Annotated in this window: 46 protein-coding genes, 1 tRNA gene and 1 riboswitch; of the genes, 22 read left to right on the top strand and 25 right to left on the bottom strand. The window is 63.9% G+C overall.

The window, feature by feature from the left end:
• Window positions 1-98 precede the first annotated feature (98 nt).
• Window positions 99-1493 carry a sensor histidine kinase gene (locus PKE71_RS03595; RefSeq protein WP_271185591.1) on the bottom strand — a complete coding sequence of 465 codons (1395 nt, stop codon included), beginning with the start codon at window positions 1491-1493 and terminating at the stop codon, window positions 99-101.
• A 297-nt stretch (window positions 1494-1790) separates the two neighbouring features.
• Between PKE71_RS03595 and PKE71_RS03590 the strand changes: the two genes are divergently transcribed.
• The 9 genes from PKE71_RS03590 to PKE71_RS03550 all read left to right on the top strand — a co-directional run bounded on the left by PKE71_RS03590 (window position 1791) and on the right by PKE71_RS03550 (window position 17536).
• Complete coding sequence (locus PKE71_RS03590; RefSeq protein ID WP_271185590.1) at window positions 1791-3170, top strand: efflux transporter outer membrane subunit; 1380 nt, start codon at window positions 1791-1793, stop codon at window positions 3168-3170.
• A gap of 2 nt (window positions 3171-3172) precedes the next feature.
• Entirely contained in the window at window positions 3173-4444 is a 1272-nt protein-coding gene (locus tag PKE71_RS03585; RefSeq protein ID WP_271185589.1) for an efflux RND transporter periplasmic adaptor subunit, read from the top strand.
• A gap of 26 nt (window positions 4445-4470) precedes the next feature.
• The gene (locus PKE71_RS03580) at window positions 4471-7686 is read left to right on the top strand and encodes an efflux RND transporter permease subunit (RefSeq protein ID WP_271185588.1); all 3216 of its coding nucleotides are present in this window, start codon (window positions 4471-4473) and stop codon (window positions 7684-7686) included.
• A 100-nt stretch (window positions 7687-7786) separates the two neighbouring features.
• The gene (locus tag PKE71_RS03575; RefSeq protein ID WP_271185587.1) at window positions 7787-9850 is read left to right on the top strand and encodes a M13 family metallopeptidase; all 2064 of its coding nucleotides are present in this window, start codon (window positions 7787-7789) and stop codon (window positions 9848-9850) included.
• A gap of 144 nt (window positions 9851-9994) precedes the next feature.
• Complete coding sequence (locus PKE71_RS03570) at window positions 9995-12103, top strand: M13 family metallopeptidase (RefSeq protein ID WP_271185586.1); 2109 nt, start codon at window positions 9995-9997, stop codon at window positions 12101-12103.
• A 139-nt stretch (window positions 12104-12242) separates the two neighbouring features.
• Window positions 12243-14273 carry a M13 family metallopeptidase gene (locus PKE71_RS03565; RefSeq protein ID WP_271185585.1) on the top strand — a complete coding sequence of 677 codons (2031 nt, stop codon included), beginning with the start codon at window positions 12243-12245 and terminating at the stop codon, window positions 14271-14273.
• Window positions 14274-14405: 132 nt separating this feature from the next.
• Complete coding sequence (locus PKE71_RS03560; RefSeq protein ID WP_271185584.1) at window positions 14406-15674, top strand: DUF819 family protein; 1269 nt, start codon at window positions 14406-14408, stop codon at window positions 15672-15674.
• A 168-nt stretch (window positions 15675-15842) separates the two neighbouring features.
• Window positions 15843-16814, top strand: coding sequence for a hypothetical protein (locus PKE71_RS03555; protein WP_271185583.1), 972 nt, complete (start codon window positions 15843-15845; stop codon window positions 16812-16814).
• A 116-nt stretch (window positions 16815-16930) separates the two neighbouring features.
• On the top strand, window positions 16931-17536 hold the full coding sequence (locus tag PKE71_RS03550; RefSeq protein ID WP_271185582.1) for a hypothetical protein: 606 nt from the start codon (window positions 16931-16933) through the stop codon (window positions 17534-17536).
• A gap of 2 nt (window positions 17537-17538) precedes the next feature.
• Here the strand turns inward: PKE71_RS03550 and PKE71_RS03545 are convergent, their stop codons facing one another.
• Entirely contained in the window at window positions 17539-19155 is a 1617-nt protein-coding gene (locus tag PKE71_RS03545; RefSeq protein ID WP_271185581.1) for an aminotransferase class V-fold PLP-dependent enzyme, read from the bottom strand.
• Between the two features lie 116 nt (window positions 19156-19271).
• Between PKE71_RS03545 and PKE71_RS03540 the strand changes: the two genes are divergently transcribed.
• Together PKE71_RS03540 and PKE71_RS03535 are read left to right on the top strand one after the other, a co-directional pair.
• Window positions 19272-19727, top strand: a complete 456-nt coding sequence (locus tag PKE71_RS03540; RefSeq protein ID WP_271185580.1) for an Lrp/AsnC family transcriptional regulator — start codon at window positions 19272-19274, stop codon at window positions 19725-19727.
• Window positions 19728-19806: 79 nt separating this feature from the next.
• Window positions 19807-21231: an MFS transporter gene (locus PKE71_RS03535; RefSeq protein WP_271185579.1), complete on the top strand. Its 1425-nt coding sequence runs from the start codon at window positions 19807-19809 to the stop codon at window positions 21229-21231.
• Between the two features lie 113 nt (window positions 21232-21344).
• On the opposite strand, the gene PKE71_RS03530 is transcribed toward PKE71_RS03535, so the two are convergent.
• From PKE71_RS03530 to PKE71_RS03520, 3 genes are read right to left on the bottom strand one after another with little or no spacing between them, the layout of a single operon-like run.
• A complete protein-coding gene (locus PKE71_RS03530) occupies window positions 21345-22505 on the bottom strand; it encodes an osmoprotectant NAGGN system M42 family peptidase (RefSeq protein WP_271185578.1) in 1161 nt (386 codons plus the stop codon).
• Entirely contained in the window at window positions 22492-24297 is a 1806-nt protein-coding gene (gene ngg, locus PKE71_RS03525; RefSeq protein WP_271185577.1) for an N-acetylglutaminylglutamine synthetase, read from the bottom strand. The genes PKE71_RS03530 and ngg overlap by 14 nt, the downstream gene beginning before the upstream one ends.
• On the bottom strand, window positions 24294-26099 hold the full coding sequence (locus tag PKE71_RS03520; RefSeq protein ID WP_271185576.1) for an N-acetylglutaminylglutamine amidotransferase: 1806 nt from the start codon (window positions 26097-26099) through the stop codon (window positions 24294-24296). Before PKE71_RS03520 ends, ngg begins: the two co-directional genes overlap by 4 nt.
• A gap of 257 nt (window positions 26100-26356) precedes the next feature.
• On the opposite strand from PKE71_RS03520, the gene PKE71_RS03515 reads away from it, so the two are divergent.
• The gene (locus PKE71_RS03515; RefSeq protein WP_271185575.1) at window positions 26357-26866 is read left to right on the top strand and encodes a DJ-1/PfpI family protein; all 510 of its coding nucleotides are present in this window, start codon (window positions 26357-26359) and stop codon (window positions 26864-26866) included.
• A gap of 79 nt (window positions 26867-26945) precedes the next feature.
• Here PKE71_RS03515 and PKE71_RS03510 read toward each other — a convergent pair whose 3' ends face one another.
• Window positions 26946-28169: an alginate export family protein gene (locus PKE71_RS03510; RefSeq protein ID WP_271185574.1), complete on the bottom strand. Its 1224-nt coding sequence runs from the start codon at window positions 28167-28169 to the stop codon at window positions 26946-26948.
• 22 nt (window positions 28170-28191) lie between these two features.
• Window positions 28192-29865, bottom strand: a complete 1674-nt coding sequence (locus tag PKE71_RS03505) for a methyl-accepting chemotaxis protein (RefSeq protein WP_271185573.1) — start codon at window positions 29863-29865, stop codon at window positions 28192-28194.
• A gap of 1125 nt (window positions 29866-30990) precedes the next feature.
• Between PKE71_RS03505 and PKE71_RS03500 the strand changes: the two genes are divergently transcribed.
• Window positions 30991-32178, top strand: a complete 1188-nt coding sequence (locus tag PKE71_RS03500) for a tyrosine-type recombinase/integrase (RefSeq protein ID WP_271185572.1) — start codon at window positions 30991-30993, stop codon at window positions 32176-32178.
• Between the two features lie 4 nt (window positions 32179-32182).
• Here PKE71_RS03500 and PKE71_RS03495 read toward each other — a convergent pair whose 3' ends face one another.
• The 6 genes from PKE71_RS03495 to PKE71_RS03470 form a co-directional block, all read right to left on the bottom strand.
• On the bottom strand, window positions 32183-35674 hold the full coding sequence (locus PKE71_RS03495) for a DEAD/DEAH box helicase family protein (RefSeq protein WP_271185571.1): 3492 nt from the start codon (window positions 35672-35674) through the stop codon (window positions 32183-32185).
• Between the two features lie 119 nt (window positions 35675-35793).
• Window positions 35794-36108 (bottom strand): helix-turn-helix domain-containing transcriptional regulator, encoded by a 315-nt coding sequence (locus PKE71_RS03490; RefSeq protein WP_271185570.1) that lies wholly within the window; start codon window positions 36106-36108, stop codon window positions 35794-35796.
• Between the two features lie 11 nt (window positions 36109-36119).
• Window positions 36120-36509, bottom strand: coding sequence for a type II toxin-antitoxin system RelE/ParE family toxin (locus PKE71_RS03485; protein WP_271185569.1), 390 nt, complete (start codon window positions 36507-36509; stop codon window positions 36120-36122).
• A 41-nt stretch (window positions 36510-36550) separates the two neighbouring features.
• Window positions 36551-37720 carry a restriction endonuclease subunit S gene (locus PKE71_RS03480; protein ID WP_271185568.1) on the bottom strand — a complete coding sequence of 390 codons (1170 nt, stop codon included), beginning with the start codon at window positions 37718-37720 and terminating at the stop codon, window positions 36551-36553.
• Window positions 37717-39255, bottom strand: coding sequence for a type I restriction-modification system subunit M (locus PKE71_RS03475; protein WP_271185567.1), 1539 nt, complete (start codon window positions 39253-39255; stop codon window positions 37717-37719). Before PKE71_RS03475 ends, PKE71_RS03480 begins: the two co-directional genes overlap by 4 nt.
• 363 nt (window positions 39256-39618) lie before the next feature.
• On the bottom strand, window positions 39619-39933 hold the full coding sequence (locus PKE71_RS03470; RefSeq protein WP_271185566.1) for a hypothetical protein: 315 nt from the start codon (window positions 39931-39933) through the stop codon (window positions 39619-39621).
• A gap of 113 nt (window positions 39934-40046) precedes the next feature.
• Between PKE71_RS03470 and PKE71_RS03465 the strand changes: the two genes are divergently transcribed.
• Complete coding sequence (locus PKE71_RS03465; RefSeq protein WP_271185565.1) at window positions 40047-40289, top strand: helix-turn-helix domain-containing protein; 243 nt, start codon at window positions 40047-40049, stop codon at window positions 40287-40289.
• Window positions 40290-40354: 65 nt separating this feature from the next.
• Here the strand turns inward: PKE71_RS03465 and PKE71_RS03460 are convergent, their stop codons facing one another.
• Together PKE71_RS03460 and PKE71_RS03455 are read right to left on the bottom strand one after the other, a co-directional pair.
• Window positions 40355-40813: a helix-turn-helix transcriptional regulator gene (locus tag PKE71_RS03460; protein ID WP_271185564.1), complete on the bottom strand. Its 459-nt coding sequence runs from the start codon at window positions 40811-40813 to the stop codon at window positions 40355-40357.
• A 558-nt stretch (window positions 40814-41371) separates the two neighbouring features.
• Window positions 41372-42550, bottom strand: coding sequence for a hypothetical protein (locus PKE71_RS03455; RefSeq protein WP_271185563.1), 1179 nt, complete (start codon window positions 42548-42550; stop codon window positions 41372-41374).
• A gap of 202 nt (window positions 42551-42752) precedes the next feature.
• On the opposite strand from PKE71_RS03455, the gene PKE71_RS03450 reads away from it, so the two are divergent.
• Window positions 42753-42947, top strand: a complete 195-nt coding sequence (locus PKE71_RS03450; protein ID WP_271185562.1) for a helix-turn-helix domain-containing protein — start codon at window positions 42753-42755, stop codon at window positions 42945-42947.
• A 282-nt stretch (window positions 42948-43229) separates the two neighbouring features.
• On the opposite strand, the gene PKE71_RS03445 is transcribed toward PKE71_RS03450, so the two are convergent.
• A tRNA-Arg gene (locus PKE71_RS03445) sits at window positions 43230-43306 on the bottom strand.
• Between the two features lie 105 nt (window positions 43307-43411).
• A complete protein-coding gene (locus PKE71_RS03440; RefSeq protein WP_373878787.1) occupies window positions 43412-44410 on the bottom strand; it encodes a P1 family peptidase in 999 nt (332 codons plus the stop codon).
• 67 nt (window positions 44411-44477) lie between these two features.
• Between PKE71_RS03440 and ggt the strand changes: the two genes are divergently transcribed.
• A complete protein-coding gene (ggt, locus tag PKE71_RS03435) occupies window positions 44478-46235 on the top strand; it encodes a gamma-glutamyltransferase (RefSeq protein WP_271185560.1) in 1758 nt (585 codons plus the stop codon).
• A 120-nt stretch (window positions 46236-46355) separates the two neighbouring features.
• On the opposite strand, the gene PKE71_RS03430 is transcribed toward ggt, so the two are convergent.
• The 3 genes from PKE71_RS03430 to PKE71_RS03420 all read right to left on the bottom strand — a co-directional run bounded on the left by PKE71_RS03430 (window position 46356) and on the right by PKE71_RS03420 (window position 48324).
• Window positions 46356-46535 carry a hypothetical protein gene (locus tag PKE71_RS03430; protein WP_271185559.1) on the bottom strand — a complete coding sequence of 60 codons (180 nt, stop codon included), beginning with the start codon at window positions 46533-46535 and terminating at the stop codon, window positions 46356-46358.
• A 230-nt stretch (window positions 46536-46765) separates the two neighbouring features.
• Window positions 46766-47824, bottom strand: coding sequence for a DUF481 domain-containing protein (locus tag PKE71_RS03425; protein WP_271185558.1), 1059 nt, complete (start codon window positions 47822-47824; stop codon window positions 46766-46768).
• A gap of 80 nt (window positions 47825-47904) precedes the next feature.
• Window positions 47905-48324: a hypothetical protein gene (locus PKE71_RS03420; RefSeq protein WP_271185557.1), complete on the bottom strand. Its 420-nt coding sequence runs from the start codon at window positions 48322-48324 to the stop codon at window positions 47905-47907.
• Window positions 48325-48669: 345 nt separating this feature from the next.
• Between PKE71_RS03420 and PKE71_RS03415 the strand changes: the two genes are divergently transcribed.
• The 3 genes from PKE71_RS03415 (at window position 48670) to PKE71_RS03405 (ending at window position 49851) form a co-directional block, all read left to right on the top strand.
• Window positions 48670-48999, top strand: a complete 330-nt coding sequence (locus PKE71_RS03415) for a YkgJ family cysteine cluster protein (RefSeq protein ID WP_271185556.1) — start codon at window positions 48670-48672, stop codon at window positions 48997-48999.
• 143 nt (window positions 49000-49142) lie between these two features.
• The gene (locus tag PKE71_RS03410) at window positions 49143-49583 is read left to right on the top strand and encodes a helix-turn-helix domain-containing protein (protein WP_271185555.1); all 441 of its coding nucleotides are present in this window, start codon (window positions 49143-49145) and stop codon (window positions 49581-49583) included.
• A gap of 145 nt (window positions 49584-49728) precedes the next feature.
• The gene (locus tag PKE71_RS03405) at window positions 49729-49851 is read left to right on the top strand and encodes a hypothetical protein (protein WP_271185554.1); all 123 of its coding nucleotides are present in this window, start codon (window positions 49729-49731) and stop codon (window positions 49849-49851) included.
• Window positions 49852-50006: 155 nt separating this feature from the next.
• Here the strand turns inward: PKE71_RS03405 and PKE71_RS03400 are convergent, their stop codons facing one another.
• On the bottom strand, window positions 50007-50480 hold the full coding sequence (locus PKE71_RS03400) for a hypothetical protein (protein ID WP_271185553.1): 474 nt from the start codon (window positions 50478-50480) through the stop codon (window positions 50007-50009).
• A 599-nt stretch (window positions 50481-51079) separates the two neighbouring features.
• Here PKE71_RS03400 and PKE71_RS03395 point away from each other — a divergent pair.
• Together PKE71_RS03395 and PKE71_RS03390 are read left to right on the top strand one after the other, a co-directional pair.
• Window positions 51080-51676, top strand: coding sequence for a hypothetical protein (locus PKE71_RS03395; protein ID WP_271185552.1), 597 nt, complete (start codon window positions 51080-51082; stop codon window positions 51674-51676).
• Window positions 51677-51714: 38 nt separating this feature from the next.
• Window positions 51715-52686 (top strand): PIN domain-containing protein, encoded by a 972-nt coding sequence (locus tag PKE71_RS03390; protein WP_271185551.1) that lies wholly within the window; start codon window positions 51715-51717, stop codon window positions 52684-52686.
• A 216-nt stretch (window positions 52687-52902) separates the two neighbouring features.
• Here the strand turns inward: PKE71_RS03390 and PKE71_RS03385 are convergent, their stop codons facing one another.
• From PKE71_RS03385 to PKE71_RS03370, 4 genes are all read right to left on the bottom strand, one after another.
• The gene (locus PKE71_RS03385) at window positions 52903-53460 is read right to left on the bottom strand and encodes a hypothetical protein (protein ID WP_271185550.1); all 558 of its coding nucleotides are present in this window, start codon (window positions 53458-53460) and stop codon (window positions 52903-52905) included.
• A 32-nt stretch (window positions 53461-53492) separates the two neighbouring features.
• Complete coding sequence (thiC, locus tag PKE71_RS03380) at window positions 53493-55436, bottom strand: phosphomethylpyrimidine synthase ThiC (protein WP_271185549.1); 1944 nt, start codon at window positions 55434-55436, stop codon at window positions 53493-53495.
• A 12-nt stretch (window positions 55437-55448) separates the two neighbouring features.
• Window positions 55449-55988: a hypothetical protein gene (locus PKE71_RS03375; protein ID WP_271185548.1), complete on the bottom strand. Its 540-nt coding sequence runs from the start codon at window positions 55986-55988 to the stop codon at window positions 55449-55451.
• A riboswitch (TPP riboswitch) is annotated at window positions 55985-56116 on the bottom strand. Its footprint overlaps the gene before it by 4 nt.
• Window positions 56117-56157: 41 nt before the next feature.
• The gene (locus PKE71_RS03370; protein WP_271185547.1) at window positions 56158-56715 is read right to left on the bottom strand and encodes a hypothetical protein; all 558 of its coding nucleotides are present in this window, start codon (window positions 56713-56715) and stop codon (window positions 56158-56160) included.
• A 168-nt stretch (window positions 56716-56883) separates the two neighbouring features.
• On the opposite strand from PKE71_RS03370, the gene PKE71_RS03365 reads away from it, so the two are divergent.
• Entirely contained in the window at window positions 56884-57432 is a 549-nt protein-coding gene (locus PKE71_RS03365; RefSeq protein WP_271185546.1) for a hypothetical protein, read from the top strand.
• Window positions 57433-57671 lie beyond the last annotated feature (239 nt).

Genomic DNA, 57671 nt, shown 5'->3' with positions numbered 1-57671 from the left:
CGCGGCAGGCGTGACAGATACTGGGTGTCGCGGCCCCCGTTTATGACAGAGTTGCTACAGTTTTGTGACAAAGCACGGCCAGTCTGCAGACGCAGCCGTCAGACGCTTTCGCGGGCCTGCTCGCGCACGGCGGCAGGAACGGGCAAGAAGACCGAGAATACAGACCCTTCGCCCAGAGCGCTCTCGACCGTGAAGCCACCGCGGTGGCGGTTCACGATATGCTTCACGATGGCCAGCCCGAGACCGGTTCCCTCCTTCGGGCCGCTCTTCTGGCCGTCGACGCGATAGAATCGTTCCGACAGGCGCGGCAGGTTGCGGCGCTCGATTCCCTTGCCCTCGTCGCGGATACGAACGGCGAAATACCGCTCGCGCGGTTCAGAGGCCGGCGCCGCCAGCGTCAACCGGCTCGCCTGGGCGCCCAGCACCAGCTCGGGACGTTCGGCCTCGTCGCGCATCAGCGGTCCGGCGATCTCGATCTGCACGGCAGAGCCCTCGGGGGAGTATTTGATCGCGTTCTCGATCAGGTTGAGCAGCACTTCCATCAGCTGGTCGCGGTCGCCAATGGCGGGTGCCGAGGCGGGCTTGCGGACGGTGAGGCGGATCGCCTTCTCCTCCAGCTGCGGCCGCAGATAGTCGCGGGCATCCTCGACCAGGGCCGCCAGATCCGTCTCGCTGCTGGGCGGCACGTGCTCGTCCATCTCGACCCGCGACAGGGACAGGAGATCGTTGATCAGACGCTGCATGCGCTCGGTCTGGTCGAACATGATGCCGAGAAAGCGCTCGCGCGCCTCGCTGTCATCGCGGGCATGCCCGCGCAGCGTCTCGATGAAGCCCGCCAGTGAGGCGAGCGGTGTGCGCAGCTCGTGGCTCGCATTGGCCAGGAAGTCGGCCCGCATGCGGTCGGCGCGCTTGATCGAGGTTTCGTCGGACAGGACCAGCATGGCCCGCCAGGGCATGACCCGGTCGTCCTCGGCGCGCAGCGGTGCCACGAAAGCCCGCACATGGCTCTCGACCGGTGCCATCATGGAGTATTCGACGGGATCGACGGCCTGGCCGCGCAGCGCCGTACTGACCGCTTCAAGCACCTGCGGCTGGCGCAGCACGGCCGACAGATGCCCTGCAGCCGAACCGAGGCCGAGAAACTCCCGCGCGGCGGGATTGGCCAGTTCGATCCGGCCGCCCGCCCCGATCAGCAGGACAGGAATCGGCAGGCTGTCCAGCATGTGCTGGGCCCGGGCCTGCGGATCCACCGGCGCCGGCGCACTGTCATCCACATCCGGCCCTCTTGCAGGGTTCAGCGTGGTCGACACGGTCAGGTAATAAAACGTCGACAGTCCTGCTATAGTGGCGATGGCGACGAGGGTTTCGACAAAGCCGAGTTCCCCGAACATCCAGAACAAGAGGATGACGATCGCGCCAAGAGCTGCAACGGCTGCCGTATCCCGGCGCCGGATCCGGATCAGGGGCCGTTCGTCTGCAGAAGGCTGCCTCATTCTGACTCCGTTTGCATCCGATCCGGGAAGCCGGGGCATCTAACAAAAAAATAAGTGCCCACGGGCTAGTTGAAGCTCTATCGCATATTCGCAGTGCCACGCGAAGCCGTGACGCCACCGGAAACCGGGACGCACCAGGGATGCATCTCGAAAATCGAGAGAGTTTTCATGCCATTCGCTATCGATTTAGTGTTTTTCGATAAAAATCTGTTGACTTTCGAGATGCCCTTTCTAGGATGCAAAAATCATCGAGATCGTGACGTGCGGGGACAACGCATGCGTAAAAGTTTGTTAGTTTTGGCTACGGCCCTTGCCACGGCGTCCTGCGCCAGCCTTCCGGCCTACGAGGCCGGGGATGGTCTTCCGGACGCACCTGCGCAATGGGCCGCAGCACCAAGGGATACAGGTGCACAGGCTTCCCGGGACTGGGTCGCCGAGCTGGGCGATGCCCGGCTCTCAGCACTGATCGACGAAGCCTTCGACGCCAATCCGAGCCTCAACCAGTCCTTCGCCCGCTATCGCGCGGCCCGGGCTGCGGCACGGATTGCCGGTTCCGACCGCCTGCCATCGCTGAACGGCGGGATGGACTACACCCGCACCGAGCGCAACACCGGCTCGGGCAGTGACAGTTTCTCGCTGGGTCTTTCGACCGCGTGGGAAGCCGATCTGTGGGGCCGGGTCGCCGACGGCGCGAACGCAAGCGCGCTGGACGCCGAAGCGGCCGCCGACGATGTTCGCGCATCGCAGCTCTCCGTGGCCGGCCTGGTTGCCAAGGGCTGGTTCTCGCTGATCGAGGCCCATCTGCAGACCGAACTGGCCGAACGCGACCTGGCAACCCGCCAGTCCTCGCTCGACCTGACGGAACGCCGCTTTGCCCGTGGCCTGGTCCGCAGTTCCGACGTGCGTACGGCCCGCTCGGCCCTGGCATCGTCCGAAGCGGCCCTGGCCTCGCGCCGGCGCGCCGAAGCGGCGGCCTCGCGCAGCCTGGAAGCGCTGCTGGGCCGCTATCCGGCTGCCCGCCTCGCTCCGGAAGGCGACTTCCCGGAACTGGGCCTGGTCGGCGATATCGGTACCCCGGAAGCCCTGCTGACGCGCCGTCCCGACGTGCGCGCCGCCGAGCGCCGCCTGCAGTCGGCCGGCCTGCGCGCCGATGCCGCCCGCAAGGCCCTCTATCCCAGCCTGTCACTCAATGGCAGCTCGGGTACGGGCGGTGCCGATGTCGACGACATGTTCGATCTGGACTCGCTGGTTTCCAGCCTGACGGCCAGCCTGACAGGCCCGATCTTCAATGGCGGCGCCCTGCGCGGCGCCCGCGACCAGGCGCAGGCCAATGCCGAAGCCCAGCTGGCCAGCTATGTCTCGACCGTGCTGACCGCCTGGCAGGAAGCCGAAAACGCGATCGACGCGGACGCCATCCTGGCCCAGCGCGTGGACAATCTGCGCCAGGCCTATGAAGAGGCTGCCGAGGCCGAAAATCTCGTGATCCGCCAGTATGCCAGCGGCGTAGCGACCATCTTCGACCTGCTCAATGCCCAGTCCCGGCGCATCAGCGCCGAAAGCCAGTACATCTCGGCACGCCGCGAGCGCGCGGCCAATCGTGTCGACCTCTATCTCGCCATCGCCGGCGATTTCTCCGCGGCCCAGTCCGCAGACCCGGCCGCCCCGACAGGAGAATAATCATGGGTAAGCTCATCGGACGTTTCGTCATCATCGGCGGTGTTGCCGTCGTCGGTGCTGCAGTTCTCTTCATGCTGTTCGCGACGCAACCGCAGCCGCAGCGGGCCAATTCGGCGCCGCGGCCGGTCGCCGTTTTCGTCGCGGAAGCCGAGCGGGGGGAAATTGCCCTCACCGTCGACTCCCAGGGCGAGGCCCAGCCGCGCACCCAGATCAACCTGGTACCGCAGGTGGCGGGCCGCATCACATTCGTGAACCCCGACTTCATCGAGGGCGGTTTCTTCGAAGCCGGTGAAACCCTGATCCAGATCGATGATGCCGACTACCGTCTGGCGGTCACCCGCGCCTCCGCCCAGGTCGCCCAGGCCCAGCAGGCCCTGGCGCGTGAACAGGCCGAATCCGAGCTGGCCGCAAGCGAATGGGCAGAGCTCGGCGAAGGCGAGGCTTCGTCCCTGACCCTGCGCGAACCGCAGCTCGCGGAAGCACGGGCCCAGCTGGCCGCCGCCCAGGCCGCCCTGCAGTCGGCCCGCCTGGACCTGCAGCGCACGCGTATCTCCGCGCCGTTCGCCGGCCGGGTGCGCTCGAAGAATGCCGGCCTTGGCCAGTATGTCTCGCCGGGCACCAATCTGGGTGAAGTCTTCGCAACCGACACCGTGCTGGTGCGCCTGCCGCTGACCGATCACGACCTGTCCCTGCTGGGCATCCCGGTCGCCTACAACGCGGCCGGCGACGAGCGCGGCGGTGTTCCGGTGACCCTGTCGGCCACGGTTGCCGGCGGCTATCATGAGTGGGAAGGCCGGATCACGCGCACGGACAGTGCCATCGATCCGCAAACCCGTGTCCTGTACGCCATCGCGGAAGTCACCGATCCCTACGGCTCCGGTGCCGATGACGGTGCGCCGCTGGCCATCGGCCTGTTCGTCAATGCTGCCATCCAGGGCCGCGAAGTCGACAACGCCTACATCATCCCCCGCAACGCCCTGCGCGGCGAGGACAGCGTCTACATCGTCCGCGAGGGCGGAACGCTGGAAATCCACACGGTCGACATCATCGACTCCAGCCCGGAACGCGTCATCGTTTCGAGCGGTGACGAGGCCGGTGACCTGGTCGTGGTCTCACCGATCCGCGGCGCCAGCAACGGCATGCGCGTGCACACCTACAATGCCGGTGGCGAGCAGCTCGCCGACTACTCGGCCAATTATGAAGAAGCGCCGGAAGGCGAGGAAACCGGTGAAAGCGTTGCCGACGGCGAAGACGCCGTGGCGAGCGCCGGCTAGGCCCGAAGGCAGGAGAGGAAGCGGTCATGACCGATCCCAACAAGACACACGACCAGGTGCCCGGGGGCATCGTCAGCTGGTGGGCACGTAATTCCGTCGCCGCCAACCTGCTGATGATCGTCGCCATCGTCGGCGGTTTCCTGGGCTACAACATGCTCAACCGGGAAGTCTTCCCGACGGCGTCCTTCAACGGCGCGACCGTGTCGGTCTCCTGGCCCGGCGCCTCGCCCCAGGACATCGAAGAGCAGATTGTCGTCCGTATCGAGGAAGCCCTCGCGGACATGGACGGGATCGAGACCATCACCTCGACCGCCCGTGAAAGCGTCGGCTACGTCAATATCGAGGGCAAGCGCAACGTCGACATCGGCGAGTTCATCGACAACATCAAGCTTGAAGTCGACTCGGTGAACAATCTGCCGCCTTCGGCTTACCGTCCGATCGTGTCGCAGTGGCGCAACCAGGAACAGGTCGTCGGCTTTGCCGTCCACGGCGATATCGACCGGCGCGACCTGCAGGCCATCGGCCGCGAGGTTCGCGACGAGGTCGCCCAGTTGCCCGGCGCATCCATCGTCAATCTCTGGGCATCGCGGGGCGAAGAAGTCTCGATCGAGGTCTCCGAGGACAATCTGCGCCGCTACAACCTGTCCTTCGACGAGATCGTGCGGGCTGTGCGGGCCTCCTCCCTCAACGCCTCCGCCGGTACCGTGCGGACCGAGCTGGGTGAATTCGGCCTGACCGCACGCCAGCTGGCCGATACTGCGCCCGAGTTCGAAAACATCATCATCCGCCAGACCAGCGCCGGCGGCACGCTGCGCATCAGTGATGTTGCCCGTGTCACCGACGGCTTCGTCGACAGCAATATGGAAGCCACCTACAACGGCGAGACCATGGTGCTGATCGTGGTCGAGCAATCGCCCGGTATCGACGTGGTCGATACCGCCGCCGCGGTCCATGACTTCATCGAGCGCAAGCAGGCCGAACTGCCCGAAGGCGTGAGCATCTCGCTGTGGTGGGACAATTCGGAAATGTACTCCGACCGCATGGAGACAATTTCCAGCTCCGCGCTGTTCGGTGGCATCCTGGTGCTGATCACGCTCTTCCTTTTCCTGCGGCCGATCGTGGCCGTGTGGGTGACGGTCGGCATCTTCACCGCTTTCGGCGGCGCCTTCCTGATCCTGCCGATGATGGGCGTGTCGCTGAACATGCTGTCGCTGTTCGCCTTCCTGATCGTGATCGGGATCGTGGTCGACGACGCCATCGTGGTCGGGGAAAACATCCACGACCGGGTCGAACGCGGTGAACCTGGCCTGACGGCCTCGATCATCGGGACCCAGATGGTGGCCAAACCGGTCATCTTTGCAGTCATCACGACGATCATGATGTTCTCGCCCTGGATGCTGCTGACCGGTCCGGAAGTGCAGTTCACCCGGCAGATCTCGCTCGTCGTGATTGCCGCCCTCGCCTTCTCGCTGGTCGAGTCACTGCTGATCCTGCCGGCTCACCTGTCGCACATGAAACCGCAGTCGGAGACAGGCTTCTTCGGCCCGCTGATCAAGTTCCAGCGGTCCATCGCAAACTCGCTGATCTGGTTCGCCCGCAGTATCTATCGTCCGGCCGCCAAGCTGGCGATCCGCAACCGCTATGCGACGCTGGTCGGCTTCCTGATGATCTTCCTGGTTTCCATCGCCCTGCTGATGACGAACCGCGTCGGTTCCGTCTTCATGCCGCAGATCGAGAACGAGACGATCCAGGTGAATATCCAGCTGGCCGAGGGCACGCCCTGGAACCGGACCGAGCAGGTCCGCCAGCAGCTGGACGACGCCCAGGCTGAAGCTCTGGAGTACTATCGCCGGGAGTACCCTGGCGAGAATGACATGATCGAAAGCCGCTCCACCATCGCGTCCGATGGCCGGGTGCGGGCCTGGATCGAGCTGGCCGTGCCGGCGGAACGCCCGGGTCACCTGCCCACGGCTGACGTCGCGCAGCAGATCCGCGAATTCCTGGGTCCGATCCCGGATGCCGAGGAAGTGCGCCTGGACTCCACCATCAATGATGGCGGCAGCCGCATGACCTTCGCCCTGTCCCACCCGGACCTCGCCACCCTGCGTGAAGCGGCGGATGCCCTGAAAGAGCAGCTGCGCAGCTATGACACGCTCTATGACGTGGTCGACAGCCTGCAGACCTCGACCGAGGAATTGCAGTTCAGCCTGCGCCCGAACGCCCAGGCCCTGGGCGTGACCCTGCAGGACGTCACACGCCAGGTGCGCCAGTCCTTCTACGGCGAGGAAGCCCAGCGCCTGCCGCGCGACGGCCAGGATGTACGGGTTCAGGTCCGCATGGACGAGGCCTCCCGCCGCTCGCTGGACACGCTGCAGGAAATCCGCATCCGCACCAGCGATGGCCGCGAAGTGCCGCTGTCCTCGGTCGCCGAGGCGCATTTCGCACCGGGTCTGAACCGGATCAACCGACGCAATGGCATGCGCACTGTCACGGTGTCGGCCGAGCTATCCGATCCGGCGGCACGCGGCGACATCAACCAGAGTCTGAACGAGGACTTCTTCCCGACCTTCGACGCGCAATTCCCCAGCCTGTCGCGGGACGAGATCGGTCAGGCCGAAGGCGAACGCGAATTCGTGGCCGAGCTGATCAACCTGCTCATCCTGGCCCTGGGCTCGATGTACATCCTGCTGGCCGTGGCCTTTAGGTCCTACTTCCAGCCGCTGGCCATCATGGTGGCGATCCCGTTCGCACTGACCGGCGCGATCTTCGGACACTTCCTGTTCGGGATGCCGATCGCCCTGTTCTCCTACTTCGGTGTGGGGGCAGCCGCGGGGGTCGTTATCAACGACAACCTGGTGCTGCTGGACTTCGTGAACCGCCTGCGGGCCAACGGCGTGGGCGCCTTCCAGGCCCTGGTCGATGCCGGCGTGCAGCGTTTCCGCCCGATCCTGCTGACCTCGGTGACCACCTTCCTGGGCATCTTCCCCATGATGGCGGAAACCTCGACCCAGGCGGAATTCCTCAAGCCGATGGTCGTGGCACTGGGCTTCGCGGTCGTGTTCGCCCTCTTCCTGACCCTGCTGCTGGTTCCGGCCATGTACGCGATCGGGGTCGATATCGCCCGCCTGTTCCGCGCCATGTGGACCGGCGAGCGCCAGCCGCGGTTCGGCGAGCACTACACCGATACCGACTTCGCACACGGCGAGCTTCCGGGACATCTGGAAGAAACGCCTGCCGAATAGCCCGCGGACAACACATCCGCTCAATAGCCAAGTCTCGCCCCGCGTTGTACACAACGTGGGGCGAAACATTTTCGCGAAGCGTATTTTGGGGATGCATCCTATGAAGAAGCTGCTGCTTGGCACCGCGGTGCTGGCGCTGGTCGCCGCCTGTGGCCAGACCGATACCGCACAACAGGAACACTCTGCTGCCGTCACACAACCGGCCGGACAGCCCGAGATCGGCGAATGGGGTTTCGATCTCGCGGGCATGAACACCGAGATCGATGCCGGCGACGATTTCTACCAGTACGCCAACGGCACCTGGCTGGACGAGGCCGAGATCCCCGCCGACCGCTCCAACTACGGCATGTTCACCGAGCTCGCACTGGAAGCGGAAGTGCACGTGCAGGAAATCATCACCGAGCTGGCCGCCCGTGAGGCCGCGGACGGCACGGTCGAACAGAAGGTCGGCGACCTGTACGGCTCCTGGATGGACACGGCAGCGATCGAGGAACGCGGTCTGGCTCCGGCCCAGCCCTATCTCGACGAGATCGCTGCAGCGGCCAGCCATGACGATATCAACGCGCTGTTCGCGACGATCCACCATCAAAGCCCGTTCGGCGTCGGCATCATCCCCGATCCGGCCGACACCACGCGCTACACCGTCTTTGTCGGTCAGAGCGGCCTCGGCCTGCCGGATCGCGACTATTATCTGGAAGACGAGAACGCAGAATATCGTGACGCGTATCGCGCCTTCATCGCGGAGATGTTCGCCCTCGCAGGGATCGAGGACGGCGACGCGAAGGCCGACGCGATCCTTGCCCTGGAAACGCGCCTCGCCGAGGTCCACTGGACCCAGGCCGACAGCCGCGACATCCAGAAGATCTACAATCCCATGCCGATCGACCAGCTCGACGCGCTGGCACCGCAATTCGGCTTTCCGCAGGCCATGGCCCAGCTCGGCCTCGACGGCGTTGCCACCTATCTGGTCGCCCAGCCCAGCGCCATCGAAGGCGCTGGCGCGATCTTCGAGGAAACCCCGGTCGACGTGTGGAAGGACTACATGACCTTCCATTTCCTGCGCTCCAATGCGGCCCAGCTCCCGGCAGCCTTCGACCAGGCCAGCTTCAACATGTATGGCGCGGTCCTGAACGGCACCGAGGAACAGCGGCCGCGCGATCGCCGCGGCGTGAACCTCGTTGGCGGCCAGCTCGGCGAGGCCGTTGGCCAGATCTATGTCGAGCGTCACTTCCCGCCTTCGTCCAAGGACGCGATGGAAGAGCTGGTCGCGAACCTGACGGCCGCTTTCGAAGAGCGTCTCCAGTCGCTCGAATGGATGGATGACGAGACCCGCGCCAATGCGCTGACCAAGCTGTCCACCTTCGAGCCGCGCATCGGTTACCCGGATGAGTGGCAGGACTATTCCGCGCTGGAAATCCGTGCCGACGACATCTTCGGCAATATCGTGCGCCTGCGCGAGTTCGCCTGGAACGAGCAGGTCGAGGATCTCGATGGACCGGTCGACCGGGGCGAATGGCCCTACCCGCCGCAGACGGTGAACGCGTCCTACAACCCGCTGATGAACCAGATCACTTTCCCGGCCGGTATCCTGCAGCCGCCCTTCTTCGATCCGCACGCCGACGCCGCGGTCAATTATGGCGGCATCGGCGCGGTGATCGGTCACGAGATCGGTCACGGCTTCGACGATCAGGGCCGCCGCTTCGACGAGACCGGCGCGATCCGCGACTGGTGGACCGGCGAGACGAATGAGCGTTTCGAGGAACGCGCCGACCGGCTCGGCGCCCAGTACGACGGCTACTCTCCCGTCGAAGGCCGCTTCGTGAACGGCACTTTCACCATGGGCGAGAATATCGGCGATCTGGGCGGCCTGCAGATGGCCTACACCGCCTATCACCGCCATCTCGACGCCTGCTGCAATGGCGAGGCCCCGGTGATCGACGGCTTCACCGGCGACCAGCGTTTCTTCCTGGCCTGGGCCCAGGTGTGGCGGCGCCTCTATCGCGAGGACAACCTCATCTCGCGCCTGACCACCGACCCGCACAGCCCGTCGCAATACCGCACCAACGGCGTCGTGCGGAACCTCGATGCCTGGTACGAGGCCTTCGGCGTGACGGAAGAGGACGACCTCTATCTTCCGCCCGAGGAACGCGTTTCCATCTGGTAGATGCTTGACGGCCCGGCTTCCCAAGCCGGGCCGTTTTTCCTTGCGCATTCGCCGGAAAACGCAGGCCATGCCTTTGCGGCCCGGCCGTCCCGCCCTAGTGTTTCCGGCAAGTTTCATGAATCAGACCGATTGGGGAGTGTCACCATGAAGAAACTGCTTCTGGGCACGGCGTGCCTTGCTCTGCTTGCCGCCTGCCAGCCGGCAAGCGAACAGCCGGAAGACGAAACGCCGGCGGCCGAAACCGGCGCGTCCGGCGAGAGCCATGACGCCGCGACCGAAACCGCGAGCAATGAACATGCTCCGGAACTGGGCGACTGGGGTGTCGAGACCCAGCACATCTCCGACACGGTCGATCCGGGCGACGACTTCTTCCGCTACGTCAATGAAGGCTGGCTCGACACCACCGAGATCCCGGCCGGCTTCTCGAATTTCGGCTCCTTCACCGAACTCTATCTGCGTTCCGAAGACCGGATTGAGGGCATTATCCTGGAATCCGCCGAAAGCGACGCCGCCGACGGCACCCTGCCGCAGCAGGTCGGCGATCTCTACGCCTCCTACATGGATACCGACCGTCTGGAAGAACTGGGTCTCGATCCGGCCCGTCCCGGCCTCGAGCGCATCGCGGCGGCCCAGTCGCATGACGACATCGCCAGCCTGATGGGCGCGCCGGGCACCCAGTCGATCTTCGGTGCCTATGTCGGCCGCGACCCGGGCAATCCCCAGCGCTATATCGTCTCGGTGAGCCAGGGCGGTCTCGGCCTGCCGGACCGCGACTATTACCTGGAAGACACCGAGCGCTTCGAGACCTATCGCGAGGCCTATCTGGAATACATCGCCGACGTGTTCGAGATGATCGGCATGGACAATGGCGCCGAGCGGGCCCAGGCGATCCTCGACCTGGAAACCGCGCTGGCGGAAATCCACTGGACGCGCGCCGAGAGCCGCGACCGCGTGGCGACCTATAATCTGATGTCCGCCGAGGATGTCAGCGGTTATGCCGCTGGCTTCCCCTGGGAAACCTTCTTCACCGCCCTCGACTTCGCCGACCAGGAAGAGTTCGTGGTGCGCCAGAACACGGCCATCCAGTCGCAGGCCCAGCTGTTCAGCGAAATCCCGGTCGAGACCTGGAAGGATTATCTCGCCTTCCACTGGATGGAGAGCCATCGCGACCAGCTGACACAGGCCTTCTACGACCGCTCCTTCGACTTCTACGGCCGCACACTGAACGGTACGGAAGAGCCGCGTCCGCGCGACCGCCGGGCGATCCAGTTCGTCAACGGCAATCTGGGTCAGGCCATCGGCCAGATCTATGTCGAGCGCTATTTCCCGCCGGAATACAAGGAACAGATGGACGAGCTGGTCGGCTATCTGCGCGCCGCCCTGCGCGAGCGTATCGAGACGCTGGAATGGATGGACGACGAGACCCGCGTCGAAGCCTTCGACAAGCTGGACAAGTTCCTGCCGAAGATCGGCTATCCCGACGTCTGGCCCGATTACTCCAGCATCGAGATCCGCGAGGATGATCTGTGGGGCAACAACGAGCGGATCAATGCCTGGTTCCGCGCCGACAGCCGCGACCGGCTGCGTGGCCCGATCCGCGACTGGGAATGGTTCATGTCGCCGCAGACGGTGAACGCCTATTATTCCTCGACCTCCAACGAAATCGTCTTCCCGGCTGCCATCCTGCAGGGACCGTTCTTCGACCCCTATGCAGACCCGGCCGTGAATTTCGGCGGCATCGGTGCGGTGATCGGCCACGAAATGGGCCATGGCTTCGACGACCAGGGCAGCCAGTCCGACGGTGACGGCGTGCTGCGCAACTGGTGGACCGACACCTCGCGTCAGCAGTTCGATGCCCGCACCGACCAGATCGTGGCGCAGTACGAGCAGTTCTCGCCGGTCGAGGGCATGACCGTCGACGGCCGCCTGACGCTGGGCGAGAATATCGGGGACATCGGCGGTCTCTCGATGGCCTACCGGGCCTTCCAGCTCTACGCCGCGGACCATGAAGTCCCGGCCGAGCTGGACGGTTTCAGCCAGGACCAGCGCTTCTTCCTCGCCTGGGGCCAGGTCTGGCGCCGGCTCTACACCGAAGACGCCCTGGTTTCGCGCCTGACCACCGACCCGCACAGCCCGTCGCAATATCGCGTCAACGGCGTCGTGCGCAACATGGACGTCTGGTACGAGGCCTTCGGCGTGACCGAGGATGACGACCTCTACCTGCCGCCGGAAGAGCGCGTCTCCATCTGGTAGGCGAGCCTCCGCCTACAGGATCAGGCCCGGTCGCAGGACCGGGCCTTTTTCTTGCTGAACCGTAAGGAAGTCCCCACACAGCCGACGGGCTTCGCCCGGCATCTTCCCCCTGCTGTCTAGTTTCAAATGGGGAAAATCCATGAAATCCATTCTGCGCGCCGGCACCGCCGGCCTGGCGCTTTGTCTTGCGGTTTCCGGCTGGGCCCAGGCCCAGGACGCGGAGCTGGGGGAGTGGGGCGTCGAGACCCAGCACATCTCGACCACAATCCATCCCGGCAATGACTTCTTCCGCTATGTGAATGAAGGCTGGCTCGAGAACACCGAGATCCCGGCCGGTTTCTCCTCCTACACCGCCTTCCACGAGCTCTATCTGCGTTCGGAAGACCGGATCGAGGGCATCATCCAGGACTCCGCCGCGTCCGACGCCGAAGCCGGTTCGCTCGCCCAGCAGGTCGGCGACCTCTATGCCAGCTACATGGACGTCGACACGATCAATGCCCGCGGCATTGATCCGGTGCGCCCGGGCCTGGCCCCGATCGCCGACGCCGAAACGCATGCCGATATCGCGCGCCTGTTCGGCCTGCCCGGCTATCCTTCGATGATCGGCACCAATATCTCGCGCAATGAAGGCGATCCCAGCCACTACATTGTCTACATCAACCAGGGCGGTCTGCACCTGCCGACGCGCGACTACTACCTGCTCGACGACGAGCGTTTCGTGGAATACCGCGCGGCTTACCGGTCCTATATCGCCGACATGTTCGGCTTCCTGGGCTATGAGGACGGCGAGGCCCGGGCCGACCGGATCATCGCGCTGGAAACGGCGCTGGCCGAGGTTTACTGGACGCCGGCCCAGACCCGCGACCGTGTCGCAACCTACAACCCGATGACGCTGGACGAGCTGCGCGAGTTCGCGCCGGAGTTCGACTGGACCGCCTTCCTCGAGGGCAGCGATTTTGCCGACCAGACGAATTTCATCGTCTCCCAGACCTCCGCGATCGACGCTGCGGCCGCCATCTTCCAGGACACGCCCGTCGAGACCTGGCAGGACTATCTGGCATTCGGCTATCTCAACGCGACGGCCAATCTTCTGAGCGAAGAAGTCTATGAGCGGTCCTTCGATTTCTGGGGCCGCACGCTGAGCGGGACGGCTGAGCCGCGTCCGCGCGACCGCCGGGCGATCCAGTTCGTCAACGGCAATCTGGGCCAGGCGATCGGCCAGATCTATGTCGAGCAATACTTCCCGGCCGAGCACAAGGCCCAGATGGAAGAACTGGTCGGCTATCTGCGCGCTGCCCTCGGTGAACGTATCGAAACGCTCGAGTGGATGGACGAAGAGACCCAGACCGAAGCGCTGGCCAAGCTGGAGACCTTCCTGCCGAAGATCGGCTATCCCGATGTCTGGCCCGACTATTCCAGCATCGAGATCCGCGAAGATGACCTGTTCGGCAATGCCGAGCGCGTCAATGCCTGGTTCCGTGCCGACAGCCGCGACCGCCTGCGCGGCCCGATCCGCCACTGGGAGTGGGGCATGTCGCCGCAAACGGTGAACGCCTACTACAACTCCACCGGCAATGAGATCGTTTTCCCGGCCGCCATCCTGCAGGGGCCCTTCTTCGATCCGAATGCCGACCCGGCCGTCAACTTCGGCGGAATCGGTGCCGTTATCGGCCACGAAATCGGTCACGGTTTCGACGATCAGGGCAGCCAGTCCGATGGCGAAGGCGTGCTGCGCAACTGGTGGACCGATGCCTCGCGCGAACAGTTCGACGCCCGCACCGACCAGATCGTGGCACAGTACGAGCAGTTCTCGCCGGTCGAGGGCATGAATGTCGACGGCCAGCTGACCCTGGGCGAGAATATCGGCGATATCGGCGGTCTCTCGATGGCCTGGCGGGCGTTCCAGATGTATGCCGCCGAGCATGACGTTCCCGAAGAGCTCGATGGCTACACGCCGGCTCAGCGCTTCTTCCTATCCTGGGCACAGGTCTGGCGCGTCCTGCAGCTGGAAGATGCGGCCCGGGCGCAACTGCTCTCCGACCCGCACAGCCCCGGCCAGTACCGGACCAATGGCGTCGTGCGGAATATGGACGTCTGGTACGAGGCCTTCGGCGTGACCGAGGAACATGACCTCTACCTGCCGCCGGAAGAGCGCGTCTCCATCTGGTAAGTGATCTGCCACGCACACGAAACGGCCCGGTCCCCCGACCGGGCCGTTTTGCGTTGCGGCCTTGCCCGCAGGCCTCAAACCCGGTCTTATCCGCCCCCTGTAAAAAGCAGACGCGATCCACGAGGGGAGATCATGGAAGCCGAAACCGCACCGCTGGTGAGCAATGATGCCGTCGTCATGGGCCTGCTCGCCCTGCTTCTGGGCGCCGTATTCTGGACCTCCAGCCTCCAGAACAAGGCCGCGAAGACCTTCTACCGGATCTTCCCGCCGCTTCTGCTCTGCTACTTCCTGCCCTCGCTCCTGAACCTCTTCAACATCGTCGATCCGGAAGAGTCGCAGACCTATTTCGTCGCCTCGCGCTACCTGCTGCCGGCCGCCCTGGTGCTTCTGACGATGTCAGCCGACCTGCCGGCGACACTGCGGCTGGGGCCCAAGGCGCTGATCATGTTTTTTACCGGCACGATCGGCGTGGTGATCGGCGGCCCGGTCGCTCTGTTCATCGCCAGCATCCTCTTCCCCGATATCGTCGGCGTCACCGGACCGGACGCTGTCTGGCGCGGCATGGCGACCGTGGCCGGCACCTGGATCGGCGGCGGCGCCAACCAGGCCGCGATGTATGAATTCTTCGGCGTGGGCAGCGAGGTCTATTCTGCCTGGATCGCCGTCGACATCATCGTCGCCAATATCTGGATGGCCGTCCTGCTGCTCGGCGTCGCCAATGCCAGGCAGATCGACGGTTTCCTCAAGGCCGATGCCGGCGCTGTCGACGAACTGCGCGCCAAGGCGGAAAAGTTCGAGCAGGAGCATGCGCGCGTGCCCGAGCTGAAAGACCTGATGATCATCGTCGCCATCGGTCTGGGCATGACCGGTCTGGCGCATGTCATCGCCGATATCATGGGGCCCTGGATCGGCGCCAACATGCCGGGCCTGACCGATTTCGGGCTGGATTCCGGCTTCTTCTGGCTGATGCTGACGGCCACCGTCGCAGGCGTCGCCCTGTCCTTCACGGGTGCCCGCCAGTTGACCGGCGCCGGGTCGATGAAAGTCGGTTCGGTGTTTATCTATGTGCTGGTCGCCACGATCGGCCTGCGCATGGACATCACGGCGATTTTCCGGAACACGGAGTTCTTCATTATCGGCCTGATCTGGATGGCCGTGCACGTCATCCTGCTGCTCGCCGTCGCCTGGCTGATCAAGGCACCGACCTTCTTCATCGCGGTCGGGTCCAAGGCCAATATCGGCGGCGCGGCCTCGGCACCGGTGGTGGCTTCCGCCTTCCATCCGTCGCTGGCGCCGGTTGGCGTGATGCTGGCCGTGGTCGGTTACATCGTCGGGACCGGGGCAGCCATGCTGACCGGCTACATCATGATGGCCATGATGGGCGCGACGGTTACGCCATAGCGCGCAAAAACAACTGGATAGGGAATATCCGTCACCAATTCCCCTGATGGGTGTTTTCCGGGCAGGCATGGTTAATCTTTCTTAACCATGCCTGCAATTTGCGCTAGCATCCGCTCGATTTGCGAGGCCGCGTGTCGGTCGCCGCAGTGTCGACAGAGGGGGAATCACATGCTCCGACACACGCTTCTGTGCGGCTCGGCCGCCGCACTCATCTCGGCATCCGCCGCTCTTGCCGGCGATGCCGAATGGTTCCCGCCGGATCCGCCGAACAGCGCGGCCGCCGGCGAGTGCTATGCCCGCGTCCGGATCGCGCCGGAATACGACGCCTATTCCGAACAGGTCACCACGCAGGACAGCTATGAGCGCTACACCGTGGCCCCGCCGCGCCTGCGCGAGGAGCGCCGCGAATACATCTCCCGCGAAGCCGGGATGCGCTACATCGTCACCGAGCCGGTCTACGAGACCGTCACCGAGACGGTGCAGGTTCGTCCGGCCTATGTGGAATACGTCGTCGAACCGGCGGTCCACGATACGGTGACCGAGACCATCATGGTCCGCGAGCCGCGCATGGTCTGGCGCCGGGGCTATACGCCGGGTGCCCAGATGACCCGCTTCGACAGCGAGACCGGCGAAGTCTGGTGTCTCGTCGAGGAAGAGGGCGAGTATCGCACCGTCACCCGTAATATCGTGGTGCAGCCGGCCCAGATCCGCGAAGTCGAGCACCCTGCAGAATACGCCACCATCACGCGCGACGTGCTCGTCCAGGAAGCGCGTTTCGAACAGGTTCCGATCGAGGAACTGCGCGACACCTACCGCATCCAGGTCGTCGACCAGCACGCCAGCGTCGACAGCCATGTCGTGCCGGTAGAGACGGAAACCGTCACCCGTTACTCCCTGCGCACCGAAGAGCGCTGGGAATGGCGCCTGGTCGACTGCGAGGACATCGAGCTGCCGGGCTACAACCCGCCGACCAGCACCGAGATCCCGGCTGTCGCCCAGAACCGGGCCGCTCCGGCGCCGCAGCGCGGCAATACCTATCTCTACGGCACGGATGTGCAGGTGCAGGATGACAGCTATTCGGAAGAAGTTCCGGTGGCGCAGGCCTCCTACTCCACGCGCACCAGCCGCCGGGCGCAATAACGCGCACCGACTGACATTGGGGGCTGGACCCGGGGGGCACCGGACCCAAGATGAACGGCGCGGGCGCAGGCTCGCGCCGTTTGCCTTTTCGGGCCGCAGCAAACCGGGACGTCACCATGTCAGCGAGAGATTATGTTGTCGGCTATGGCAGCCTGCTTTCCAGCTACAGCCGCACCACCTATTCCGGCCTGACCGAGCCGGCGCGGCCGGTCATAGCGCTGGGCTGGCGCCGGGGCTGGACGGTCCGGTACACGGACGAGGCCGCGACCTATGCCGGTGTCCGCGCTGCGCCCGGGCATGCGCTGGATGCCGCACTGGTGCCCACCGAGATCACCGATGCCCTGCGGCATCGCGAGCGCGGCTATGTCTTTACCGAGCTGCCGCGCGAGACCGTGCTGCCGGCCGATCCCGAACAGGGCGCCCTGCCCGATGGCCGCTACTGGATCGTGGTGAACCGCGAACAGGTCCGGGCCGACGCCGGCCATCCCATCCCGCAATCCTATGTCGATACCTGTCTGGTCGGCTGTCTTGAAACCGGCGGAGAGGCCCGGGCCCGGGCCTTTATCCGCAATACCGAATTGTGGGACGCGCCCTGGATCGATGACCGCGACAGCGCCTCACCGCTCTATCCACGGCGGACCCTGGCAACGGCGGACCAGCGCGAGGCCATCGACCGCCTGCTGGCGAGCGAGGGCGTACTGCGCCACCGGCGGCCTGTCTGAATTTAGTGAACCGGATCGCTGAAGCGCGCCAGCACGTCCCGCGCCGTGGCAAAGGCCTCGCGCCGCAATTCGCGCAGATCCCGCACCGCCTCGCAATTCCGTACAAACTGCGGCTCTGACAACAGGCGCTTCGGAAAACCCGTCTCCTGGCGCTCCGGCACATCGCCGCCCCAGGCCCAGCTGCCCGTGCGCTCGTCGCAATCATAGAAGCGCGCAAACACGTCGGCGTGCCCGGCGAGGAATTCGACGGCAGAGACGAGAAAATCGACATCGTCCGCGCTCATCGTCCAGTGCAGGCTGACCCGGCACCAGCCCGGACGCGCGCCGGTTTCGCCCGCCAGAACCCGCTCGCGGATCGCCATGGTCTCGTCGTCCCCGATGCCGAGCAGATGATGACCATAAGGGCCGGCGCAGGAGCAGCCGGCGCGCGACTGGATCCCGAACAGATCGTTCAACAGCACCGTCACCAGCCGCGGCGGAACGCGATTTCCGTTGCCGCTCAAAAGGTTGAAGGAAACAATCCCGATACGCCTGGCCGGGTCGGCCGGTCCGAGAACCTCGATCCGCGGATTGGCCGTCCAGCGGGACAGGGCCGTTTCCAGCGCCCGGTGTTCACGCGCTGCAATCGTGTCATGACCGATTTCGGTCTGAAGTTTCAGCACCAGCGCAGCGCGGACGAATTGCGGCAGGCCCGGCGTTCCGGCCCGCTCGCGCGCTTCGATATCGTCGATGAAATCATGCCCGCCCGGCCAGACATAGCGCACCGTGCCACCGCCGGAGAGGGTCGGTGGGAGGTGTTCGGGATAGAGTGCGCCATTGAACAGGAGGAGACCGCAGCTGCCCGGACCGCCGACGAATTTGTGCGGCGAGAAATACACCGCATCGATCGCGGCTTCCGGATCGGACGGGTGCATGTCGATCGGCAGATAGGGTGCACTCGCGGCGCAGTCGAGACACATAATAGCACCATGCGCGTGCAGGCAGCGCGCCAGAGCGGTGACATCCGTGCGCACTCCGGTGACATTCGACGCCGCGGAGAAGGCGCCGATCTTGCGCTTGCCGGCATGACGCGGATCCGAGAGAGCGGCAGCGAGGGCGGACAGGTCGATCCCGCCATCGGCAGCCAGCGGAATGGTCACCGTCTCGGCCAGGCTCTCGCGCCAGGTCAGCTCGTTGGAATGGTGTTCGTAGGGGCCGACGAAAACGACGGTGTCAGGCTCGTAGTCCTCAAGACCGCCCAGCGCGGCGCGGGTGGCGGGCGGAATGGCCAGCCCCAGGATTTCCTGCAGCTTGTGGATCGCGCCCGTCGCGCCGGCGGCGCACGGGATCAGGCAATCGCCGGGACCGGCATTGACGGCCGACTTGATGATGCGTTCCGCCTCGCGCATCCAGGCATTGCTGGCCCGGCCGGTCGCGCTGTCCTCGGTGTGGGGATTGGCATAGTCCGACGCCAGGCGCTGCATGACCGCCTCGATCTCCGCCAGGGCCCGGCCGGATGCCGTGTAGTCGGCATAGAAGAGTGGCCGCGATCCGAAGGGCGTTTCCAGCCGCACATCGCCGCCCGCAAGTCCGGCCCGGACCCGGTCGATGAGGGTTTCGGTGCGGCTTTCGTCGAACATGGTCTGCTCCTTCCTGGCTGAAGAGCGACTAGACCATGTTTTCCGGGGCTATTTTCGCCAATTGAAACCTGTCAGGGGCACACCTATGGTGATTTTCGCCAACAAGGAGACAGTTCGTGGAGATTGACGACTATGACCGCCGGCTTCTGCGCGAGATCCAGAGCGACTCCGACCGGACCGTGCAGGAACTGGCCGACCTGATCGGCCTCAGCGCGACGCCGACCGCCCGGCGCCTGAAGCGCCTTGCCGAGGCCGGCATCATCCGGAAACACGTCGCCCTGCTCGACCCGGAGGCGCTGGGCCTGCAGGCCACCCTGTTCATCGCGGTGCGCACCAGCCGGCATGATGCGGAATGGCTCGGACGCTTTGCCGAGGGCGTGCGCCGCATGCCTGAAGTGGTCGAATTCTACCGGCTGAGCGGCGATATCGACTATCTGATCAAGCTCTGCCTGCCCGACGTGCGGGCCTATGACGAGGTCTACAAGAAGCTGATCGCCATTGCGCCCCTGTCCGACGTCAGCGCCAGCTTTGCCATGGAAGCGATCAAGAACACGACAAAACTTCCCATCTGACGGGCACTTGGCACGCTTGATACGGGGCACGCGATGGGCGAAGCTTGCCCGTCCGAGAGCTGACCCCGCGATGCCCATCATGACCGATCCGACCGACGACACCGCCCTGGACCCCGAGCCCCGGCGCCGGGGCGAAAGCTATCGAAATGTCGCCGCGATCGTGCTGGCCCTGGCCATGCTGCAGATGGCAGCGGGCGCCCTGTCGGTGGTGGGTCCGCTGGCGCTGATTTCCGGCGGCGCCTCGACGCTGAAGATCGGTACCATCGTCTCCGGCTATGCCTTCGGCTTCCTGCTGGGCGCACACTTCGCCCCGCGCGAGATCCGCCGCATCGGTCATATCCGTGCTGTTGCCGCCTTTGCCGGCGTGACCTCGATTGCGGCCGCCCTCCTCTATGCCAGCGACGCCCTGGCCTGGTGGCTGGTGATGCAGTTCATCATGGGCGTGTGCGTGGCCGGCTTCCTGGCCTCCGGCGAAAGCTGGGTCGCCGACGCTGCCCCCAGCGACAAGCGCGGTGCCATTCTCAGCTTCTACCTGGTGACCGCCAAGATCGGCTTCATCCTCGGCCCCTTCCTGGTCGCCTCGGTCCCGCCCGGCGCGGCCGTCGGCTTCATGATCGTGGCCGCGCTCTACACGGCCAGCCTGATCCCGGCCTCGGCCACCAACCGCGCCCAGCCGGCCGCGCCCTCGGCCGAGCCCTTCGGTCCGCTGCGGATCTGGAAGACCGCACCGTCCGCCGTCATCGCCGCCGGATCCGCGGGTCTGGTCAATGGCGCGGTGATGCAGCTCTACGCCGTCTATGTCGGCGGGATGGGAACCGAGTCCGTCGCCGCCACGGCAGCGGTCTTCTCCGCCTTCATGGTCGGTGGCGGCGTGATCGCGCAATGGCCGGCCGGGATGATTTCCGACCGGATCGACCGCCGCCTCGTGATCGCCGCCCTGGCGGTCACGGCCGGCATTGCGGGCGTGGTACTGGGGCTGATGTCGAGCGTTCTGCCGCTGATCGCGGTCTTCGTGATTGCCGGCATCTGGGGGGCCGGGGCGCAATCCTATTACGGCATTGCCGCAGCCCACGCCGCCGACCGCGCGGATGAGGGCCAGGCGACCAACATGATGTCGGGCATTCTGACGGTCTATGCCACCGGCGCGATGATCGGCCCGGTGATCGCCGGCGCTACGATGAGCCTGGTGGGAACGTCGGGGCTCTTCCTCTACGCTGCGGTGATCCTGTTCGGCCTGTTCGGCGCCATGCTCTACCGCCGCACCGGCAAGCCGCCGGCCAAGGATACCGACAAGGCCGGTTTCGAGGCGACGTCGGCGACCAGTGTCTCGGTCTATGAGCTCACCGAGATCGCCAGCGAGGAGGCGGAAACCGAAACCGGTGAAGAAGACGAGGAGACCGCCATGGCCTTCGCCGATTCCGGCCTTGTCATGGAGGACGAGGACGATATCGACGACGACGCCCTCGACGATGATGACGAGGAAGACGGGTACTGGCGCTCCTAGGGCCATTTCATCGACCTCAGCATCGATGAAATAGCCCTGGCTCTTCTGTGGTCGCATTTTCGAACCGCAAAACCGGTTCCCACTTTTGCTGAAAATGCTCCTGACGGGCTCCCTTATTCGCCGGCTTCGGCGGGCTCGGTCGGCTGGTCGGTAAAGCCTTCCAGATCGCCCGACGGCTCGGCGTCGCGCTCGATCTCGACCGCGCTCAGCGCATAGGCCTTCAACAGGCGCGCGACTGAAAACAGTGCGTTCTCGTGCACGCGTTCATAGCCGTGCGAGGCGTCGATGCCGAAGGTCACCAGCGCCGTGCGCACATCCGCCCCGCCCTCGATGGCCGAGGCCGCGTCCGAGCGGTAATAGCGGAACACGTCGCGCTGGAAGGGAATCTGCCTGCTCTTGGCCAGATGGATCAGCTTGGTCGTGAGGTGATAGTCGAACGGCCCCGTCATGTCGGCCATGCCGATGGTGACGCCGGTCTCCTTGGAATTCTGGCCGGGCGCGACGGCGCCATTGTCGACGGCCACCATGGAGGCGACGTCATGGGTCAGGATCGAGGACGCGCCCACGCCGACCTCCTCGGAGATCGAGAACAGGAAGAGCGTGTCGACCGGCAGTTCGGCCCCGCTCTCCTTGAGCGCCTTCAGGACAGCGAACATCGCCGCGACGCCGCCCTTGTCATCCAGATGGCGCGAAACGATGAAGCCATTGCCCAGGAATTCCGGACACGGGTCGATGGCCACGAAATCGCCGACGGCAATGCCCAGCGAATCCATGCTGACCGAGGCCACACCGATGGCGGCCGCGTCGATATCATTGTGCACCGGCGCGTCGATGCGCAGCTCGACCTGCGACCAGGCGACCGGCTGGGTATCGATTTCCTTGTTGTAGACATGCCCAGAGGCCTTCAGCGGCAGGATCGAGCCGCGATAGCTGCCATGCTCGGTGAACAGGGTGCAACGCGCGCCCTCGGCAAAGCGGGCCGACCAGTGACCGATCGGCGCCAGTGACAGACGGCCATTATCCTTGATGTAGGAGACCTGGGCACCCAGCGTATCGACATGGGAGATGATGGCGCGCGCAGGCTGTTCCTCGCGGCCCGGCAGACGCGACCGGATCGCGCCCCGCCGGGTCAACTCGTACTCGATACCCAGCCGCTCAAGCTCCTCGCAGCACCAGCGGGCGATCTTGTCGGTATAGCCGCTGGGACTGGGGATGGTGAGCAGCGTCCTGAGGGTTTCGCGCAGATAGGTTTCGTCGATTTCAAGCTCGGACACGGTCAGCTCCCGGACGGAGGTTGTCGATACGGGCGGAGCGCGGGAACAACAGGTCGAGGAAGCGCTCCACCACCGGCTGGGGTTCGTGATTGGCCAGTCCCGGACGCTCGTTCGCCTCGATGAAGACGAACTCGTCCAGCACCGGCGCCTTGACGATGAAGTCGAGCCCGACCACCGGAATATCCAGCGCCTTGGCGGCCGCGATCGAGGCCTCGACGATCTGCGGATGAAGCAGGTCGGTCACATCGTGCAGCGTGCCGCCCGTGTGAAGATTGGCGGTCAGGCGTACTTCCAGCGTTTCGCCCGACGGCAGGACATCGTCCCAGCCGTAACCGGCGGCTGCGATGCAGCGCCCGGTCTCGGCATCCAGCGGAATACGCGCCTCGCCACCGGTCGCAGCGGCCCGCCGGCGGCTGAGCCCCTCGACCAGTTCGCGCACGGTCTTGCGCCCATCGCCGGCCACGACGGGCCGCTTGCGCAGGGCGGCAGCGACCACGGCCCGGTCTATCACGATCACGCGCAGATCGTCGCCGGACACGCAGGTTTCCACCAGCACGTCGGGACAGTAATTGCGGGCGTTGGCGATGGCGGCATCCAGGCTGTCGCCGTCGCGGATATCGACGGCCACGCCCCGCCCCTGCTCGCCCCGCGCCGGTTTGACCACGACGGATCCGGCCCGCGCGAGCAGGGCCTGCGCGGCGTCGGCATCGCCGCCGTCGACGGCTTCGGCGACCTCCAGCCCGATCTCGGTCATCAGACGGCGCGTCACGGCCTTGTCGTCGCACCGGCTCATCGCGATGGCCGAGGTGCGTTCGGTCAGGGATTCCCGGCAGACGACCGACTGGCCGCCAAAGGTCAGGCGGAAAAACCCGCCCTCGGCGTCGAGCACATCCACCGCAATGCCGCGGCGGCGGGCCTCGGCGACGATGATCTCGGCATAGGGGTTGAGCCCGTCTTCCAGCGACTTGCCGCCGGTGAAGAGCTTTTCGTTGATCGGGTTCTTGCGCTTGACCGTGAAGAAGGGCGTGCGCTCGAAGCCCAGGCGTTCATAGAGGCGGATCGCGGACTCATTGTCATGGATCACCGACAGGTCGACATGGCGCGAGCCGCGCGCCGAGAAATGCGCGATCAGATGCCGGGTCAGCGCCTCGCCGACCTTGGCATGATTGGCGCGCGGATCCACCGCCAGGCACCACAGCGAGGCACCGCATTCCGGGTCGTTGAACAGGCGGGCGTGATCGATCCCCGTCACCGAGCCGATGATCTCGCCGCTCGCCTCGTCGATGGCGACGAAATAGACGATCTCGCGGCTGTCGCGGTGCTGCCAGAAAAACTCCGGATCGACCGAGACCATGCCGCAGGCCGCATAGATGCGGTTCACCGCATCGGCATCCGGCCGCGTTGCCATGCGCCGTACCTGGAAGCCGCGTGGCGGGTCGCCGGCATCGCGATAGGTGGGCAGTTCCAGCCGGTAGGTGTGGGATGGATCGAGAAAGATCTCCTGCGGCGCCAGCGCCAGCAGGACATGCGGATCGCGGACATAGAAGGCGATATCGCGCCGGTCCGGCTTTTCCGCCAGCAGGCGGTCGATCAGCGTGTTCTGGTCGCGGAAGGTGTGGGCGAACAGCAATTGTCCCCAGCCGCAATCGATCGCCGCATCGCTGACAATCGCCTCACCCTCGCCTTCGGCGTTCGGAATGGCTTCGTCGGCCGGCAGCAGCGCCTGTTCGCGCTTGCGCCGGAGCCGGTGCGAGATCGCCCCGGCCGGCTGTCGGGTTCCGGGCCGTGTCATGCGGCCACCTCGACCCGGGCCGGCTTCACAGGCGCGTCATGCGTCTGCAGCCACAGCGCCAGCACGCCGATCTGCCAGAGCTTGGACCCCCGCAGCTTGGTGATGTGCGCTTCGGGATCCTTCAGGAGGTGATCGACATAGGTCTCCTGCACGATGCCGCGATCCCGGAAGGACCGGCTGCGCACCGCGTCGCGCACCATGTCGAGGAAGTCGCCCTGCAGATATTTCAGCGCCGGAACGGGGAAATAGCCCTTGGGCCGGTCGATGACCTCGTGCGGCAGGACCTGGCGGGCCAGATGCTTGAGCACGCCCTTGCCCTCCTGCTGCAGATGCAGCTCGGCGGGACAGCGGGCCGCCAGCTCGATCACCTCGTGATCGAGGAAGGGCACACGGGCCTCCAGCCCCCAGGCCATGGTCATGTTGTCGACCCGCTTCACCGGGTCGTCGACCAGCATGACATGCGTGTCCAGCCGCAGGGCCTTGTCGAGTGGCGAGGCCGCGCCCGGTGTCTGGAAGTGGTCGCGCACAAAATCGCCGGCATGATCGCCGCCCAGCCAGGAGGGCTGCAGCAATTCGGCCATCTCGTCGTGGGAGCGGTCGAAGAAGGCATCGCGATAGGTGCCGAAGGCATCGTTTGCGCGGGCCATGGGCGGATACCAGTGATAGCCGGCGAAAGCCTCGTCGGCCCCCTGGCCGGACTGGACCACTTTGACATGCTTGGAGACTTCCTCGGACAGGAGGAAAAAGCCGACACAGTCATGGCTGGTCATCGGCTCGGACATGGAGGCAATGACTTCCGGCAGGGCCCGCAGCGCGCGCGAGGCCGGGATCTCGATCTTGTGATGCTGCGTGCCGAAATGCTTCGCGACAATGTCGGAATAGTGGAACTCGTCGCCGGCTTCGCCATTCACGCTCTCGAAGCCGATGGAGAAGGTGTTGAGGTCCTTCACACCGGCTTCGGCCAGCAGGGCCACGATCAGGGAACTGTCGAGCCCGCCGGACAGGAGAACGCCGATCGGCACGTCGGCGACCATGCGCCGCTTCACCGCACCGCGCAGCGCCTCGGCAATCCGCTCGCGCCAGCCATCGGCATCGAGCCCGCGCTCTTCCTCGCGCATGTCGTAGGGACAGGACCAGTAGCGGTGTTCGCGGCGCGTGCCGTCGCGCTCGATCTCCATCAGCGTGGCCGGCGGCAGTTTGCGCACGCCCTTGAACAGGGTGCGCGGCGACGGCACGACGGCGTGGAAGCTGAAATACTGGTGCAGGGCGACCGGGTCGAGCTCGCGGTCGACATCGCCGGCGGCCAGCAGCGCCGGCAGGCTGGAGGCGAAGCACAGGCGGCCGGGCGTCTCGGACAGGTAGAGTGGCTTGATGCCCAGACGGTCGCGCCCCAGCACAACCTTGCCGCTGTCGCGCTCGGCAATGGCAAAGGCGAACATGCCCGACAGGCGTTTCGCCACATCCAGCCCCCAGGCGTGATAGCCTTTCAGGATCACCTCGCTGTCGCTGGTGGAGAAGAAGCGATAGCCCTTGGCTTCCAGCTCGGCGCGCAGTTCGCGGTGATTGTAGATGCAGCCGTTGAAGGCGAGCGTCAGGCCCAGCTGAGCGTCATGCATGGGCTGGGCGCCGGCTTCGGTAAGATCGATGATCTTGAGACGGCGATGGGCCAGGCCGACCCCGTCGCGAACGACCATGCCGCCGCCATCCGGCCCGCGCCGGCGCATGGCCCAGCTCATCCGCTCGAGTGCTTGCGAGTCGGAAGGAGAGTTCTGGAACGACAAGTCGCCGGCAATCCCGCACATGCTATATTACCCCCTGTATTGAATCTGTATTGCGCACTCCACATCACCCGACTCGATATCGCCACCAAGTCGGCACATAATACGGTATGCAACCTATAAACTCATTCCAAGCGAAAAAGGTTCCATACCGGGTGCATTCTATTTTATGTGCACCACGCGACCTTGATTATCGAGCCAAAAGGACTATCCATATTGGCAGATTGACTTCCGCGCGACCTTCGCGCCCCATTTTCTGTAAACGGAGTACGATAAACTATATGAGACATTCCCATCGCCCGCGCAGGGTCGCCGCTTTCGTTGCTGAATCCGTCAATGTCCGCCAGCTGCAGACCGCATCCGAAGCGCTGCAGCGCCACAACCGCCGCGCCGTCCTGGTCTCCGACCAGCACGCCCTGCTGCGCGGTTACAATGGCTCCGCCGAGATCAATTTCGCGGTGGCCGAGACGACGGAGAATATCGAGCCGAATGCGTATGACGCCCTGGTGCTGATGGAAGGGGCGGCCAAGCTGGCGCCCAGTGCGACCAAGCTGGCCAAGCGGTTCGGCGATGCCGGCAAGCCGGTCGTGGCGCTCACCGGCAGTGCGGCGCTCCTGTCGGAAATCTCCGGCAACAATACCGGTCCGGGCGAAGACACGGCCTCGGCCATTGTCGAGGGCGACCTTTATGAAGTCACCGACGACGATGCCGACTGGAAGATCCTCGACGCCATTTCCGAAAAGCTGAAAGCCATGCAGGATGCGCATCAGCTGGAGCGCGCCGGCGCCTGACAGGGTCCCGGCCGCTAGCAACAAAAAAGGGGCGCTGCGATCTCGCAGCGCCCCTTTTTCTGTGCCCGATGCACTCCGCCTAGCGGCGGTAGCTCAGAACGACCCAGGTCCTGGACACATCGGCCGGTGCCGGTGCAACACCGGGGCCGTCATAGTCCGCCGTTTCCAGGGCAAGGGAGAGCCCCTGCGGCAGGTCGAGCTCGACGAAAGCGTCCCATTCGCTGCCCAGATCGGCACCCGTGCGCTCGGCCTCGAATTCGTGGCGGCGCACACCGGTGGACAGGCCGCGGACAAAGCCCGCTTCCCATTCGCGGCTCCAGGACAGCATCACATTGAAATCCTCGACGCCGTCGACCGTGCCCTGGCGGCCACCGCCGGAGAACACATCGGCCCAGCCGAGGAAATCATGGTTCTTGCCCAGCGGATTGGCAAAGCCGGTCGAGCCATTGCCCTCGATCACATCATAGCCCAGGGCCAGTTCCGCGCCGCCATAGCTGAAAGCCAGGTCGCTGGCGAAATAGGCGAGGTTGAAGTCGATCGTCGCCGACGCATAGTCGGTCTGGTGCGCATACATCACCGCATACTCGACACCCAGATCGCCATAGCTGCGCTCGCCGGCCAGACGGGCGCCCAGCGTGGTGTTCGAACGGTCACGGCCGCCTGCGGACGTGATGTCGATGAAATAGGCAAAGCCCGAGACGTCCAGCGTGTCGTTGATCTCGTAGCCGGCATGGAAGAGATGGCTGTCGCTCTGCCAGTCGGAATTGTCGCCCGGGCCGCGATTGATGCGGTCGTGATAGACATAGCTGGCGTCGAAAGCGCCATGCGACCAGCCGATCCGGATCGCGTCGTGCGAGTTCTTGTCCTGGCGGTGGCCGGCAGAGGCGACGAACTGGCCGTCATCGAACTGCAGATACTGGCGGCCCAGCGTCACGGTGACATTCTCGAAGGGCGAGAAGGCCACCTGCAGACGGTTGAGTTCGGTGAACTCGCCATCCTTGATGCCGGCATACTGGCTCAGCCCGTTGAAGCCGGAATTATAGTCGTCATCGCCATCGACGGCTGTGACGTTCTCGACTTCACCGAGGAAGGTGAAACCGTTCCATTCCGGCGACTTCCAGCCAAGACGGGTGCGCAGGGTGATGGCGTCGGCGCCGAGCTTGCCGTCCTGGGCCACATTCTCGTAGCGCATGCGCATATCGACGAGGATGTCGCCCGGCAGGCTGTTATCGGCCACAGCGAGGGGGGCTGCAGCAGCGCCGACGAGCAGCGCGGCCGCAAGCGTAGCGGTCATGGTCTTCATGGGATTGTCTCCTGTCGCAGCCTTACGCCGCGCGAATGTTCTCGAGGAAGGCTTCGAAATCGGTCTTCCAGGCGGTGTAGCGGCCCGACATCTCTTCGGAGGCGCTGAGCACGGACTTGGAAACCTGGTCGGTCTGGCGGGTGAATTCGGCCACACGGTCCACATTGGAGGCGGCATGCGTGGTGCCGTCCTGGGCCTTCTGGGCCGACTGGGCGATCTCCGAGGTCGCGACACGCTGCTGCTCGATCGCCGAAGCCGAAGCCACAGCCAGCTCGCCCAGCTGCGACACCGCATCGAGCGCCTTGGACGCCGACAGCGAACAGGCTTCCGTCGAGGCCTGGATCTTGGAAATCCGCTCGGCGATCTGCTGCGTGGCGGTCGAGGTCTGCTCGGCCAGCGCCTTCACTTCCGACGCCACGACCGCGAAACCGCGACCGGCTTCACCGGCCCGCGCCGCCTCGATGGTGGCGTTGAGGGCGAGCAGGTTGGTCTGGCTGGCGATGGTGTCGATCAGGTCGACGATGGCGCCGATGGCCTGGGCCGATTCCGCCAGCTCCTGGATGCCTTCGGCACTGGCGCTGGTTTCCTGGCCGGCCAGCTGCGACAGCTCGCTCGTCTTGGTGACCTGGGTGGAGACTTCCGCGATCGAGGCGGCAAGTTCTTCAGAGGCTGCAGCCACGGCCTGCACGCTCGAGGCGGCATTGCTGGCGGCATCGCGGGCCGATCCGGAGACGGTGGCCGCCTCGCCGGACGTCGCCTGCATCTGGGTCGCGGACGCGGAGAGCTGTTCGGACGCTTCCATCACGCTCGCCAGGAGTGCGGTGGAGGCCTGCTCGAAGCGGGCCACGGCTTCTTCCGTGCGCGCCGCACGTTCCGCCTTGGCGCGGGCCTCGACCGTTTCGCGTTCGCGCATTTCGTCTGCAGAGGTCAGCGCCTCCTGCAGCGTGTCGAGCGCCCGGGCGAGATTGCCGAATTCGTCGCTGCGTTCCTTGCCCGGCACATCGAGACCGCGTTCGCCGCGGGCGAGGCCGCCGACCACATCCTGAATCCTGGAGACCGCCGTACGGATCGTGCCGCCGATCACCTGGGTCAGGCCATAGAGGCCGCCAGCCGTCAGCAGCACCGCGATGACGGCCACCCAGAAGGAGAGCTGGGCCATGCGGTCGCGACGCGCCCAGGCCGACTCAAGATCGACCCACGCACCGTCGCGCACGCTCTCGATCGCGGTGTCCATGGCATCGTCGAACACGGCCAGCCGGTCGATGAACTGGTTGATGTCGGCGCTGTTCATGCCCGCGATCCGCGACATGCGGTCGCTCATCAGCGTTTCCAGATCGCCATAGTCGGCCCGGATTTCCGACAGGGTCGCCGCATAGGCGGCGTCGGTAACCACAGTCTCGGCTTCCGCCAGCGAGATTCCAAAATCGGTCAGATTGCCGCGCGCCGCCTCGATGCGCTCGGCGGTCGGCGTGGCGGTCATCAGATAGGTGTCGCGCAGAAGGGAGGTGAGATCCTTCTCCACATTGTTGGCGGCGATCAGGGTCAGTGTCGCCTGCTCGGCTTCGGCTTCGGCCTTCACCATGGCACTGCGGACAACGCCGTTCGCGCCGACATAGACCAGCATCAGCGCAACGGATGCGACCGCGAGCAGCGACAGGCGGGCCTTGAGGGAAAGACGGTTGAGACTGGTCAGCATCGGAGCTACGCCCCCTTCTTCTCGAAACATGTTCATCGCCACGCACCGGGCCGGGTCGGGACTCCGGCGGGTCGGGCTGCGTTCACGGACGAGTAGCTGCCAAGACGGTTAAACCTTCCTTTCGGGACTTCCGGCGGTAACCGGTTGTTAGGGCATATTTTATTCGCCCGGACAGGGCTCAAGGCATGGCGGTGCCTGCCCCTGCAGGGCTACACGCGCAATGATAGGGTTGTGCAGATTGCAGCTTGCGCGACGCGCTTTTCGCAGTCGCAGCAAAAACGAACATTGTCCAAAAAAGAATGCGGCAGTGTCGTGAGCACTGCCGCATAGATCCGGGGGCAAAACCCCCTTCTTCGTTGGCGCTTACTCGGAGGGATACAGACCTTATAAACACCGCAACGAACATGTTCGGCCAAGCGTGGCACCTGGATCGGCGCCGCCCCCGGCTGTCGGGATTGAAAAAACCAAACCCGGCCGGTGACTTCCAACGCTTTGAGACAGGCAACGGGACGCTGCGGCAAACGCAACAGCCTGCGACGAACGACGGCACAGACGCGACGAGGGTTCCGGTGGCCGCGCGCCCGCACTTTCAGGGACAAGACTCCGGACCCGATCCGGAGGAATTGCCGCCAGATCAAGGACTCGCGGGGTCAAGTTCAGACCCCGCAGCCCTGAGCGCGTTCCATGTGAGCATCGACCCCTACGCCGAATGCGATGACAGGCTCGGGTCGAGCGGAGCGGGAACAAAAGGAAAAAATGGCGCGCCTTGCGGCATCAAGCCAAAGCCCCGCAGCCCTGAGCGCGTTCCATGTGAGCATCGACCCCTACGCCGAATGCGACGACAGGCTCGGGTCGAGCGGAGCGGGAACAAAAGGAAAAAATGGCGCACCGGGGAAGATTCGAACTCCCGCCCCCCAGATTCGTAGTCTGGTGAATTCTCCTACGCACTCGTTCTTCGATTTACGCAAGTATACGCCAACCCTATGATCGGTATTGGCTTTTCCCGGCCCCTCGGTACTTTCGATCTCGTTCGGATGCGCGAGTTTTCGCTCCGAGCTGCTTCCACGGTGCTTCCACGAAGCTTCCGGGACGCATGCCAGAGGCCCGAGAGAACAGGAGGGGAACATGTCAAACAAGCTGAAACTCACCAACACGAACGTCCGCGCGCTCGTGACGACGGGACAGGACTACAAGGTGTGGGACACCGAGGTCTCAGGGCTTCATGTCCGCGTAACGAAGGCCGGATCGAAGTCATTCGCCTTCTTCTACCGCACGGCGGATGGTCGCCAGCGTTCAATCCGGATCGGCAAGACCACGATGACCGTCACCGAGGCTCGTGAGCGTGCTCGTGCGCTGCGTGTTCAGGTGGACCAAGGCGAGGACCCGTCTCAAGAGCGCAAGGGCCGTCTCACCGCGCCGACGATGGCGGACCTGTGGGATGCGTATCTTGAGCAACACGCCAAGCCCAACAAGAAACCCCGGAGCATCGCCGAGGACGAGCGGCTGTGGCGCATGCACCTCTCGCCCCGTTTCGCCAAGGAGAAGGTGGCCAACGTCGGGGTGGCGGAGGTCCGCACGATGATGTCGAAGATGCGCGACACCCCCGGAGCCGCCAATCGTTCCTTCGCGCTCCTGTCGATGATGTTCACCTTCGCGATCCAGAACGAGTGGCGCGAGATCAACCCCTGCCGTGCGGTCAAGAAATACCCGGAGAACCAGATCGAGCGTTATCTTTCGGCGGAGGAGGCCGAACGCCTGCTTGCGTCCTGCGACGCAGACGAAAACCAGACCGCAGCGCGCATCGTAGAGTTCCTTGTCCTTACCGGCGCTCGCAAGAGCGAGGTCTTCTCGATGGAGTGGCAGCACCTTCAAGGTCTGTCGAGCGACACGCCGACATGGCTGATCCCGTCGGGTCAGCAGAAGGGCGAGCGCCTTAAGCGGAAGGTGTTTTCCCGCCAGCTTTCTCCTGAAGCGGCTGATCTTCTCCGGCGGTGGAAGCGTGAGTGTCCGACGCCCTCTGTCCGGTATGTCTTCCCTTCGCCCCGGAAGCCGGACCAGCCGGTGCCCTGCATCAAAGGTGCTTGGGATCGCATCCGTCGGCGCGCGAACCTGAATGATGTGCGGATTCACGATCTCCGGCACTCGTTCGCCTCGTTCGCTGTGAACAACGGTGAGCCGCTTTACGCGGTTGGCGGGGCGCTGGGGCACAAGGACGTGAAGACGACGCAACGGTACGCGCATCTGACCGACGAGACCGTGCGTGGGGTCGCCTCTGGTGTCGGCGCGCTTGTCGGATCGTTCCGGGGGCGGTGAGGTCTTAAACCGCCGCTTCCTGCGGTTCGGTCGGAAGCGTCCTGCGTTCGATTTCACCAAGTATGCTCACCACCTTTTCGGCGTCGGCGTCCTCGAACAGGCCGTCGATGCCCAGGGGGCTGGTATCTGTGAACGGCGGCTCATAGAGACGCCCCGCCTCGACCACGCCGGAGCGTGTCAGCTCCTCGATCAGTAGTTCGATGAAGTCGATCTGGCTCGCTGAGAGCGAAGACCCGGCCAGCAATGTTGAAAAGGCCTCCTTCGCCGCTTCCCGGTCCAGGCCGATCAGGCTGCGCACGAACCGGCCCAGCCCACCAAGATCGGACCTCACGCGGTCGAACGCGTCATCATCGCCCACCCCTTCAGAGCGCATGATCTTCTCAAGCTCATCGAGGTCGGTCGGCGTAAGGTGTTCGTTTCGGTGAAGCTTTCGCACCGCGATATGATCGCGATGATCTTCGAGGAAGCGGCGCGTCTTCGCCCGGAAACGTACAAGGTCGGTGCCGACCGCGCTGTTCGTCAACGTCGCTTCGGTGGCCGGGCCGATCTCATCCTCGAAATCCGTGTAGACCGGCTTGCGGGACTTCGGCTCAATGAGCTGAACCAGCGCGCGAAGCTTCAGACGCACATCCTCAAGCAGGACGACGTTCACGCCCTCCCAAAAGGTATCCGTCTGGATTTCTTCGATCAGGTCGATGCGCGCCGCGACGGTCGGGATGTTCGAGCGCTCGGCCAGCTCGCCAGCGATCAGGCGAATGCGGTCGGCGAGCTTGGCGAATGAGGCCTCACCGGAGAGCAAAGCGAGCTGAGCGCTGAGGATCAGGCTGTCGAACTGTTTCGCGGTGATGTGTTCCGGCTTCTGTGCAGAGGGCAATCCAGCGACGTGTTCGGTGAGCTGGTGGCGGTCTTCCTGCGTGAGGTCAGACCAGCGCGCGCGATCCTGAAACGGTTCGACCGTCTTGCGCTTCGCCCGGACGATGAAATTGTCGAGGTTCATGGCCGCGACCTCGTCGTGGAGGAGGTCGGCGAGCTGCGCCTTGAGCGTCTGGCGCGCTTCGTCCTCTTCAGTCAGGAACCGCTCACCCTCCTCGGCGACACCATCGCCGGACCGCGTCGCCGTTTCCGGAGAAAGCTTGGCGATCAGGTCGAGGCGTTTGACGAACAAGCGCTTGGTGATCGTATCGGGGGCTTTCGGCTCGCGCAGGTCCGGGTTCTGGTTGAAGAACTCGAAATTCTGGCAGAAGTCGAAGATCGCGAAGTGGTCCTTGTCGCGGCCTGGGCCGAACAGGTCCTCGCACAGACGCGTGCCGCGACCGATCATCTGCCAGAATTTCGTCTTGGACCGGACCAGCTTGAAGAAGACGAGGTTCACCACCTCCGGCACGTCGATGCCGGTGTCGAGCATGTCGACGGAGATCGCGATGTGCGGGTCCTTCTCAGATTCCGAGAAGTCGTCGATCAGCGATTGGGCGTGCTCAGTCTTGTAGGTGATGACCTGCGCGAACTTACCCTTGAGGTGTGGGTAGTTCGCATCGAAACGCTTGGCAATGAAATAGGCGTGCTCGTTCGATTTCGCGAAGATGATCGTCTTGCCGAGCCGGTCGCCCTCATTAACCCGAACGCCATGCTCCATCAGGTGCGCGAGCACCTTGTCGACGGTGTCGGTGTTGAACAGCCACTTATTGACCGCGTCCGGGTCAACCTCGTCGGGGACCTCGCCCTCTTCATTCCATTCCAGAGCGTCCCATTGATCCTTCTCCTCGTCGGAGAGATCGTCGTACTTGATGCCCTCGCGCTGGAATTTCAGCGGCACCGAATACGGGATCGGCGGAACAAGGTGGCCGTCCTCGACCGCTTCTTCGAGCGGATAGGCGTCGGTCGGCACGCCGTTCTCAAGCTCGAAGGTCTTGTAGGTGTCGCGGTCGACCTCGTCCTTCGGCGTCGCGGTCAGGCCGAGCAGATGCCCGTCGAAATACTCGAAGATCGATCCGAATTTCTTGTAGATCGACCGGTGGGCCTCATCGACGACGATCAGATCGAAATGCCCGACGCCATAGGGCCGCTCGCCCTCCTCAACGGCGTCGATCCGCTTCATCATGGACGGGTAAGTCGCGACCACGACCCGCGAATTGTAGAGATCGTTCCCGCCTGCCGGATCGTGACCGGCGTTTGTGGTGGCGAGCGTCGTGCTCGGCAGGTGCTTCTTGAACGCGTTATAGGCCTGCTTCACCAGCGCACGGCGGTCGGCAAGGAACAGGACGCGGCGCACCCAATTTGCGCGCATCAATAGATCCACCAGCGCAATCGTCGTGCGGGTCTTGCCGGTGCCGGTCGCCATGACGAGCAAGGCCCGGCGACGCCCCTCCACCTCGAAGCTCTCGCACACGCGCCGGATCGCGCGCATCTGGTAAGAACGGCCCGCAATGTCCGCATCGATGTCGAGCGTCGCGGGAGACTTCGCCCGGCTCCGGCGCTGGATCAGAAGGGCCAGCTCGTCCTTCTTGTAGAAGCCCTGCACCTCGCGCGGCGGATGGGCTTCGTCGTCCCACATCCAGTGGTCATAGCCGTTCGAGTAGAAGATAACCGGACGCTGACCGTAGCGGGCTTCAAGACAGTCGGCGTAGAGCTTGGCCTGGTGCTGGCCTTCGCGCGGATCGCGCTTGGTGCGTTTGGCTTCGACCAGACCGAGCGGCTTGCCGTCATCGCCCCAAAGCACGTAGTCGACATAGCCCTTGCCGGTGCTGGTCGCCTCACGCTTCGGCATGCCGTCGACTTCGAACTCGATGTCTTCGGGGCGATCCAGCGCCCACCCGGCTTCACGCAGCAGCACGTCGATCAGCGCGTCGCGCGTGGTGGCTTCGTTGTAATCGTGCCGGTCCGGTACCGTCGCGTTCTCGGCCTTGCGTTCAGCGACCAGCGCGCGCAGCTCGGCCAGCTCGGCTTCCAGCCTGGCGCGCGCCGCTTCGTCCTTCAGACGCGCCTCTTCAGCGGCTTTCAGCTTCTCGGACTGTTCGCGATAGTTCTTCGCCAGCGTGGTGAGCTGGCCTAGCGTCGAGGCCTTGACCTCCGCCAGTTGGGGCAGCACGTCGACCGAGAACTGAAGCCCGTCATCGGGGACGCTGCGGCCATAGGTGCGCTGAAGCCAGTAGGTGAAATGGAACAGCTCGCGCACCGCCGAGATCGCATCGGTCTCGGAGATCGCCCGACTGTCATGGGCCGCGAAATTGCCGCGCTTGATGACCACCCGCGCCTTGGCGACCAATGCTTCTCCTGCCACCGTCCGGAAGCTGGAATGATGGACCATCGCCGAGAGCGTGTCCTGATACGGATCGCCGAGCGCACCGTCGTGCCGGTACATCCACTTCACTGCCGTTTCCAGCGCGAGCCGGGCATAAAAGGACGCCCCACGCGGATCACCCTTCACCAGCTTCTCAGCACGCTCGGCGTTGGCGTAGACTTCGGGGAAATCGGCTTTCAGGAAGGCGAACTGACTCATCCAGCGCATCCAACAGCGCGCGAATTATCCTGAACCCGTTGGTGCGGCGTCATCCGCATATCCGCCCCCGTAACCCGTCGACGGAGAAGCTATCCCGATGCTGGCGTCTCGCGCAATCCTTACGCGACTTGCACTTCCGGCTTCAGCTTGGTTTCGGCGTTGATCGCTCTGAGGAGCGGGCCGAGCTTGTCGAGCGTCGGATTACCCTTCTCGCTCAGCATCCGCATCAGGCTTTTGCGTGAGGTGCCGGTCACCGCTTCGAGGCGTTCGAAGCCGATGGTGGCGTTCACATAGTCGCGCAGCATCGCTTTCGCGGTGATGGTGTCGCCCTCGACCAGCGCGTCGAGCGCTTCGGCATAGAGCGCGGCGCGGAACGCCGCATCGCGGTCGGCGCGCGCCTTGATGGTCGCCTTGAAATCACGGGTCAGGGGCATGATCGCCTCGCTCAGCTCTTCTTGTTCTTCTTCTTGTTCTTCGTCTTCGATGTCGTATTCGCCGCTTCGGCCTTCCGGGCCTTGTATTCGGCCCACAGCGCCTTGGCGCGGTCGATGTCTCTCTGCTGACGCTTTTTCGTCCCTCCGCAGAGCAGGATGACAAGCGTCTCGCCGTCCTGCCCGAAATAGACCCGGTAGCCGGGGCCATAGTCGATGCGCAGCTCCGCCACGCCCTCGCCCAGGGCCTTCAGATCGCCGCCGCCCCGTTCCAGCCGGGTGAGCGCGCGGGTCACGCGGGCCGCTGCGCGAGGATCAAGACCGTTGAACCACGTATCGAACGCCGCATTGCCGTCAGCGTCCTCATAGACGGTAATGGATCGCGGCTGAGCCTCTCGCGTCATATTGGTACCTTATATGTTACCAATTGGCAAGCGGATCGGTTTCACAGCTCGCCTGCAAAGGCGCGGCTTTGTAGGGAGGTGAAGAGAGCCTCTTGTTCGGCGATTGCTTTTTCATTGCTTTCTGCCAAGTGATCGAGCTGCTCGCTGAAATCTGAGAAGCGCTGTTGAATTTCCCTCGGCGGCAGCGGAATCTGAACTTGGGCTAGATGTGATGGGCCGAAGTTGGGCTGAGCGGACCCTGTGATAAGTCGCTCGATCTGCTGACGAAAGCTTCCAATCTCCACAAACGCGCGGAGGTATCTTGCAAGTAAGGTTTCAGAGTTTGGTCGCAGCCTTATAACGCTCGTGTTAAGGCACAAGGGTAGATGACTTTCTCTCACCTCTGCGATTTTGCCCCATGTTACCCCCGAACTTGCAATGACAAGATCACCAGATTCCAGCAAGAAATGAGAGTACTTTTGAGCGACCTCATCTTCGTCAAGGTGGCGCCATGTGTTTTCAAGAACCAGACGACCGTCAACGAGATTTTTCACATTGATGAGCTTGATTCCGGCCTCTCTGAACTGCCACTTTCGGACACCAGGCCCCTCTTGATAGAAAACAACATCGCCGAAACTGACGCACTCGTAAGACCTCCCAGCCTCAAACACTGATCTGAAATACGAGCGCCTGAGTGAGTGATACAACTCACGCGCCCTCTCCCGCGCCCGCCGCAGCGCATCCGCCTTGTCGAGGATCGCCGCGATCCGCTTCTGCTCGTCGAGGGGCGGGAGGGGAATTTCCGATGACCGCACGATCTTGTCGGATACGGCTGGATAGCTCTGCCCGGTCGACAGTCGCACCATTTCGTCGACGAAAGTGGGCATTCGGACCCAATGAAACAGGTACCGCGCATCAAGCCTTTCCGGCTTTGCTCGTAGCACCGAAAAGCCCGTCGAACCGACTGGGTTGAGCAGGCCCTGCGGGACCACCGCGACGCCGTTCAGGTTCGGGCGAACGGTTGATACGAGTACGTCACCGGGATGAACGATCTGCCTGGCTCGGCTTGGGGCGTCGCTTGCTGCGATTCGCGCGACGCCATTGACCCGCTTCTCGGTCTGACTCACCGCGCTGAGATCGATGTAGTCGAACTCATCGAGGCCACGCTTCTCCGGGTCTGCTTTCTCGACCTTGGCGGTGATCTCCCCCAACGCCACCATCGGCCAGCTCACCGCAGCATCTCCTCAAGCTCGGTCAGGCCGTCGGCGATCTCGGCCTCGATCTCGCGCAGCTGGGCGATGAGGGTTTCCGGCGGGTCGTAGTCGACCGCCTCGTGCTCGACCTCCTTGTAGCGGTTGAGCGAGAGGTCATAGCCCGCCGCCGCGATTTCTTCCTTCGGCACGCAGAAACTTTGCGCGGTGCGGGGCCGATCCAGCTCGGACGCATTGCGCAGCGACCAGCGCAGCAACACGTCGGGCAGATTGTTCTTGGCGTGCTCGTCTTCGGTCAGCGCCGTATCGGGACACGGGCCGAGCTTGTCTTCGCTCAAGAGCGGTGTGCGCTTATCGTCGAGCGAGACCCCGTCGGCCTGGACATCGTAGAACCAGACGTGATCGGTGCCGCCCACATCGGTCTTGGTGAAGAACAGGATGGCGGTCGACACCCCGGCATAGGGGCGGAACACGCCGGACGGCAGCTTCACCACCGCGTCGAGTTTGTGCTTTTCGACCAGCGTCTCGCGGATCGTCTTGTGCGCTTTCGATGAGCCGAACAGCACCCCGTCCGGCACGATCACCGCCGCGCGGCCACCGGTGCGCAAGAGGCGCAGGAAGAGCGCGAGGAACAGCAGCTCGGTCTTCTTGGTCTTCACGATGCGCTGAAGGTCCGCCGCCGTCGCCTCATAGTCGAGCGATCCAGCGAAGGGCGGATTGGCGAGGATGAGCGAGTACGCGCCTTTATCCTCGGCATGGTCTTCAGACAGGCTGTCGCGATAGGTAATGTTCGGGTTCTCGACCCCGTGCAGGATCATGTTCATGGCGCCGATGCGCAGCATGGTGTTGTCGAACTCGAACCCGTGGAACAGACCCTCGTTGAAATGCCGGCGCAGATCGGGATCGCTGAACAGGTCCTTGTGGTGTTCGCGAAGGTATTCGCCCGCCGCCACGAGGAAGCCCGCCGTGCCCGCCGCCGGATCGCAGATCACGTCCTTGGGCGTCGGTTTCACCATCTCCACGATGAGCCTGATGATGTGGCGCGGGGTGCGGAACTGGCCGTTCTGTCCGGCGCTCGCGATCTTGGCGAGCATGTATTCGTACACGTCGCCCTTGGTGTCGCGGTCGTCCATCTTCACCTTGTCGAGGAGGTCGACGACCTTCGCCAGGAGGGCGGGGCTGGAAAAGCCAAGCCGCGCGTCCTTCATGTGCTGCGCATAGGCGGTGCCGTTGCCGTTCATCTCGCGCAGGTAGGGGAAGACGTGCCGGTCGACGATCTCGAACATGCGCGCGGCGTCATAGCCCTTGAACCGGGACCAGCGCATGTCCTCATAGGGCAGGCCCAGCTCGTCCTCACCCTCGGGGAAATAGCGCCGCTCCATGGGCTTCTTGAGCCGGTTCGACTTGCGCTCCTCCTTCTCGTGAAGCTCGTCGAGCCGCTTGATGAAGAGCAGGTAGGTGATCTGCTCGATCACCGAGAGCGGGTTCGACACCCCGCCCGACCAGAACGCATTCCAGATGTTATCGATCTGGTTCTTGATCTCACCGGTCACCATGGTCCGGTTTCTCCCCCGTGGTGTATCTGTCGCCACATGTAGCGGAGTCGGCGGGGTGATGGAACGCCATGATGTGCGCGCAGCGTATGGGTTCGAGCGCGTCAAAGCGGCTGCGTATTCACGCGTCGGTGCTGCGCAGCCTTCATATCGAAAAACGATATATCATCCTTATACACCGCCAATCCTCGCCAGACGCTCACAGGGGCGCGAGGCGTGGTTCGGCATGGTGACCAGCGGACGACCGCACGGCGTGCGCCAGTGACCGCCAGGGAGCGAATGGCGAGGTGTTGGGTTAGGGTGTCAGGCTGAAATCAGCGACAAGCGGTGAACTTGGGGCCAACAAGCGGACAACAAGTCGCGCTGTCACCGCTTCAGCGTGAAGAGAAAAGCGCGCTCGTCAGGTTTGGCCCCGAGCCAGTTGAGCACTAGCAAATTAACCAAGATCGCAGCGCCCCATCGCATCGCGACAGTCCCGAGGATCGTGCACCACGTCAGCGCGACACAGATCACGATGACGGCGGGCCAATCGAAGATGAGGTGCCCGAAGGCGAGCCACAAACCCGCTGCCGCCAACCCCGTCCACAAATTGATTGAGGCAAGCAGGCGGACGCCTTTCACCAAGCGCCCCTCGTCAAAGCTCCGGATGTCGCTGAAACGCGGATCGACCGAAGTGCTCATGCAGCACAGCTCCTATCAGTAAGTCATTCAAGTTGGGCGTATATCCCGAAATGGGATGATCCCAATTTCGGATTACTCGCAAGGCGTACCGCTGTCCAGAAGGTGTGCGCCGGGTGTCGCTGCGTGATCCACAGTATCGAGCTGCCATCGACCTGCTCTCCGCAGCGCGGCGTCGGTCTGGCGTGACCCAGGCGCAGCTTGCCGACAGCTTGGGGAAGCCGCAGTCGTTCGTCTCGAAGTTCGAGCGTTTCGAGCGGCGGCTCGACATCGCCGAGTACGTGCGGATCGCAAACGCCGTCGGCCTTGATCCGGACGAGGGATGTCGAGCGCTCCGATGGACGGGTTCGGCGCAATAGCCGCTGGCTGACAGGACAAGCTCTTGGGGCGACCTGTAGAAGATCGCCCCGGTTTAAGGCCAGACTCAGGTGAACAACTTCGCCCGCCCCTCCGGGCCAATCAGCATCAACGACATGATGCGGTCATGGTCTTCGGTCATGTACTCGCACGTCATCCCGGCGTCCCGGATCGCCTGGATGTGCTTGAACTCGGCAGGCGTAACGATCCGCGACAGCATTTCGAGGTAGGGCTGCGCCTTCACGCCCTTCTCCCGCGCGTATTGCTCGACCCACAGCGGGAAAAGGTGCTCAAGCGGGGTATTGGTAAGCCGGGCGATCCCTTTCAGAGCGTGGAGCGCGACACGGGTCTTACCGGTCTTCCACATCGCCACAATGTTCGAGCGCTCATAGCCAAGCTCCGCCGCGATCTCGGCGTTGGTCATGCCGGACAGCTCGGCGAGGTTTTCATTCAGCCATTCCGCGAGCGCATAGCTCGTACCAGTGTTCACCGAAGTCTGCGGGCGACCGGGGCCAGTTTTCTTCATTTTTTCTCCTTCGTCTATTGATCCGGACGCTTGATCGCGTCTGACAACGGAGAGTGTATTCATGGTGAGTTGGCGTTCTCGCGGGAAACGCGAGCTGACTGTATTAAGAGCAATGCCCAACGATACGCTTGTCCGCGATACCCCGAACTATGTCCGCGAAACCACGATCTCAGGCCCTGACAGCGATCAGAAGGCTGCAATTCCTAGCCCGTTCGCGATTGACTTCGTGGGATCGCGGACACTCTGAGACCCGGCAGGCGCAAAAGCCATTGTGTGACGAGACACCGTGTCGGGCTGCTTGAACGTGACGAAACACCGTGGGCAGGCCCTATAGCGGACACCTCAAATCCCATAAGGCGTTGATTTTACTATATCAGACCACCAGCGCGGATAAGAGTAGCGGTAGCAACCACGGTCTTTCGTCACACAACGATGCGCGACACGGTGTTTCGTCACGTTCGTCCGAAATTGGTGTCTTGCTTCAAATGACAAGCGCCGAATGTGCAGCCATCGCCCGCTGCCCAAGGGTCCGGGTGTGAGCCATGACCCGTTCGATCTTCATGTGCTTCCGGGTGCTGTGACGTGATTTCTTGGTATACCCGCCGGGCCAGAACCACCGTTCTCCAATGGCTGAGTATCCACGATCCGAGCACGCCCCGGACCGTCAAGCGGCAATCCCGAAAGCACCTCGCCAGCGTGTCTGACAGCCTTGCGGTTCTCTGGCGTGTCTTCGAGGTCGATCACCCCATGAAGGTGGGGGGCGTCATAAAGCCTCTGCTCGGCGACGATGATGAAGTCCGGCACGTGACCGAAGGACCGCTTGAGGACTTTTGCAAAGCGTTCCCGCAGGTGTGACGCCAGTCCCTTCTTCGCAGCCTGAGCTGCTTTGACGACCTCCGGTGCGAGGTTGATCGTGATCGACAAACCCCGCCCTTGTGACTCGATGCTCTGAGCCATCAGCCCGCACTTCTGTTCGAAGCTGAGGTCACGCCATTGCCGGGGCAGCGTGTCGGTCGTCTCGTTGGAAGAAGAGGAAGGGGGGGCAACTGTACGGCTCGTGGAGCGCCTTCCGCTGCGCTTGCGCTTAGCCCTTGCAGGCAAGCCATCCGGCGTGATGACGTGGCCGTTTGGCAAGCGAACTGGCGTCGCCGATTTGCCGGAAATGACAGCCTTGATCTTTGCGGCACGTGCAAGGTCGCGCTCGTACCTAGCTGCATGCTTCCGCTGTTCCGCCTCTATGGCCAGAGCCGCACGATAGGCTTCCGCCAGATTCAAGGCGGCGTCCCATGCCAGTTGATCACCATCATCCGAGCCGGTGCCGGTGATGGTCACAAGCGTTGGATTGTTGACTTCTACCGTTACGCCGAAATTCTCATCCGGGCCGGGGTTGTTGACCGGATCGGCTTTCCATGCGGCCTTGGCCTTGTTCAGCTTGTCGGCGAACCGTGAGGGCTTTGCCCGTTCTGCGATCCAGAAGAGGTCAATCGCAGCCTCGGTCACTATTTGATCAAGCTGGTCTTGGCTGATTGTCATGAGCGGCGGCTTACCGACTTGGCGCGCGATACCCTCGGCGAGATTGAAGCCGCTGTAATAGTATTCGGGTGCCTCGCGGAGCCAGCCAAGAAGGACCTTTCTGAAATTCGCCCGCCCATGAATTTCGTGGAGATTGAGGTCCCGGCCACGCAGATGGTTCGGGAGGCTGTCGAGCAGCACGGCGTTGCGATCCATGTGGTTCATTTCATTCCCCAAGCCAATCGATCACGCTGACACGTTGCGCACTGCGCAGCTTCAAATCAGGCGCGTTGCACATTCGGCACAGTGTGACATTTCTGCTCGAATTTCCCCAAGGACATATCCCGGAGAGTCTGCTTTCTTCAAGCCACGCCGCCGACGCGGCGAACTCAAGCGAAAGGAACCGCAGCAGACAGAAGGAGGAAGTATGAACGACAATCACGTGTACCTGACCACCAAGGAAGCGGCCCGGATCGTGGGCTTCTCGCACCGGACGCTTGAAGGTATGCGGTGGCGGGGTCGCGGGCCTCGTCACATGGCGCTGCCCAATGGTCGTATCCGCTACCGGAAACAGGACCTGATCGAATGGATCGAGAACGGATCGGAGCCAGAAGCCGCATAGGCCGGTTCCAAGACCAAGAGTGAGCCGCCCTCGGTGTTGCCGGGGGCGGTTTTCGTTTCAGCGCCATATGGGCCGGATCGATTCGGGATGCGGTGCGAACCCGAAGCATCAGGGTCCTTGAGAAGCTATTCTTCTAGGACTTCTCCCCCTGCGACCGATGCTCGCAGATCAGGACACTCTCAAATGAGCGCGGCTGCTTCCACAGTGCTTCCACGCATGGTGTGTGACCGACATTCCGAGAAGCATGCGATGCAGAAACCTTAATAGTTTCAATGGGTTAGGTGGCGCACCGGGGAAGATTCGAACTCCCGACCCCCAGATTCGTAGTCTGGTGCTCTATCCAGCTGAGCTACCGGTGCAGGCCGTCTGTCGGGGCGAGCCCCGAAGAGGCGCGGAAACTAGCCGCGACTTTCGCCGAATGCAAGTACTGCAAAGCGGCAAATGCACACCCGTGTGCAGCGGCATCATACCGCCTGTGTGCGGGCTGCGTGGACGCCGCGCGCCACGGCCCGGGCCAGCGTGTCGGCACAGGCCGATCCCAGTGCGGCCAGGGCCAGTTCGGCACCGCTCTCCGGCAGCGGGCGCGCCGAGGTGGACAGGGCAAACACCACATCGCCGTCAAAGGGCGTGTGCACCGGCCGGATCGCGCGGGCCAGTCCGTCCTGGGCCATGATGGCCAGGCGCCGGGCCTGGGCGGGCGTGAGGGCGGCATCGGTCGCCACGACCGCAATGGTCGTGTTCTCGCGCACGCCGGGATTGACCTTGGCCGCGCCCCAGTCGGCCGGGGAGGCCTGCCAGCCGGCCGGCGGGCGCCCCCCGCCGAACTCGCCGTCGATTTCGTGGGGCCAGGCCCAGTAGACATCGTCCAGTCCCGGCATCGTCACCGAGCCGAAGGCGTTGACGCAGACCAGGGCGCCGACGGTATAGCCCTCGCCCGTCACCAGGCTGGCGCTGCCGGTACCGCCGGGATGCGTGCCGGCCATTGCCCCGAAACCGGCGCCGGCGCGGCCCAGGGCGACCGGTCCGGACGACACGGCGGCCAGGGCATCGCGGCCGAGATCGCGATAGGGCGGACTGGCGCCCCAGGCCTTGTCGCCACCATTGGCCAGATCGTAGAGGATGGCCGAGGGCACGACCGGCGAGCGCGGCACGCCGGGCATGTCGAACAGGGCAAAGCCGCGGCCGGAAGCGCCCAGCTCCGCCGCCACGCCGTCGGCGGCTGCCAGACCGTAGGACGAGCCGCCGGACAGCACCACCGCATCGACGGCATCGACCAGGGTATGGGCGTCCAGCGCGTCGGTTTCGCGCGTGCCGGGACCGCCGCCGCGGACATCGACGGCGCAGACCGCCCGGCTGTCCGGCAGGATGACGGTGACGCCGGTCTTTGCGCCCGCGGCCTCGGCCTGGCCGACGGCAATCCCGGAAACATCCGTCAAACTGTTGGTTTTTCCTGGCATCGCCATGATCGGCCCCTTACCTGTTGCGAACGCTGTGTCTATCGTGACCGGAAGAGAATGAGGGGCAAGTCACATGTTGCGTATGTTTGAGACCACTACTGCCATCACTGCCAGCCTGTTGCTGGCCGCCTGTTCCCAGGCCGGACAGGATGCCGGACCGGCGGCCCCGGCCCCGGCGCCGGACAGCACCGCGCAAGCCCCGGCCGAAGGGCCGGCGATGGTGGCTGCGGCCAACCCGCTGGCCGTCGAGGCCGGCCTTGAAGCGCTGCGCAATGGCGGCGATGCGGTGGATGCGGCGATCGCCGTGCAGGCGGTTCTGGGCCTGGTCGAGCCGCAGAGCTCGGGCCTGGGCGGTGGTGCCTTCATGCTCTACTACGATGCCCAGACAGGCGAACTGACCGCCTATGACGGGCGGGAGAAAGCGCCGGCCGCCGCCGGACCCGACCTCTTCATCGATCCGGAGACCGGCGAACCGCTGAGCTTCTTCGACGCGATCTTCTCCGGCCATTCGATCGGCGCACCGGGCGCGGTGGCGATGCTGGCCATGGCCCACGGCGATCACGGCACCCTGGACTGGGCCGACGGTTTCACGGCGGCAACGGAGCTTGCCGAGAACGGGTTCGAGGTTTCCCCGCGCCTGCACAACCTGATCGCCGGCGTTGCGCCGCGCACGCCGCTGGACGAGTGGGAAGCCACCCGGGACTATTTCTTTACCGATGAGGGCGAGGCCCTGCCCGCCGGTCATCTGCTGCGCAATCCGGACTATGCCGCCACCACGCGGGCGCTGGCCGAAGACTGGCGCAATCTCTATACCGGCCGTATCGCCGAGGAGATCGTCGCGGCGGTGCAGGCCGGGCCGCGCCCGGGCACGCTGACGCTGGAAGACCTGGCGAATTACGAGCCGGTGCGGCGCGAGGCGATCTGCCGGGACTATCGCGAATGGTCGGTCTGCGGCATGCCGCCGCCGGCCTCGGGCGGGGTATCGGTCAACGAGATCCTCGGCCTGCTGGAACCTTATGACATGAGCCAGACCGGTCCGGACACGGTGGAGGGCTGGCGCCGCTTCATCGAGGCCAGCCGCCTCGCCTATGCCGACCGCGACGCCTATATCGGCGATCCGGACTTTGTCTTCGTGCCCGCCGAAGGTCTGCTGGACACGGACTATATCGCCACGCGCTCGGCCCTGATCGACCGGGATACGGCGATCGAGCATGCCGTGCCGGGTATTCCCGAGGGCGTCGACGCACCGGGGGCCGATGCAACGGCCGACGTGCCGGGCACGAGCCATTTCGTGATCGTCGACAGCGATGGCGATGTGGTGTCGATGACCACGACGGTGGAGAGCATTTTCGGCAGCCACCGCATGGCCGGCGGCTTCCTGCTCAACAACCAGCTGACCGACTTCTCGCGCGATCCGCGCGATGCGGAGGGACGGCTGGTGCCGAATGCGCCGGATGGCGGCAAGCGGCCGCGCTCGTCCATGTCGCCGACCATTGTGTTCGATGCGGACGGCCATTTCGAACTGGCCACCGGCTCGCCCGGCGGCTCGTCGATCATCGGATATGTCGCGAAAAGCCTGGTCGGCATGCTGGACTGGGAGCTGACGCCGCAGGACGCCGTGGCCCTGCCCAATGTCGTGGCCCGCGGCGACACGGTGCGGATCGAGGACGGGATGCCGGCGGACGTGCTGGAAGGCCTGCGTGAACTGGGCTTCACCCTGGATGCCAATCGCGGGGAAAACTCCGGCCTGCACGCGGTGCGGCGGCTGGAGGACGGCTCGCTGATTGGCGGAGCGGACCCGCGCCGTGAGGGCGTCGCACTGGAGCCGTAAGCGCTCCACAAGTGCCCGATAGGTGCCCCACAGGAGCCTCGTAAAGACAACGCCCGTGCCACAGCCAGTGACACGGGCGTTTCCTTGAGGATGTCGGGGGAATTTCCTGAGACGCGCGGATCAGACGCGCTCGGCCTCGCGCTCTGCCCCGGCGGCGGCAGCGAGCTGGGCCGGCGTGCGTCCGGTCCAGAAGAGGAAGGTGTCGAGCGGGCTCACCGGCGCGGACGCCGTGCGGCCCGGCTGGTCTTCGCGTTCAACCTTGTCGGCCAGCATGGCCAGTTTCAGCATTTCTTCCGACATGTACGCCTCCTGGCTTCAAGGGCGGCCGGACGGCCGCCGGGATCGGTACTCTGCTGCAGCGCCGGAAACCGGGGGACCGGCAGGGAAGGCCGGCGCTCAACCAGGAAATGCATGAAACCCGGATTTGGTTCCCTGCGGTGGTGCGCGCGGGAGATCGGGGGGGACGGCACTGAGAAAGAACGGCACCAGTATCGCACGGCCCGGAGGGGCGGGGATAAGTTTGCCGCCGCCTAGTCGAACGCGTAGAGCAGCGAGATGTCGAGGCGGACATCGGTGGGTTCGAAACCGGGGCGGTCCTCGAACTCGTGCTCGATGCGCAGACCGGTCTGCACGGCCCAGTCGCCGAACAGGCGGTTGGTCAGGGTGAAGCGCTGGTCGATGCGCGAACCGCCGCCGGCATAGGCCGTGGTCTCGGAGGCAAAGCGCGAGGTTTCGGAAATCTCGTAGGAAAAGCTGGAGCCGGCCTCGGCAACCCAGTCGGTCGTCGTCACACCGGTCGCGGCGGCTTCGCGGAAGCGCTGACCGGCACCGGCGCGCAGCTTCCAGTCCATGCGCGCGCGTTCCAGCACGTGCCAGATACCGCCTGCGGTCAGGAAGGCCGACCGGGAATACAGCCCCACCTCGTCGCGGTCATAGGATCCGCCGGCATAATAGCCGGTGCCATTGTCCAGCTCGCGCTCGACCCGCAGCTCGGCCAGCCAGTTATCGCGCGTGGTGCGGCCATTGTGTTCGGCGATGAAGTATTCGAACTGGCTGTCGATCCGCCAGCCATCCTCCAGCTCGCGGTCCAGCTCGACGGCGAAGGTGAGATCGGTGAGCTCCGAATTGCCCCGCTCCAGCTGGATGCCAGCGCGGATATGGCCCGCCCAGCTGTCATCGCGCAGGGCGCGCAGCGGCGCGGCCAGCCAGCCGCCGGAACCCTCGGGCGCCTCGCCGAAATCGACCGGGGCTTCCCCCGGATCGCGATGTTCCGGATGCGGCGCTGCCGGTGCGGGTGCCGGTACGGCGGGTTCCGGAGCCGGCAGCGGCCAGTCGGCCACGACACCGGCCCGGCCCGGCAGATGCGCCAGGATGGCGGCATGCACTTCGGCGCGCCCGCCATCGACCAGCACCGACACCATGTCGGCGGTTTCCAGGAAGCGGTCGTCGGACAGATCGCGGCTGTCGGCCTCCTGCAGCAGCGCCAGATAGGTCTGCGGCAGCTCGGCCATCGCCGCGGGTGCCAGACCCGACAGCAGGACAATGGCGGCAGCGGCCCGGACACAGGGCACAAAACGGCGCGACGGCATGGCTTCCCCTCAAGACGGTGCTTTCACCGCCTTGCTGGGCGAACAGGCTTAATATTTCGTTGGTTACGTCGTCAGACCGGTCAGTTCACCGAGGTCAGCGCGCCTTCCTGCACGGCCTCGAGCAGATCCTCGTTCAGCCAGCAGGTGCCGTCCGGCGTCCCGTCCAGCGTGCCGTTATAGCCATAGTCCGGCCAGGCGTCGCAATGCCGGGTATCGCCCGCATCCCAGGTGACGGTGAGCGCGCCGCCGGCATCCAGGCTCCACTGGCCCGCCGGGCCTTCGGGCAGCTCGCTGAAGGGCCGGCCGTCATGCGGCTGGGTGAGGACGCGGATGGTCAGCTCGCCGCCGGGCTGGAAGGTGTAGAACCAGTATTCGTCGACCGTCGCGGTGCGCAGGTCGATCGTCACGACCACGCCCTCGGGCGGGGTCTGTGCCAGCGCCGTCCCCGCCAGCGCGGATGTCAGGCCAAGGGCCGCCAGGCCCGCAAGTGCTCTCTTCATGAACGCCTCCCCGGTGTGCAGCCAGGAGATGAGCACGGGCGGGATTAACGGAGGGTGAGCGCCCTCTTCTCCCCCGCCGGGGAGAGGAAGTCATCCATTTTTCCCGGCCGGATGGCCCGCGAAAGCGGGCCGCAGAGCCGGGACCGACCGCGTACGCCTTCAAGCGATGAGTCTCCCGTCGGTCCCGGATCACGCTGACGCGTGTCCGGGAAAAATGGGAAGTATTCGGGAGAGGAAGCGCCCCCCAAAATTTCAGATGCAGACGGCCGCGTTCTGGCGTATGTCCCCGCGCGCCGCGGGCCGGGGCGGGAGGCCGTCTTCGCGCGGTGGATTTTTGACACACCGATGTCGGACACGGCGTTTGACTGCGTCGCCTGCGGAGCCTGCTGTTTCAGCCGCAATCCGCGCTATCTCGTACTGCTCCCGGAAGACCGCGAGCGCGACCTCCCCAGGGACAGCCTCATTGTTGACGGCGAGCGAAGCTTTGTCGACTTCTCCTGCGGCCATTGCGTCCACCTGCAACTGGACCTGACCGCCGGCCAGGCGATCTGCGCCGTCTATGACAACCGCCCCGAAGCCTGCCGCGCCTTCCGCGCGGGCAGTTTCGAATGCGGCAAGGCGATCCGCGCCAACGGCATCCTGGGCGAAAAGGTGCGCGAGGTTCGGGTGGCTTGAGCGGCCCTCGTCCTGGCCACAAACAGGAGACGCATTGCCTGGACGGGCTGTCCTTGTCACCTTCGTGTCGCCTGCCTGTCGTGGGCGACAGGGCGCGCGGCGGCTAGAAGACGAGGCCGCAATTGAACGGGACGGCTCGACCGATGGGACTGAAATCACTGCGTCTTGAGAAAGGCTGGTCACAGGAACAGCTCGCCGCGATCAGCGGACTGAGCGACCGCACGATCCAGCGGGCCGAGCGCGGCGAGACCCCGAGCCTGGAAACCGTGCGCGCCCTGGCCGCCAGTTTCGACCTCTCCCCGGCGCAATTGCGGGACCTGATCGAAACACCGGAGGAGCCCGCCACCATGGCCACGCCCGAGACATCCACCCCGCCCGCCGCATCCATCCCCGCCGCCTGGCAACGCGTCATCCTGGCAGCCGCGGCGTCGGCCGCCGTCCTGACCGGGCTCGCCCTGATGCAGGCCTTCGCCGGCTGGGACCCCGAACTCCTGCCCGTCGCCGGCCTCATCGGCGTCGGCATCACCGCCACCCTGATCTTCCTGGCGATGGGAAGGGCGAAGGGGGATGATGCGGGTGAGTAAGGCGCTTGCTCCTTCTCCCGGCCGGGGAAAGTTGAGCCGGCCGTGAACCCCTTGCCGCCCGTGCGCCGTATCCAGAGCCGGCAATAGGGCGTATGACCCGAGGGGTGCGCGTCCGCCGGATGCGCCTCGTGCGAAGGAGCACACCATGGCCAAAGGCCAGAAACGATCCAACAAGGAACACAAGAAACCCAAGGCCGAGAAAAAGCCCGCCCCCGCCCCGGCTCCTGCCGGGAGCGTCGCCGGCGTGGTCGACCGCCTGCGCAAATAGCGCCGGCCCGGCCGGGCGGCGGGGACGCGTCACGCCATGCGCATGAGGTTCAGGAGAAGGTGGGGATACGCATCGCAGATGGTGTGTGTCCCCGTTTTCCCGGGTAGGTGGGGAGCCACATCGTAAAGGGTGTGTGTCCCCATTTTTACCCGTTTTTACTGCCGCCGCTCCACGGCGGTGACGTCGGGATTGGTGATCCAGCACAGGGATTGCGGATCGGCGCTTTCGCCCACGGCGATCTGCGGCCATTCCTCGCACAGGGCCTGGTCGGACCCCGCGGCCAGCAATTGCAGATGATAGGCGGGGTCGGTCCCGAACGGCGGCGCATCGGACAGGCCGTCCACGCCATTGCCCGCGATCTCGACGAAGCCGCTGGCATGCCAGCGCCCGCTTCCGCCCGGCTCGCCATAGCCGTCAAACCCGTCCAGCCCGCGCGGGGCCTCGGAGGAGATCACGGAACCGGCGTGGAATGTATAGATCACGGTCATCCCGCTGACCGGCGGACTGTCCCCGAACGTCACGGCATAGACCTGCCCGGCCGGCGTGGCGTCCTCCCGGGCGAACCCGGCCGCCGGCATGGCCAGCGCCGCCGCGAGTGCGGCGAGCGTCATGATCGAAAACGGGCGCATGATGTCCCCTCCCCCTGTGTGCAAGCTGGCGCACAGTGTGCCCGGCCCGGAATGAAGACGGTATGAATGGGGGCTCCCTTCTCCCCTTCTCCCCGGCCGGGGAGAGGAGGCACCTGCCGCGACCACCAAGCGCTACTTCCCCCGGACCTGTTCCGGGGCCCGCCGCCCTCACCCGTACAGGCACCGCCGCACGAAATCGCGACGCTCACCAGACCCCGGAACGGGTCCGGGGAAAGCGGGTGAGTGTGTGAGGAAGAGCGCGCCCGGCGCGCAGCCAGCCATAAACCCCTTGCTGGCAGGGGGCCGTATTGAATTCCCGCGGTCAAGGGTGAGAACCGCGAAGCGGCGGCCCAGCGAGGCCTGAAAAGCCTGTCCCCGCACAGGCGGGGATCACACCACTTTTCAGATAAAGCCGAGCGACCAGGGAGCCGCCCTTGACCGCGGGAATTCAATACGGCTGGGTCTCGGCATGGGGTTTATGGGGAGGTGTGGGGGGCGCATCCGCGCAATGTCCACGCCAACTCGACGCTCTAAGTCGCCGTTTACTTGCTCCACCCGCCCGAACTCGCTTATCGTTGTGTCAAATAGAGGAGGCGGACTTGCCGAGGTTTGCATTTTCTACGTTTGTGAAACTGGGGCACCTTCCATCTCACGAACTGTCTGCGGAAATCGAAAAATATTCGTCACCGAACTCGGGATACGATTTCTACAAGACATTAAGAAGATCCGCGCGCCAGTACGCCGGAGACCAGATGAACTTTGAGGAAGCTGCGCATTACATCCAGAAACTCAAACCCGGACCCGAGAAGACATATAACCTAGATGCGCTAACGAATCTAAGACAGTGGATTAAAAAACATAAGCCCAAGCTCTATTCACCGCCAGAATTCAGGATTTATACCGGCCCGCAGAAAACTTTTGAAGTCCGCGTTGAGCCGGAGTTCACAATGGAGTTCAGTGAGATTCTGTGGAATGTTCACGTATTCTACAATCATAACATTAAGCTAAAGCCTACTTCGACAGAACCTGCATTGCATTTATTGCAAAGGAAGTATATCGGCGAAACGGAAGGCAACGCGCACCCTGCCATTCTTGACCTTGCGACAGGAAAACTCTTCGGAAAGAAATGGAATACAAATCGCGCAGCGAGAAATTTTGCACATCTTGTGGGAGATATTGCTCGACGCTTCGAATAACACCGGAATACCAACAATAATGAAAATGAGCCCGAACAGTGACTAAATATGTATTTATAGACACTTGTGAATTTGTAAAATTTTTTGAAGCGAGCAAAGTCGATATAAAGACACTCGCCAAATTCGCAGATAAGATATCCGACACCGATTTCGTTTTCGTGACGACTAAACAGGTAAAGCAGGAATACAAGAAAAACAGATTGCGCGCCATAAAAACAATAATTGAATCTACTGTAAATAGAAACCCAAAAATTTTACCCCCAGCACTAGGAAGTATTGACGAAAAAAACAAGTATGAAAGCCTTATTTCTGAAACAGAAAAACTCATATCTGAAGTAAGCCGAAAGGCGCTTGCGAAAGCGAAAAACAATCGCCTTGGCGCCGACCAAGCCATAAAAAAGATCTTTGATAGCTCAACAGAAATAGAAATCACTCCTGAAATTATTCAGAAAGCCAGAAACCGGTTTGATAGAGGCTTGCCTCCGAGAAAATATGGGAAGTCCGATTCTATCGGAGATGCTATAAATTGGGAGTGCCTGCTGTCTAACGCGGGATTTCTCGACGAGCTCTATATAGTATCGGGAGATGGGGATTTTGAATCTCAACTTTTCCCCTTGCGGCCAAATGAACTTTTGAGCGATGACTGGGCCTCAGAAACTCTTGACTCAACCTATATATATAAAAGCCTTAGTCACTTTATTAAAGACAAGATAGATCAGGAAATTGATGCTCTCGATAGCGACCGGTTCACTGCCGTTCACGAACTAGCAGAAAGCCCATCATTCTCATTCACTCATGCATACATCAAAGTTGCTAAATCCTTCACGCATTTCACTGAGAGTGAGATTGAAAAGCTAATATCCGCACTAGAAAATAATACGCAAATTAACTGGATAAGCAAGGACCCAGACGTATCTGCATTTTATACCTCTATATACTATAATAACTCAGACCATTTCTCGGAATCCCAGAAGGAGAGGCTGTCTGAGTTCTATAGCCTTCCAGAATAGTATTTTTGTATGGTGCGAACCATATCTTGAAAAGCTCGGATCGAGCACGAACTCCCCCCTCTTCGGCGCCCGCAAATCTCCTAATCCACCCAAAGCGATAGGTTTTCCGAAACTCAACTCCCTTCAAGGAGAAGCACGCACAGCGCGCGCCCTCACGCACACCTCTCGCGCAGACAGCGCCATAGACCTCTTGCCGACAAGCCTACGATGAAAAGATTAGGATGCGGTGGGAATGGCCGCCAACAATCCCGCTACTAGTGCGGCAAAAACCGCCATTATCGTGTCTGCTTGCAGCGCGACACGCGCTACTGTGAAAACGAACAAGAAAACGCTAATTGGCGCCTTTAGTCTCGCGACCAATCTTTTCGCATCCCGAAACAACACCACCCTTGCAAAGAGAAGCTTTTGCCGCCACTCGCGGAAGGCGATCACTCGAGACCCGCGCTTGGATAAGCGGAAGTGGGTTTCCGGTAGCAATCCAAGCCGCAACGATTTCGTCGGCGGGGGCTCCTTAACCTCGGTATCCAGAACACCCGCCTTTCCCAGAAAGTCGAGATAGAATCTGAGCTGGCGAGTTACGCCATCGCGTTCGTCATTCGACAGCTCGTCAATGGCCTTTCCACCAAAGAGCATCTCGGTATCTTCCACAGCTTCTCGAAGGTCGCTAAACTGCCAGTATATCTCGCCGTCTCCTTTCACAATTCGCGCAATTTCGCCCAACCATTCGGTAGCGTCAGTCGCCTGCTCAAGAAGGTGTTTGAAGTATCGGCGCATTGTTGATTTTGGAGCTTGAGGGTGTTTTGGGATTAATCCACTGGCTGGGCCTTGTCTGCCTCTAGATAAATCTCCCCGCCCAGCGCCTTGAACTCCGCCGCCTTCTCCGCCATCCCGGCTTCGGCATCCACCGCATTCGGCGCCCGCGCACTCCCGAACGTGTCCCGGATCTCACGCGTAATCTCCATCGAGCAGAATTTCGGCCCGCACATCGAGCAGAAATGGGCGACCTTGTGGGCCTCCTTCGGAAGCGTCTGGTCGTGGAAATCGCGCGCCGTTTCCGGGTCGAGGGCGAGGTTGAACTGGTCTTCCCAGCGGAATTCGAACCTTGCGCGTGACAGGGCGTCGTCGCGGATCTTGGCCGCCGGGTGGCCCTTGGCAAGGTCGCCGGCATGGGCGGCGATCTTGTAGGTGACCACCCCCACTTTCACGTCATCGCGGTCGGGCAGGCCCAGATGCTCTTTCGGGGTGACATAGCAGAGCATGGCACAGCCGAACCAGCCGATCATCGCGGCGCCGATGCCAGAGGTGATGTGGTCATAGCCCGGGGCGATATCGGTGGTGAGCGGGCCGAGCGTGTAGAAGGGCGCCTCGTGGCACTCCTTCAGCTGTTTATCCATGTTTTCCTTGATCTTGTGCATGGCGACATGGCCGGGCCCCTCGATCATCACCTGGCAGCCCTTCTCCCAGGCGATCTTGGTCAGCTCGCCCAGGGTTTCCAGTTCGGCGAACTGGGCGCGGTCATTGGCATCCGCGATGGAGCCGGGACGCAGCCCGTCGCCCAGGGAGAAGGAGACATCGTAGGCGCGCATGATGTCGCAGATCTCCTCGAAATGCGTGTAGAGGAAGCTTTCCTTGTGATGCGCCAGGCACCATTTCGCCATGATCGAGCCGCCGCGCGAGACAATGCCGGTGACGCGGTCGGCGGTGAGCGGCACATAGGCCAGGCGCACGCCGGCATGGATGGTGAAATAGTCCACCCCCTGCTCGGCCTGCTCGATCAGCGTGTCGCGGAACACCTCCCAGGTCAGGTCCTCGGCGATGCCGTTCACCTTCTCCAGCGCCTGGTAGATCGGCACGGTGCCGATCGGGACGGGCGAATTGCGCAGGATCCATTCGCGCGTGTTGTGGATATTCTTGCCGGTGGAGAGGTCCATCACCGTGTCGGCGCCCCAGCGGATCGCCCAGACCATTTTCTCCACCTCTTCCTCGACCGAGGAGGCGACGGCGGAATTGCCGATATTGGCGTTGATCTTGGTGAGGAAGTTGCGGCCGATGATCATCGGCTCGAGTTCCGGGTGGTTGATATTGGCCGGGATGATGGCGCGGCCGCGGGCGATCTCGTCGCGCACGAATTCCGGCGTGACGTGTTCGGGGATGGAGGCACCGAAGCTCTCGCCGTCGGCGATGCGCGCGGCGGCGCCCTCCACCGCGGCCTTGCGGCCCAGGTTTTCCCGCTCGGCGACATAGACCATTTCCGGCGTGATGATGCCGGCCTTGGCGAATTCATACTGGGTGAGCGGTGCGCGTTTCGTGCTGTCCCAGCTGGTGTCCTCGCCCATCGAGCAGGGCGAGGAGGCGCTGTCCACCGGCGCGGCCTCGGTGCGCGCACGCAGCGGCTTGTTGCGCACGGGGAATTCGCGGGCGAGGTATTTGCCCGAGGCGCCGCCATTGTCGAGCGGGGAGAGCGGACGGCCTTCGTAGGCCTCGACCTGGCGGTCCTTGTACCAGTCGAGCCGGTGGCGCGGCAGGCCGTGTTCGACATCCAGCTTGTGGTGCGGATCGCTGTACGGCCCCGACGTGTCGTAGACGCGCACCGGCGGCTCGTTGGCCGTGGGATGCAGGTCGATCTCGCGATGCGGCACTTTCAGCGCCGGCGCCGTCGCCGGCGACGTATAGACCCGGCGCGACCCCGGCAGCGGCCCGGTGGTGACCTTGGGAGTCTCGAATTGCGATTGGGAGGTGGGCTTGTTCATGGGTTCGGTCTCTTACGGGTTTGACGGTGAAGGCACGGCGCACTTGCGCGCGCGGGCCCGGACGGAGGCGGCCGGATCGTCCAGCGCTGCGCGGTGCGCAGCATCGGCCTCGGCGAGAAGATCAGGATGGCGGGCGGCCAGGCGGCACAGCGCGCTGACCGACCAGGCCCGCAGGAAGGGCCGGTCATGATCGAGATGCTGCCGCGCCAGATCTGCAAAAGGCGCAACCGCGTCCGGCGGCACGGGCTGGTATTCCAGCAGCTGCAGCACGTGCAGCACGCCCGACCAGTCCTGCAATCCGCCAAGCCGGGTCCCCAGCGCGGCAAGCCGGGCCTCGGTGAGCCGGCCGCCCTGGCGCGCATGATCGAGCAATAGCCAGCTGGCGCCGCTCTGCACCATCGGCGCGTCGTCGCCACACAGGGCGATCAGGCTGTCCAGATAGTCCGGCGCGTCAGACCATCGCACAGCCGCTTCCGACAAAAGGCTGACAGCCTTGCCATCGAAACAGTCCAGCGCGCCGCGCAAGGCGGCCTGAGTGTGGGCGGTCGTCACGTCTCTTGCTCCATCCCGACGCCGGCATGACCCGGATCCGGTCCTAAGGGTGAAGTCTCAGCCCTTGTCCCCGACCCGATCGGGGACCCCGATCAGGATGCGGCGCAAGGACACCCCTTGGAACTGTTGACGGCGAGGATGGAGAAGTGCGGCCGATTTGGCAACCGGGTCAGGTCTTGACGACCTGCTCGCGGATCAGGCGTTCGACGCCGCGCGGGTCGGCGATGCCGAAGAAGCCGAAATCGGTGAGATGGCCGGCCTGCTCTTCCGGATCGCCGCTGCCGCGCGGCAGGGCATCGCGGAAGATGATGTCGCCGCGGCGGGTACCGCGCCGGAACAGCGAGCCCAGATCGCCGGCGCCGAAACTGCGCGACCGGCCGCCGCCGGTCAGCACGATCGCCCGCCTGTCGGTGAGCGCATAGAGCGTGCCGCGCACGGCGAAGGCCTTGATCAGCGAGGAGACGAACAGCCAGATGCCGAACAGGAAGAAGAGCGGCCCGATCACCATCGCCACGCGGAAAAAGAGCTGGCTGTCCTCATTCCCGGCGGAGAACAGCCAGGCGATACCGGTCCACAGGATGGAGAAGGCGGTCCAGGGAATGGCGAAGAGCGCCGTCTTGCCGCCGCGCAGCCAGGCGAGCCGGACGATATTCGGCCGCCCCGTCCACAACAGTTTCTCGCCCGCTGCCAGTTCCGGCCGCACGGCCGCCTCGATCGCTGGATTCATCCCGGTCTCCCTTGTCCCGCCGCCGGAGATCAATACCCGGTTCGGCCGGTTCCGCTATTGCCCGCGTGCGGGGGACCGTCACTCCCCTGTTCAGGGCATTCAGCCGGCATTCAGGAAGGCGGAGCGAGGGTCCGATATCCGCGCATGAGGCGTGGGGAGGACGCACCGATGATCCTGACCATGACACTCGCCGCCAGCCTGGCGCAATCCTGGATGCGCCCGCCGGTTGAAAATCCGGCCGGGCCGGACATCTCCGGCCATTATGCCGAACTGCAGGCCAGCGGCGTGTCGGGCTGCAATACGGCCGGCGTGCCGCGCACGCTGGATATCCATATCCTCGCCGAGCCGCCCCACTATCGCTCCGCCAATATCGGCGAGATGGCCTATGATCTGGGCGAAGGCGACGCGCCGGGCGGCAGTTTCACCGTCGCCGGACAGCCGGACCGCAAAGCGCTGGCCGACGGGTCCGAACGCATAGGCTTCGGCGGCGGCTGGGTTCACACGGCCGGGCGCTATGTCGACGGGATAACCGACGGGCAATTGCGCGGCCGGGTCGAGGTGGAACTGGACCGGCTGGCCGACGGCACGCTGCGCCTGGTCTCGATCACCCGGGCCGAACGCCAGAATGATGAGGGCGTCCCCGTCGTCACGGATGGCCGCCTGCCCGACGGCACCGAACTGCGCCCCTTTTCACGCTGCGGGGACGCGTCGCGCTAGCGCTGGCGGAGGGACGCCGTCAGACGCCGCCCGCCACGCGCAGCGAGGCGGGTGCAGACTGCACGATTACCGCGACGATCACCGCCGCCAGCAGGGCGACGGGCAGAAGAAGTTTCAGCAGGGCTTTCATCGCCAGCCAGACTAGGTCATAAACTCATAAACGGGATTCCGTTTTTGGCCGAAGCCTGATTCAACCTTCGCGAGGAGGATATGGATCATGGGCCGTCGCCGCTACGAGT

Source organism: Maricaulis virginensis, assembly GCF_027922185.1.
Taxonomy (GTDB): domain Bacteria; phylum Pseudomonadota; class Alphaproteobacteria; order Caulobacterales; family Maricaulaceae; genus Maricaulis; species Maricaulis virginensis.
This window is presented reverse-complemented; position numbering and strand designations above follow the sequence as displayed.

Excerpts from the sequence above, each read along its gene's own strand:
- PKE71_RS03595 (WP_271185591.1), bottom strand. The coding sequence starts at position 1,493 with ATGAGGCAGCCTTCTGCAGACGAACGGCCCCTGATCCGGATCCGGCGC.
- PKE71_RS03585 (WP_271185589.1), top strand. The coding sequence starts at position 3,173 with ATGGGTAAGCTCATCGGACGTTTCGTCATCATCGGCGGTGTTGCCGTC.
- PKE71_RS03580 (WP_271185588.1), top strand. The coding sequence starts at position 4,471 with ATGACCGATCCCAACAAGACACACGACCAGGTGCCCGGGGGCATCGTC.
- PKE71_RS03575 (WP_271185587.1), top strand. The coding sequence starts at position 7,787 with ATGAAGAAGCTGCTGCTTGGCACCGCGGTGCTGGCGCTGGTCGCCGCC.
- PKE71_RS03570 (WP_271185586.1), top strand. The coding sequence starts at position 9,995 with ATGAAGAAACTGCTTCTGGGCACGGCGTGCCTTGCTCTGCTTGCCGCC.
- PKE71_RS03565 (WP_271185585.1), top strand. The coding sequence starts at position 12,243 with ATGAAATCCATTCTGCGCGCCGGCACCGCCGGCCTGGCGCTTTGTCTT.
- PKE71_RS03560 (WP_271185584.1), top strand. The coding sequence starts at position 14,406 with ATGGAAGCCGAAACCGCACCGCTGGTGAGCAATGATGCCGTCGTCATG.
- PKE71_RS03555 (WP_271185583.1), top strand. The coding sequence starts at position 15,843 with ATGCTCCGACACACGCTTCTGTGCGGCTCGGCCGCCGCACTCATCTCG.
- PKE71_RS03550 (WP_271185582.1), top strand. The coding sequence starts at position 16,931 with ATGTCAGCGAGAGATTATGTTGTCGGCTATGGCAGCCTGCTTTCCAGC.
- PKE71_RS03545 (WP_271185581.1), bottom strand. The coding sequence starts at position 19,155 with ATGTTCGACGAAAGCCGCACCGAAACCCTCATCGACCGGGTCCGGGCC.
- PKE71_RS03535 (WP_271185579.1), top strand. The coding sequence starts at position 19,807 with ATGACCGATCCGACCGACGACACCGCCCTGGACCCCGAGCCCCGGCGC.
- ngg (WP_271185577.1), bottom strand. The coding sequence starts at position 24,297 with ATGACACGGCCCGGAACCCGACAGCCGGCCGGGGCGATCTCGCACCGG.
- PKE71_RS03520 (WP_271185576.1), bottom strand. The coding sequence starts at position 26,099 with ATGTGCGGGATTGCCGGCGACTTGTCGTTCCAGAACTCTCCTTCCGAC.
- PKE71_RS03515 (WP_271185575.1), top strand. The coding sequence starts at position 26,357 with ATGAGACATTCCCATCGCCCGCGCAGGGTCGCCGCTTTCGTTGCTGAA.
- PKE71_RS03510 (WP_271185574.1), bottom strand. The coding sequence starts at position 28,169 with ATGAAGACCATGACCGCTACGCTTGCGGCCGCGCTGCTCGTCGGCGCT.
- PKE71_RS03505 (WP_271185573.1), bottom strand. The coding sequence starts at position 29,865 with ATGCTGACCAGTCTCAACCGTCTTTCCCTCAAGGCCCGCCTGTCGCTG.
- PKE71_RS03500 (WP_271185572.1), top strand. The coding sequence starts at position 30,991 with ATGTCAAACAAGCTGAAACTCACCAACACGAACGTCCGCGCGCTCGTG.
- PKE71_RS03495 (WP_271185571.1), bottom strand. The coding sequence starts at position 35,674 with ATGAGTCAGTTCGCCTTCCTGAAAGCCGATTTCCCCGAAGTCTACGCC.
- PKE71_RS03490 (WP_271185570.1), bottom strand. The coding sequence starts at position 36,108 with ATGCCCCTGACCCGTGATTTCAAGGCGACCATCAAGGCGCGCGCCGAC.
- PKE71_RS03485 (WP_271185569.1), bottom strand. The coding sequence starts at position 36,509 with ATGACGCGAGAGGCTCAGCCGCGATCCATTACCGTCTATGAGGACGCT.
- PKE71_RS03475 (WP_271185567.1), bottom strand. The coding sequence starts at position 39,255 with ATGGTGACCGGTGAGATCAAGAACCAGATCGATAACATCTGGAATGCG.
- PKE71_RS03470 (WP_271185566.1), bottom strand. The coding sequence starts at position 39,933 with ATGAGCACTTCGGTCGATCCGCGTTTCAGCGACATCCGGAGCTTTGAC.
- PKE71_RS03460 (WP_271185564.1), bottom strand. The coding sequence starts at position 40,813 with ATGAAGAAAACTGGCCCCGGTCGCCCGCAGACTTCGGTGAACACTGGT.
- PKE71_RS03455 (WP_271185563.1), bottom strand. The coding sequence starts at position 42,550 with ATGAACCACATGGATCGCAACGCCGTGCTGCTCGACAGCCTCCCGAAC.
- PKE71_RS03450 (WP_271185562.1), top strand. The coding sequence starts at position 42,753 with ATGAACGACAATCACGTGTACCTGACCACCAAGGAAGCGGCCCGGATC.
- PKE71_RS03440 (WP_373878787.1), bottom strand. The coding sequence starts at position 44,410 with ATGGCGATGCCAGGAAAAACCAACAGTTTGACGGATGTTTCCGGGATT.
- ggt (WP_271185560.1), top strand. The coding sequence starts at position 44,478 with ATGTTGCGTATGTTTGAGACCACTACTGCCATCACTGCCAGCCTGTTG.
- PKE71_RS03430 (WP_271185559.1), bottom strand. The coding sequence starts at position 46,535 with ATGTCGGAAGAAATGCTGAAACTGGCCATGCTGGCCGACAAGGTTGAA.
- PKE71_RS03425 (WP_271185558.1), bottom strand. The coding sequence starts at position 47,824 with ATGCCGTCGCGCCGTTTTGTGCCCTGTGTCCGGGCCGCTGCCGCCATT.
- PKE71_RS03420 (WP_271185557.1), bottom strand. The coding sequence starts at position 48,324 with ATGAAGAGAGCACTTGCGGGCCTGGCGGCCCTTGGCCTGACATCCGCG.
- PKE71_RS03415 (WP_271185556.1), top strand. The coding sequence starts at position 48,670 with ATGTCGGACACGGCGTTTGACTGCGTCGCCTGCGGAGCCTGCTGTTTC.
- PKE71_RS03410 (WP_271185555.1), top strand. The coding sequence starts at position 49,143 with ATGGGACTGAAATCACTGCGTCTTGAGAAAGGCTGGTCACAGGAACAG.
- PKE71_RS03405 (WP_271185554.1), top strand. The coding sequence starts at position 49,729 with ATGGCCAAAGGCCAGAAACGATCCAACAAGGAACACAAGAAACCCAAG.
- PKE71_RS03400 (WP_271185553.1), bottom strand. The coding sequence starts at position 50,480 with ATGCGCCCGTTTTCGATCATGACGCTCGCCGCACTCGCGGCGGCGCTG.
- PKE71_RS03385 (WP_271185550.1), bottom strand. The coding sequence starts at position 53,460 with ATGCGCCGATACTTCAAACACCTTCTTGAGCAGGCGACTGACGCTACC.
- thiC (WP_271185549.1), bottom strand. The coding sequence starts at position 55,436 with ATGAACAAGCCCACCTCCCAATCGCAATTCGAGACTCCCAAGGTCACC.
- PKE71_RS03370 (WP_271185547.1), bottom strand. The coding sequence starts at position 56,715 with ATGAATCCAGCGATCGAGGCGGCCGTGCGGCCGGAACTGGCAGCGGGC.
- PKE71_RS03365 (WP_271185546.1), top strand. The coding sequence starts at position 56,884 with ATGATCCTGACCATGACACTCGCCGCCAGCCTGGCGCAATCCTGGATG.